Origin of the sequence: Microbacterium sp. (genome assembly GCF_047606685.1) — a bacterium.
Taxonomy (GTDB): domain Bacteria; phylum Actinomycetota; class Actinomycetes; order Actinomycetales; family Microbacteriaceae; genus Microbacterium.
In genome coordinates this window covers 1-55861 of sequence record NZ_JASGEC010000016.1, presented here as the reverse complement: position 1 = coordinate 55861, position 55861 = coordinate 1, and the positions used below count along the sequence as shown (strand labels likewise).

Sequence of the window (55861 nt, the reverse complement as noted above, 5' to 3'; positions counted from 1 at the left end):
GGTAGGGCAGGGCGGGCTTGACCATGACGACGTCGGCGCCCTCGTCGACGTCGAGCAGTGCTTCGCGCACGCCCTCCCGCCCATTCGCGGGGTCGAGCTGGTACGTGCGGCGGTCGCCCTGCAGCTGCGAGTCGACGGCCTCGCGGAACGGCCCGTAGAACGCGCCGGCGTACTTCGCGGAGTACGCGAGCAGCAGGGTGTCGGCGAAGCCCGCCGCGTCGAGCGCGGCGCGCACGTGCCCGACCTGGCCGTCCATCATGCCCGACAGCCCGAGCATCGCCGACCCGGCGCGGGCTTGCGCCACGGCCATCGCCGCGTACCGCTCGAGCGTGGCGTCGTTGTCGACTGTCGCCGCCGCACCCGGTTCCTGAGCCTGTCGAAGGACGCCGCAGTGCCCGTGGTCGGTGAACTCGTCGAGGCACAGGTCGGTCTGCACGACGAGCGCGTCGCCGACTTCGGCGGCGACGGCCGAGACCGCGACGTTCAACACCCCGTCGGGGTCGTCGGCGCCCGAGCCCACGGCGTCGCGCGCGGCCGGGACGCCGAACAGCATGACGCCGCCGACGCCTGCCTCGGCGGCGGCGACAGCCGCGCGCCGCAGCGAGTCGAGCGTGTGCTGCTCGACCCCGGGCATCGACCCGATCGGCGCGGGCTCGGAAAGCCCCTCGCGCACGAACAGCGGCTGCACGAGCTGCGACGGCACGAGGTGGGTCTCGCGCGCGAGCAGGCGCACGGCGGGCGACTGCCTCAGCCGGCGCGGGCGGTGCGCAGGAAAGCTCACAGCGCGGACTCGTCCGTCTCGCGCGGCACGGCGAACCGGACGACCGCGTCGATGAGCGACGCGACCGTCTGCTGGTTGGCCACGACGTCGACGGTGAGCCCATAGCCGCGGGCGTCGCGGGCGGTGCGGGGGCCGATCGCGGCGACGGTCGTCGTCGCGGGCAGGTCGGGGAACTGCCGACGCACCTGCTCGGCGACCGAGCCGCTGGTCACGAGGATCGCGTTGATGCGGCCGTTCGCGACATCTCGCGCGATGCGCTCGGTCACCGGCACGCCGACCGTGCGGTAGGCGACGACGCTGCGCACATCGTGCCCGGCCTCGATGAGGCGCTTGGTGAGCACAGGTTTGGCGATCTCGCTGCGCAGGGTGAGGATGCGGCGAGGCTCCTGCTCGAGCTCGATCAGCTGTTCGGCCATGCCCGCCGCGGAGTTGTCACGCTCGGGCACGAGGTCGACGCGGTACCCGACGGCTTGCAGCGCCGCGGAGGTCGTCTCGCCCACGGCGGCGACCCGCGTCGAGGGCGGGATGCGGGTGCCGTGCGCAAACAGCACGTCGACCGTGGTCGCGCTCGTGACAGTCAGCCAGTCGAACGCGCCGGCCTCGAGGTCGGCGAGCGCGGAGTCGAGCGTGGCAGGATCCCGCGTCGAGGCGAAGTCGATGAGCGGCGCGACGACGGGCACCGCGCCTTGCAATCGCAACGACGCCGCGACGCTGTCGCCCCACGGCCCGCCGCGCGGCACAAGGACCCGCCAGCCGGTGAGTGGCTTGGCGGGGGCTGCGTGCCGGGCTGTGTTCATCCGTGTGACTCTCGTGGTGCAAGATGGGCTGCTCCACGTTCGAGCAGCCGATGGGCGACGAGACTCCCGGCCTGGATGGCGCGGGCAATCGGGTCGCCGTCGGCAGCATCCGCGCCATTGCCACTGCCCTGCGATCGAATATACCCCTCACCTGCGAGTCCCGTCGGGCGCAGCGGCGCTGTCGAGTCTGAACCGATATGCAACGACCCGTCGGGGGAATAGACGACCGCGCGCACGCGCAGTGTGCCGCCGTCGACACAGGCGTGCGCGCCCACCGGCGCGCTGCAGCCCGCGTCGAGGCCGGCGAGCACCGCTCGCTCGGCGGTGACGGCGAGCCGGGTGTCGATGTCGTCAAGCGCGGCCAGCGCGGCGAGCAGCGCATCGTCGGCGTCGGCGCGGGTCTCGACGCCGAGCGCCCCCTGCCCGGGGGCGGTCGGCCACTCGGCGAGCCCGAGCAGCTCGGGCTCGAGTGCCGCCGCCTCGGGGCTGAGCGCGTCGCCGAGGCGCGAGATTCCGGCGGCGGCGAGGATGACGGCGTCCAGCTCGCCGTCGATCACGCGCCGGAGGCGCGAATCGACGTTGCCGCGCAGGTCGCGCACGTCGACGCCGGGGTTGCGGCGTCGCAGTTGCGCTCTGCGCCGCGGCGAGCCGGTGCCCACACGCGCGCCCGCAGCGAGCGCGTGCACCGGCGTGCCGTCGCGGGTGACGCACACGTCGCGCGCGTCTTCGCGGGGCGGGATGGCGCCCAGCACGAGATCGTCGGGCTGCGCGGCCGGCAGGTCTTTCAGCGAGTGCACGAGCAGGTCGCACTCCCCCGCACGCAACGCGTCGCGCAGCCGCGTCGCGAAGACGCCGCGGCCGCCGAGCGTCGACAGCGAGGCGCGCGAGACATCCCCCTCCGACACGATCGGCACGAGCTCGACGGGGCGCCCTGCCGCGGCGGCGAGCGCGTCGGCGACCTGCTGCGACTGCGCGGTGGCGAGCGCGCTGCGCCGGGTGCCGAGCCGGAGCGCGGTCATCGCCGCGGGCTCCCGGTCACTGCAGCACCTCGGGGATCTCGCCGAGCTCGAGCCGGCGACCGGTGAAGAACGGCACCTCCTCGCGCACATGGCGGCGCGCGTCGGTGTAGCGCAGGTCGCGCATGAGGTCGACGAGCTCGGTGACGTCGTCGGCTTCCAGCGGCAGCAGCCACTCGTAGTCGCCGAGCGCGAAGGCGGCCACGGTGTTGGCCGTCACCCCGGTGAACGCGGCGCCCTTGCGGCCGTGCTCGGCCAGCATCCGCCGCCGCTCCTCTTCGGGAATCAGGTACCACTCGTAGCTGCGCACGAACGGGTACAGGCACAGCCAGCCCTTGGGCGGGATGCCGCGGAGGAACCCGGGCACGTGCGCGCGGTTGAACTCGGCGTCGCGGTGCACGCCCATCGCGTTCCACGTCGGCAGCAGCGGGCGCAGCAGCTCGGTGCGACGCAGCCGCCGCAGGTCGCGCTGCAGGTCTTCGGCGCGCGAGCCGTGCAGCCACACCATGAGGTCGGCATCGGCGCGCAGTCCGCTCACGTCGTAGAAGCCGCGCACCGTGACCCCGCCCTCCTCGATGTGGGCGGTGATGTCGGCGAGCTCGCGCTCGTCGGGTTCGGTGACGGGATGCTGCGGGTCGCGCCGCCACACCGCCCAAAGCGTGTAGCCGTCGGGGTCTGCGGGGGTGAGGGGCTCGGACATGCCTCCATCCTCCCGCGTCGCGCGGAGCGAGGCCAGCGGCACAAGGCAGCACGGCCGACGGTAGTCCAATGGTCCTGCTAATGGTAGCGTAGAAGGCCTGCTAATGGTAGCGTTGCAGTATGAGCGCCTACCTTCCGAGGCTCATCGACAGCCAGCTCGCCGAGCTGCTCGACATCCTTCCCGCCATCGCGCTCAACGGCCCCAAAGGTGTGGGCAAGACCGCATCCGCGCGCAGACAGGCGCGCACGGTCGTCGACCTGGACGACCCCTTCGTCCGCGAGACCGTGGCCGCCGAGCCGCAGCGCTTTCTGGGCGCGAAACCTCCGGTGCTTCTGGACGAGTGGCAGCGGATGCCGGAGGTCTGGGATCGCGTCCGCCGCCAGGTCGACGACGGCGCGGAGCCGGGACGCTTTCTGCTCACCGGCAGCGCCTATCCGCAAGGAGCCGCGATCCACTCCGGAGCGGGGCGCATCGTTCCCGTGCGGATGCGGCCGCTCGCCCTCGCCGAGCGCGGCATCGCCACGGCGACCGTCTCGCTCGATCGCTTGCTCGAGGGCGACGCCACGCTGACGGGCGACTCCGCCGTCCTCCTCTCCGACTACGTCGAAGAGATCACCGCGTCGGGCTTTCCCGGCATCCGCCCCCAGCCCGCTCGTGCGCGCGGACTGCTGCTCGACGCGTACATCGACAACGTCATACAACGGGAGTTCCCCGACCAGGGGCTCACTGTGCGCGCGCCGGACACACTGCGTCGCTGGTTGCGCGCCTACGCCGCCGCCGTCGGCACCACCGCCAGCTACTCGCGAATACTCGACAGCGCGACTCCAGGCGAGGCCGACAAGCCGGCCAAGACGACGACCATCGCCTACCGCGACGTGCTCTCCAACCTGTGGCTTCTCGACCCCGTGCCGGCCTGGGCCCCCGACGGCGACGCCTTCGGGCGGCTGGCGCAGACGCCGAAGCACTACCTGGCCGATCCCGCCCTCAGCGCTCGTTTGCTCGACCTCGACCTGGAAGAACTGCTCGGCGGTGGCGCGGACCGCAACGACGTGGTGCGGGGGATGAGCATGGCCTACGGCAGCATCCTCGGCCGTCTTTTCGAGGCGTTGGTCGCGCTGAGCCTGCACGCCTACTGCGCGCGCGACGATGCCCGCCTGGCACACCTGCGGACGAGGAATGGCGACCGGGAGGTCGACTTCGTCGTGCAGCGCAAGAACGCGGTGGTCGCCGTCGAAGTGAAGCTGTCCGCGTCGGTGAGCGACGACGACGTGCGGCACCTGCGCTGGCTGAAGGCACGGCTCGGCGACCGGCTTGCGGATGCGATCGTCGTCACCACGGGCCCGACCGCATATCGCCGCGCCGATGGCATCGGTATCGTTCCTGCCGCGCTGCTCGGGGCGTGAACGCTACACCGCCCGCGACCGGTGGCATACCCTGATTACAACGGAGAGGGAGTTCGAGTTCCATGAGCACCGACCGCGTATTCGCCGCCATCAGCGAGGAAGCCGACGCAAGCGATCCGATCCTGCGCCAGACCGTCGAGCATCTTCTGACGCAGGTCGACGCGGAAGACCTCGACGAACGAGAGCCCCGCGACGTGGTCGGGGCGGCGGCATCGATACGCGACCTCGCAGCGCAGCGCGAGGTCGGGCACGCCCTCGTCGCGGTGTTCACCCCGACGCTGCGCGAGCAGGGCTGGACGTCGCGGCGCACGATCGTGAACATCTGCACCGACGATTCGCCCTTCCTCGTCGACTCAGTGACGGCCGCAATCGCGCGCAGGGGCCTGACGGTGCACCTGCTCATGCACCCGGTGGTGTCGGTGCGCCGCGACGAGCAGGGCGAGCTGCTGGAGGTCGACGCGCACGGCGGCGCGCTCGAGTCGTGGATCCACCTCGAGATCGACCGCGTGCCGACCGAGGAGGCCCGCGCCGAGCTTGAGACGCAGCTGCGCGGCGTGCTGGGCGATGTGCGCGCGGCGATCGAGGACTGGCAGGCCATGCGCCGCGCGTGCCTGAGCATCGTCACCGACCTGCGCACCGCGCCGCCGCCGACCGCCGACCCCGGCGAGACGGCCCGCACGGTCGAGTTCCTCAGTTGGCTCGCGGAAGACAACTTCACGTTCCTCGGTTACCGCGAGCAGTCGCTGGAGACCGACGAGAACGGCGAGGAGGTGCTGCGGCCGCTGCCGCACACGGGGCTCGGCATCCTGCGCAAGCCCGCGACATCCGTCGCCCGCCTGCGGCCGGAGGCGCAGCGCACCGCCCGCGATCCGCGCCTGCTGACGATCACGAAAGCGAATTCGCGCTCGACCGTGCACCGCGACGTGTACCTCGACTACATCGGCGTGCGCACGTTCGACGCGGACGGCAATGTCGTCGGCGAGCGGCGCTTCCTCGGCCTGTTCACGTCGATGGCGTACGCCGCGTCGGTGATGACGCTGCCGATCGTCGCGCCGAAGGTGAAGGCCGTGCTCGAGGCATCCGGCTACTCGCCGACGTCGCACTCCGGCAAAAACCTGCTGCAGATCCTCGAGCAGTGCCCGCGCGACGAGCTGTTCCAAGACACGCCGGAGCATCTGCTCGAGGTCGCCTCCGAAGTGAACCGGCTGTACGAGCGGCGGCGGTCGCGGGTGTTCTTGCGCAAAGACGAGTTCGGCCGCTTCGTGTCGGCGCTCGTGTTCCTGCCCGGCGACCGGTACAACACGACGGTGCGGCTGCGCATCCAGTCGCTGCTGCAAGAGGTGTTCGGCGCCGAGCGCGTCGACCACACGACGCGGGTCGGCGACTCGCCGCTGGCGCAAGTGCACTTCGTGCTGCGCATGCCGAAGGGGCAGTCGATCCCCACGGTCGACGTCGCCGAGCTGCAGCCGCGGCTCGAGGCCGCGATCCGCAGTTGGGACCAGCGCTTCGTCGACGCACTGCACCAGGCCCACGACGAGGACGAGGCGGCTCGCCTGCTCAGCAGGTACGGCGCGGCCTTCCCCGAGTCGTACAAGGAGTACGTGCCGCCGGCGGACGCCATCGGCGACGTCGCGCTGTTGGAGAGCGTCGAGCAGGGCCACGAGTTCGCCGTGCACCTCTATGACCCGGATGAGGACGAGCCGGAGAAGCGGATGCTGACGCTCGTCGCGCACGAGCAGTACCCGCTGACGCAAGTGCTGCCGATCCTCACGAACCTGGGCGTGGACGTGGTGGACGAGCGGCCGAACGCCATCACGCTGCCCGACGGCAGCACGCGGCACATCTCCGACTTCGGCCTCGTCGTGCCCGACGCCGCGCTGTGGGGCGACGACCGGCGCCGGGTCGCGTTCGAGGAGGCGTTCTCGGCCGCGTGGACCGGCGCCGCGGAAAGCGACCGGCTCAACTCGCTCGTGCTGCTGGCCGGCATCGACTGGCGGCAGATCGTGATCCTGCGCGCCATCGGCAAGTACCTGTGGCAAATCGGGTCGGCGTTCTCGGTGGCCTACATCGACCAGGCCCTGATCGCGAACCCCGGCATCGCGGCAGGCCTGGTGCGCCTGTTCGAGCTGCGGTTCGACCCGGATGCCGCGGGCGACCGCGAAACGCAGACCGCCAAGCTCACCCAGTCGCTGCTGCGGGAACTCGACGACGTGTCGAGCCTCGACGAGGACCGCATCCTCCGCTCGATCATCGGCGTGATCGACGCGACGTGGCGCACGAACTTCTACCAGCGCACGGCCGACGGCCAGGCCAAGCCGTGGGTGTCGATGAAGCTCGACTGCGCCCGCGTGCCCGGGCTTCCGAAGCCCCACCCGATGGCCGAGATCTGGGTGTACTCGCCCGAGGTCGAGGGCGTGCACTTGCGCTTCGGCAAGGTGGCCCGCGGCGGACTGCGCTGGAGCGACCGGCGCGAGGACTTCCGCACCGAGGTGCTCGGCCTCGTGAAGGCGCAGATGGTGAAGAACGCCGTGATCGTGCCCACCGGGTCGAAGGGCGGCTTCGTGGCCAAGCGCCTGCCGTCGCCGAGCGACCGCGGGGCGTGGCTGGAGGCCGGCAAGGCCGCCTATCGCACGTTCATCCGCGGACTGCTCGATGTCACCGACAACCGCGAGGGAACCGACATCCTGCCTCCCGAGCGGGTCGTGCGCCACGACGGCGACGACTCGTACCTCGTCGTGGCCGCCGACAAGGGCACGGCCTCGTTCTCCGACATCGCCAACGGCATCTCGCAGGAGTTCGGCTTCTGGCTCGACGACGCGTTCGCGTCGGGCGGCTCGGCCGGCTACGACCACAAGGGGATGGGGATCACCGCCCGTGGCGCGTGGGAGTCGGTGAAGCGGCACTTCCGCGAGCTCGACCACGACACGCAGACGCAGGACTTCACGGTCGTCGGCATCGGCGACATGTCGGGCGACGTGTTCGGCAACGGCATGCTGCTGTCCGAGCGCATCCGGCTCGTCGCGGCGTTCGACCACCGGCACGTGTTCGTCGACCCCGACCCCGACGCGGCGGCGGCGTTCGCCGAGCGCAAGCGGCTGTTTGAGCTGCCGGGCTCGTCGTGGGACGACTACGACCGCTCGCTCCTCTCCGCGGGGGGCGGGGTGTTTCCGCTCAGCGCCAAGTCGATTCCGGTGAGCGCCGAGATGGCGGCGGCGCTCGGGCTCGGCGAGGGCGTCAGCGCCCTCACACCCGCCGAGCTGAAGCGGGCGGTGCTGCTGGCGCCGGTCGACCTGCTGTGGAACGGCGGCATCGGCACGTACATCAAGGCGAGCACCGAGACCAACGCCGAGATCGGAGACCGTGGCAACGACGCCATCCGCGTCAACGGCAACGAGCTGCGCGTGCGGGTCGTCGGCGAGGGCGGCAATCTCGGGGTGAGCCAGCGCGGCCGCATCGAGGCGGCGCTGTCGGGGGTGCGCATCAACACCGACGCGATCGACAACTCCGCCGGCGTCGGCACGTCCGACCGCGAGGTCAACATCAAGATCCTCCTCGGCGCGGTGGAGCGATCCGGGCGGCTGGATCGCGAGTCGCGCGACCGCCTGCTGCACTCGATGACCGACGAGGTGGCGGTGCAAGTGCTGCGCGACAACTACGAGCAGAACGTGCTGCTCGGCAACTCGCGCGCGAACGCGGCCGAAATGCTGCCGTCGCACGAGCGGCTGATGCAGTGGCTGGAAGACCGCGACGAGCTCGACCGCGAGCTCGAGTTCTTGCCCAGTACGGCCGAGACCGAGGCGCTCGTCGCCGAGGGCAGGGGCCTGACGCGGCCGGAGTTCGCAGTGCTGGTGGCGTACGCGAAGCTGGCGCTGAAGGCCGATCTCGCGGCGACCGACCTCGCCGACGACCCGTGGTTCGCGCGCACCCTCGCGGAGTACTTCCCGGGGCCGATCCGCGAGCACTACGCGGGCGACTTGGCGTCGCATCCCCTGCGGGCGGAGATCATCGTGAACTCGGTGGTCAACTCGATGGTCAATCGCGGCGGAATCACGTTCGCCTACCGTGCGGCCGACGAGACCGGCGCGTCGAGCGAGGACATCGCCCGCGCGTACGTGGCGGCGCGCGAGATCTTCGGGCTGCGCGAGTTCGTCGTCGCCGTCGAGGCGACCGACAACACCGTGACGACCGGGGTGCAGACCGAGCTGTATCTGAGCTTCCGCCGGCTGCTCGACCGGGCGACGCGGTGGTTCGTGCAGCACCGCGGCGAGACGATCGACATCGGGGCGGAGATCGAGCTGTTCCGCGAGCCGGTTGGTCGGCTGTGCTCCGACCTCGGCGCGCTGTTGCGTGGCGACGAGCTGCAGCGGTACGAGGCTCGCGTGCACGAGCTGGAGGCGGCGCGCGTGCCCGCTCCGCTCGCGCGGCGCGGCGCGGGCCTTTTGGAGTCGCTGCCGGTGATCGACATCGTCGAGCAGTCGCGCCTTCGCGGCTGGGATCTCGACGAGGTGGCCGCGGTGTACTTCGACCTGTCGGCGCGAGTCCACTTCGACGAGCTGCTGAGCGGCGTGAGCGCGCTGCCGCAAGACGACCGTTGGGGCTCGATGGCGCGCGCGGCGATGCGCGACGACCTGTACGCGGTGATGATCGAGCTCACGGCGTCGGTGCTCGACCAGACGTCGGCGGGAACGGCGGCGGAGCGGATCGACGCGTGGTTCGCGCGCGGGACGGACTCGGGGCGGCGGGTGCTCGAGGAGGCGTTGGATGCCGTGTGCTCAGACGTGCACGCGGGTCTGCCGACGCTGTCGGTGGCGTTGCGGCGCTTGCGCTCCCTCGTGTGATCGGCGCCCCGGTCCCTGAGCCCTGCCCGGTCCCTGAGCTTGTCGAAGGGCCCTGAGCCCGCCCCGGTCCCTGAGCTTGTCGAAGGGCCCGGTCGTTGAGCGAGCCGCAGGCGAGACGAAACGCGACGACCTGTCGATGCATGGCGGTCATCGGCGTCAAGGATCTATTGACACCCTCTCCCGGGTCAGCTTATGGTCCTATGACGACCTCAGGTGAGTGCTATGACGACGAAAACACACGACGATGCGACGGGCCTCGACGAGCTCGACGTCGCGACCCATCCCGCACGCGACGCGACGCACGTGCGGGCGATCATCGCGGCATCCGAAGATGTCAGTGTCGCTGAGGCAACGCTGCGCGCGGCCGTTCGAGATGCGCGCAAAGCAGGAGACTCGTGGTCGATGATTGGCGCGGCGCTCGGGGTCTCAAGACAAGCCGCGCAACAGCGGTTTGGCCGTCACGCCGCATAGGTCGCGCCACAAGCGTCAGGAGCCGACCGAGGCCCGAACGTCGCTCAGCAGCACATACCGGTGCAGAGGGTCGGTCGGCGACGGCTGGAAACCGAGCGCGGCATAGAACGCTCTCGCCTCGTCGTGCAACGCGTGCACGAGAAGGACGCGGATGCCGATGCGATCGGCGGCGGCGAGGGTCGAGAGCATCGCATCTCGCACGAGAAGCCTGCCGAGACCGGCGCCCTGTTCGGTTCGGTCGACGGCCAGTCGCCCGAGCAGCGCTGGCGTCCCCGCCCGCCGGAGCCCGGCATTCCCGGTGAAACCCAGCATTCCCGCCCGCCGAAACCCGGCATTCCCGCCGAAACCCAGCAATCCCGCCGAGACCCACTCCAGTCAGGTGGGTTTCGGCACGGGAAGTGGGTCTCGGTGCGGGAAGTGGGTTTCGGGGCGGGAAGTGGGTTTCGGCGCGGGAAGCGAGCCTCGGCATCACTCCCACGACCTGTCGTCGCGAGCGACGAACGCCCGCGACGGCGCAGCGCGCGTGCACAACACGCAGTGGCGGGTGTTCGACAAAGCCGCCGAAGCTCGTCACCCCTGCCGCACGCCCGCGATGGTCGCCCGCCCGACCGGGTTCTCGAGCTCGAGTCCCAGGTCGACGAGCAGGATGCCGCCCGCAAGCCGCGGGCCGGATCCCACCGTGAGGCCGTGCTTGACCGCGCCGAACGTCACGGTGGTCGCGGCAGGCAGCACGACGTCGTCGGCATCGCCCGTGTCGGGATCGAGGCCCGACGGCAGGTCGACGGCGACCACCGCGGGTCGCGACGGCAGCAGGCGCTCGACGACCTCGCGCGCCGCGCCGCGCAGGCCGCCACGAGCCCCGATGCCGAGGATGCCGTCGACCACGAGGCCGTGCGACCCGAGGGTCGGGTCGGCCGTCGGGATGACGGAGGCACCGGCATCCACCGCAGCAGCAAACGCCTGCTCGTGCACCCGCTCGTGCACCCGGACGATGTCGACCCGCGTGCCGCCGGCCGCCAGCTCCGCCGCAGCGAAGAGGGCGTCGCCGCCGTTGTCTCCGGCGCCGGCGAGCACGAGCAGTCCATCCGGCGCTCGCTCGACGACGAGCTCAGCGAGCGCGTGCGCCGCGCGGCGCATGAGCGGCACACCGGCCGCGAGCAACGGCGCCTCGGCGGCGCGCACCTGCGCGGCGGAGTACGTCGGGACCCGGGTCATGCGGCAACGATAGCGCCGCCTCGAACCCGCGGAGACTCAGCGCGTGTAGAGGCGCACGACGCCCCACACCACCGCGCCGACCGCCACGGCCACCGCGACGACGGCCGCCGCGGTGACAGCCGGCTGCTCGCGCGCGAAGGTCCGCGCCCGCGCGACGCCACGATCGGTGGCCTCGCCCATCCGGCGCGGGATGTTGCCCTTCACCTCGATGGCGGCAAGCGCCGCCTTCAGCTCGGCGCGGGCCTTGTCGACCGGGTCGGTGATGCCCGCCGGCACAGCCGTGCGCGCCAGCGCCGCGGCATCCACTCGATCAGAACTCATCGCCGACCCCCTTCACGATGTTCACGTCGTGCGCGATCGCCTGCCCCGGGTTCTCGCGAGAGCTGAGGCGCTTGAAGCGCAGGATGCCGAGCAGCACGAACACCAACGCGGCGACGATCGCAGCGCCGAAGATCGTCAAGCCGCCCGCCCACACCGGCCAGCCCCACCACTCGTGGAAGCCCCAGATGAGGAACACGCCCAGCGCCGGCAGCGACCAGAACACGAAGAAGAGGGCCACCAGCATCCAGCCCGCGCCGATGCCCGCGTCTTTCGCCGTCTTGGCCGCCCATTTCTTGGCGGCGTTCACCTCGGCGACGACGAGGTTGCGCACCAGCTCGGGGACGTCCCCGATCAGCGTGAAAAGGCTGTCGTCCGCCCTGTCGCGGACCCCTCGCGTCGTCGTCATGTCAGTCGAGCTTGTCGTCGACGGCCTGCACGACGTCGTTCAGCGTCTCTTTCGCGGCCTTCTTCACGTCGTCGGACGAGTCTTTGCCCGCCTTCACCGCGGTATCCAGCTTCTGCCCCGCCGAGCCCTCGCCGCTCGCCGCCTTCACGACTTTGACCGCTCCGGTCCACAGCGCTCCGGGCAACGCCATCGCGCTCGACGTGGCGAAGTCCTTCGCCCGGCCGACCTGTTTCTGCACGGGGTCGAGCTCCCACACCTTCTGGGCCTGCTCTTTGATCTGCTCGTAGCGCTGCCGCCCCGCCCGCGTGCCGAGCACGTAGCCGATGCCGAGGCCGATCACGAGTCCAACTTTGCCCCTCATGGGGTCTCCTCACGCTCGATTGCGCCTGCCAAGGTTCCAGGGTAGTCCTGTATTCCGTTTTCGGCATCCACGTGACAAACGGCTCGGAAGCGGCCTCGCCTCGCGGGTCGCCGAGTCAGCCCCAGAGCACGGCGCGGCGAACGCGATCGCCCTCGGCGAGCGCGTCGGGAACGACCTGCGCCAATCCTGTTCCGGCAAGCCACGCGCCGACCGCCCCGAGTCCCGGCACGGCCGAGACGGCGGCGCGGGCGCGCGCCGCGGCATCCGCCTGGCCGATCGCGGAGCCCGGCTGCGACTGCGCGAACCGCTCGCGGTGGCCGGCGACGAGGGAGCCCGGCTCGAGCGGGACGCCGAGGAGAGTGGATGCCTCGGCAACCGCCAGCGCGACCGCCTCGTCGTCGTCGAGATCGGCCGTGGCCGGCGGCTCGTCCTGGCTGCCGAACGACACGCGCACGACGTGGCGGCCGCGCGCGAGGCGGGCGAGCCACGGCCACTTCGCGGTCGAGTGGGTGAGGGCCTTCGCGCGGTGCGAGCCCGGAACGGTCAGCACGCCCGTGCCGCGCGGGCGCGCGTCGAGGGCGGGAGCGTCGAGCACGAGAGTCACGATCTCGACGATCGGGCTGCGGGGGCTGGGCACCGGAGCTTGGGCCCCCGATCCCTGAGCCTCGGATCCCGATCCCTGAGCTTGTCGAAGGGCCGCCAGAGGACCGAGCAGTCTCCGCGCCTCCGGCTCGGGAGTCGCCACGATCACGGCGTCGGCGTGGAGGGTCGTGGGCCCTTCGACAGGCTCAGGGGCCGGAGGAGCGGGCTCAGGGGCCGGAGGAGCGGGCTCAGGGGCCGGAGGAGCGGGCTCAACGACCACTGCCCAGCGGCCGGCCGAGTCGCGGACGATCTCGGAGACCGACGCGTCGAGCACGACGCTCGCGCCGAAATGCTCGAGCTGCGCGCCGAGCGCGGCGACGAGCCGCGACATCCCGCCCTCGACGCCGCCGACCGCCGAACCGGGAGCCTTCTCGTCCCGCCGGCCCGCGAGCAGCGCGACCGCCGCGAGCAGCGAGCCCGAGCGCGACAGCGCGGAGTTGAGGCCGGGCGCCGCGACATCCACGTCGATGTCGTCGGGGTGTGCGGAGTAGACCCCGCTCGTCACGGGCGCGACCAGGCGCTCGACGACGCGGTCGCCGAGCCGCGCGCGCACGAGCTTGCCGAGGCTGCGCTCCCGGCCGATCGTGAGCACGGGCTTGAAGCGGTCGGCGTACGCGCGCCACGCGCCGCGCGTACCGAGCACTCGGCGCACGTCGTCGGCGAACGGATTGGCCGGGATGCCGAGCACGCCCCCCGCCGGCAGGGGAGCGGCTTCGCCGCCGGGGAGGCCCGCCACCCACGCCCCGCCCGGCGCGGGCTCGACCACGTCGTCGCCGAGGCCGAGCTCGTCGATGAGCGCGCGCACGGCGCCGCCGCGCGTCGCGAAGCTCTCGGCGCCGACGTCGAGCGCGAGGCCGGCGACCTCGACGGACCGCACAACGCCGCCGAGGCGATCGGATGCCTCCACGACCGTGACCGACAGCCCGATCTTCGCGCACTGCAGCGCCGCGACGAGCCCGGCGATCCCGCCGCCGACGACGACGACGCGAAGGGCGGCGGCGCGAGCCGCCTCCGACTCAGCCGGGTCGGTCACGGGTCGGCCGTCTCGGCGTGCACCAGCTCGACGATGCGCGTGAGCACGCCGGGGTCGGTGTCGGGCGGAACGCCGTGCCCGAGGTTCACCACGTGCGCGCGCGCGGCGCGGCCGCGACGCATGACGTCGCGCACATGGGCCTCGAGCACCGGCCACGGAGCGCGTAGCAGCGCGGGGTCGATGTTGCCCTGCACCGAGACGCCGGCGCCGAGCTGGCGAACGGCGGCGTCCAGCGGCATCCGCCAGTCCACGCCGACCGTGTCGACCGCGCCGTCCAGCCGCATGTCGGCGAGGAACGGCCCCGTGCCGACGCCGAAGTGCACGACCGGCACCCGCGCGCGCACCGCCTCGATCGCCTCTCGCGAGTGCGGCGCGACGTGCGCGCGGTAGGCGGAAGGCAAGAGGGAACCCGCCCACGAGTCGAACAGCTGCACGGCCGACGCGCCGGCGTCGACCTGCGCGCCGAGGAACTCCGCCGCGACGCGGGCGAGCCATCCCGCCAGCCGCCCCCACGCGTCGGGGTCGGCGTGCATCATGGCTCGGGCGCGCAAGTGCTCCTTCGAGGGCCCGCCCTCGACGAGGTAGGCGGCGAGGGTGAACGGCGCGCCGGCAAAGCCGATCAGCGGGATGCCGCCGAGCTCGTCGACGACGATGCCCACGGCCTCGCGCACGGGCGCCGCCGCTGCGGCAACCTCGGCCGGGTCGATCGCGGTGAGCTTCGCGACATCCTCCCTCGTGCGCACCGGGCTCTCGAACACGGGGCCCCGCCCCGGCTCGATCTCGACCGCCACGCCCGCGAGACGCAGCGGCACGACGATGTCGCTGAAGAAGATCGCCGCGTCGACGCCGTGGCGGCGCACCGGCTGCAGCGTGATCTCGGCGGCGAGCGCCGGGTCGAGGCACGCGTCGAGCATGCGGGTGCCGACGCGCAGCTCGCGGTACTCGGGCAGCGAGCGGCCCGCCTGCCGCATGAACCACACGGGCGTGCGCTCGGGGCGGTCGCCGCGGTAGGCGCGCACGAGCAGGGAGGTCACGGCATCCATCCTCGCACCGCCCGGGCGGAGGCTCGCACGCCACGTGCCTCGGCGGCTCGCTGCAAAACTCCTCCAGCTTGCGCGCGCGCAGCGCGATGCGGGGCGGCTCCCGCGCTGAGCGGACCGGAGTAAAGGAGTTCTGCAGACGACCCCGGGCTCACTCCGTCAGCGGCCGAGGCCCTCGATGACTTCGGCGCCCGGCAGCGACGCCAGCCCCGGGCCGGGGAGGAACAGCTTCGCGCCGCGCACGCCGGCGCCGATCACGACGCCCGGCGAGGCGGCGACCGCCGCGTCGACCAGGATCGGCCAGCCCTCGGGCAGCCCGATCGGCGTGATGCCGCCGTACTCCATGCCTGTGAGCGCGACCGCTTCGTCCATCGGCGCGAACGAGGCGCTGCGCACATCGAGGCGCTTGCGCACGATGCCGTTGACGTCGGCGCGGGTTGTGGCGAGCACCATGCACGCGGCGAATCGCACCTCGCCGCCGCGCTTGCCCTTCACGACGACGCAGTTGGCCGAGTCCTCCGCGGCGACGCCGTAGTGCGCGCAGAACGCGGCCGTGTCGGCGAGGCCCGCGTCGATCTCGGCGACTCCGACGGCGCTCGGGTCGGCGACGCGCGCGATCGCGGCCGCCACGGGCCCGGCAACGAGGTCGAGTCGGGATGCCACGGGCACAGGTTGCAGCGATCCGGCAAAGCTCCACATGCTCGCCGAGTCTACGAGCCCCGCGCCCGACCCGCCCTTCCCGCGAGAGTACATCTGGTCGCCGAGGGATAGGGAAGCCCCCTGCCTCTCGGCGACCAGGTGTTCTCTCGGCGGGCGGGAGGGCCGGCCGGCCGGACGGGCGGCGGTAGGATGGCGGCATGCTGCTCTGTGTCACGGCGAGTCACAAGACCGCCGGTTTCGACCTTTTGGAGCGGCTCAGCATCCACACCCTCGAGGTCGCGCCGCTCATCGCCGAGCACCACGAGTGCGTGCAGGGCGCCGTCGTGCTGTCGACGTGCAACCGGTTCGAGGCGTACGTCGACATGGACGAGCCGGTCACGGCGGCCGGCGCCATCGGCGTCGAGGCGACCCTGCTCGCTATCGAGGCGGCGACCGGGGTCACCCCGGCCGAGGTCGAGGGGTCGTACCGCGTCGTGCAGGGCGGAGAGGTCGCCGAGCACTTGTTCGCCGTGGCATCCGGCCTCGAATCCGTCGTCGTGGGCGAAGGCGAGATCGCCGGCCAAGTGCGGCGCGCGCTCGTCGAGGCACGCGCTCACGGCACCTCGTCGCCCGAGCTCGAGCGCCTCTTCCAGCGCGCGTCGGAGGCGCAGCGCGACGTGAAGAACGCCACCGCCCTCAGCCGCGCCGGGCGCTCGCTGGTGCGCCTCGCGCTCGAGCTGGCCGACAGCCGCATCGCGGACTGGACGACACAGCGCGTGCTGCTGGTCGGCACCGGCTCGTACGCCGCGGCGACGCTCGCGGCGCTGCGCGACCACGGCGCGACAGACATCTCGGTGCACTCGCCGTCGGACCGGGGCGAGCGGTTCGCGCTCAAGCACGGGCTCGCCCACGTGCCGGCGGCCGACTTCGCGCAGGCCGCCGGGCGGGCCGACATCCTGATCACCTGCACGAGCGCCGAGCGGCCGGTCGTTCACGCCGCGATGCTCGCGCCGCAAGCGACGAGAGGATGCCCCGTGCACACGCGCGGCGAGCGCCTCGTGATCGACCTCGGGCTCCCGCGCAACGTCGACCCCGATGTCGCGGGGCTTCCCGGCGTGGCGCTGCTCGACCTCGAGACGATCCGACTGCACGCGCCCCTCGAGGAGCTGCAGGCGACGGATGCCGCGCGCGCCGTCGTCGTCGAGGCGGCCCGGCGCTTCTCGGTCGTGGGCGAGAGCCACACCGTCACCCCCGCAGTCGTCGCGTTGCGCGAGCACGTGTTCGCGCTGATGGAGTCGGAGATCGCGCGAGCACGCGCGCGTGGCGACGACGGAGCGGCGGAGCAAGCGCTGCGGCACTTGGTCGGAGTGCTGCTGCACACGCCGACCGCTCGCGCGCGCGAGCTCGCCGCGCAGGGCCGCGCCGACGAGTACGTCGCCGCACTCGCGGCGCTGTTCGGCATCGCCCCGTCCGACCCGGCCGTGCCGGCAACCGAGCTCGAGCAGCGCGACGCCGGCTGAGCGCCGTGCCCGTCATAGCTATGGCAGCAGCGCGCAATCCGGAGCGGATGCCGCGAGACGAGCATCGAGGGTCAGCAGCGAACATTGTGCCGCACGGGCAAGCACGACGTACATGGCGTCGCGCGCGCTGACGTTGTGACGCAGTGCGTACACGGCGGGCAGCATTGACATCATCGGCACCTCCTCGACACCGAGCGTGTCGAACTCACGGAACGCGCGCAGCGCCTGCTCATCGGTGATCTGCCGACTGAGCGACCACCCCCGGACGACGGAGGCGACTTCAGCCGTGAGGTACGGCGGCGCCAGCAGCTCGTGCCCGTCGATCAGCACTGCCGCGCGCCGCCCCGCCTCGGTTCCGAACAGAATCTCGGCGACCGCAGATGCGTCGACGACGAGCGTCATCGGCCGGGTCGCTGCTCGGCGAGCATCTGTGCTGCCGGTTCGAGCGTGGCAACGCCACGGCTCGCTATCTGTTCCAACAGCTCGGCACGGCTCGGACGGGTCGCGAGGCGGTCAAGCTCGCGCAGCAGGTAATCGCTCAGCGAGCGACCCTCGAGCGCGGCCTTCGCCTTGAGTGCCCGGCTCGTCTCGTCCGAGACGTTGCGAACCTGGATCGTTGTCATGCAATCAGCATACATTACATGCATATTGCATGCACCTGCTCAGGGATTCCGCTCCGGGTGTCAGACTGGACGAATGGCCCTGCACATCACCGCCGATCCCGCCGCCGACCAGTTGCTCACGCGCGATCCGCTCGCGCTGCTGATCGGGATGCTGCTGGACCAGCAGGTCGCGATGGAGACCGCGTTCGCCGGCCCGCTCAAGATCGAGCAGCGCATCGGCTCGGTCGACGCCGACACGATCGCCGGGTACGACCCCGACGAGTTCGCGGCGGCGTTCAAGCAGTCGCCCGCAGTGCACCGCTTCCCCGGCTCGATGGCGGGCCGCGTGCAGTCGCTGTGCGAGGCGATCCAGCGCGACTGGGGCGGCGACGCGGCGGCGATCTGGACCGACGGCGGGCCGTCGGGCGCGGAAGTGCTCAAGCGCCTCAAGGCCTTGCCGGGGTTCGGCGAGCAGAAGGCCAAGATCTTCCTCGCGCTTCTGGGCAAGCAGTGCGGATTCGACGGAGCTGGATGGCGCGAGGCATCCGCGCCCTACGGCGAAGCCGGCTCGTTCCGCAGCGTCGCCGACATCGTCTCGCCCGAGTCTCTGACGAAGGTGCGCGAGCACAAGCGCGCGATGAAGGTTGCCGCGGGCCGGGGCAATGCCCCGAAGGAGCGTTGATGCAGTCCGGAGCAAGGTTGAGCAGCCGCCGACGGCGGCGTGTCAAAACCCACATGACGGGATCCTGAGGGAACCGACCGACCTCGCCGTCGCCGAGCGCGTCGCGAAGACCTCGGCAAGGTCGATGTTCCGACGCTCGAGCGCATCGTCGAGGCATCCTTCCGCACCTTCACTGCGGGCACGTACGGCAAGCGCGCTCGCGACACCCCCTCGAGCGACTGACGTCACCCCGGCGCGCGGGACGGGATGCCGAGTTCCTCGGCGGTCGTCGCCATGCGCTGGTCGTACGTCCACACTTCGTCCGCGCCGAGGGCGACGGCCGTGGCGAGATGGATGGCGTCGAGCGAGCGTGTCAGGCCACGCGAGCGAGACCGCGCAGCACGCTGGCCTCGCGCTGCGGGACGAAGGTCGCTCGGGTCGCGCGCGGACGCAAGCGCCGCGGCATCCGGTCTCCTTCGCGGTGCAGCGCAGGCAGCGCCATGGCGACCGAGTCGAGATAGCTGCGCATGATGTCTCCTCTGTGAAGCGCCTCACCGAAGAGACGCGGCGCCGCGTCTTCTATGACGCGACTTCACGCAGAAGGAGCGGATGCCGCCCGCGCTGATACCGCGGCGGCCCGCTTCACGGCCGCACGAACACGTAGCCGCGGTCGCGATCGAACCCGCCCACGACGAGACCGTCGTCGAGGCACCGCAAGAAGTTCGCGCGCACGCGCTCCCGCCACACCGCGGCATCCACCGGCGCCTCCTCGCGCAACGCCTCGATGTCGGGCGGAATCTCGACGGTCGCCACCACCCGGTCCGCCGGCGGCGACGGCGCGGGCGGGGCGGCGAGCGCCCACGTCACCATGACGCGGTCGGACTCGTCGCCGCGGTTGACCCCGTCGTCCATCGGGCCGTAGTGGTTCACGAGGTACTCGGTGACGCGCGTGCCGAGCACGCACAGGTTGAAGTGCGCGTTGCGCGCGACGAGCGGGTCGAACGTCCACGTGATGCGCCCGACATCCCGCTGGAACGCCCACTCCCGCTGGTGGCGCTTGAGCAGCCGGCCGAGCCCCTGGCTCTGCAGGCCGGGAAGGATGCCGGTGATGTGCGAGTGCATCGAGCGCGCCGGCGGCGCGGCGAAGAACGCGACGGACGCCCCGATCATCCGGTCGCCGTCGTACAGGCCGACCGCGTAGTTGCCCGAGTGCGCGAGCGCGCGCAGCAGGTTCGGCGGCATCCCGCTGCGGTCGCCGCCCCACACGACCGAGAGCAGCTCCGACGCGGCGAACACCTCCGACACGGTGGCGAGCTCGCGGATCTCGATCCCGGGCGGGGTCTCCGCCTCGCTCAGCGCGTCGCCGGTCAGATCGTCCATGGCCTTACTTTACGCACGCGCCGTGCTGCCGGCGCTGTCGCGTCGAGTCAGTCTCCGAGCAGCGTGCGGATCGCGGGCGAGACCGGGATGCCGGCGGCCTCCGCCGCATCCCTCGCCTGATACCGGTGGTCGGCGGGCAGCCGCTCCATCCCGGCATCCCGCAGCAGCTGCACGAACCGGGCGATGCGGACCGCGAAGTCGCCGGTCAGGCCGCGGTCGGGGTCGATCACGAGGAGGAACTGGCCGGTGCGGGAGGTGTGCGCGCCGTCGGGCTTTTTCGTCACCGCGTCAAGCGAGAAGTCGCCGCCGGTGAGCCCCGACGCCAGCATCTCCACCATGATCGACAGCGCCGCGCCCTTGTGCCCGCCGAAGGGCAGGAGGATGCCGCCGTCGGCGATCGCCGCGGCATCCGTCGTCTCGTCCCCCTGCGCGTCGACGCCGGTGCCGAGCGGAACGTGCTTTCCGGCGCGCGCCCGCAGGGTGAGGTCCCCGAACGACATCGACGACGTCGCGAAGTCGGCGACGAAGGGACGGCTGCCCTCGACCGGGATGCCGAACGCGAACGGGTTCGTGCTGAGCACCGGCTCGTGGACGCCGGCCGGCGCGACCACCGGCACCCCGCCAGTCACCATCGTGACGGCGACGAGCCCCGCCTCGGCGAACGGCTCGAGGTCGGGCCACAGCGCCCCGTGGTGGTGCGAGTTGCGGATCGCGACAACGGCGACGCCCTCCTGCTCGATCGCGCGCAGGATCGACTCTCGCGCGCGCTCCTGGGCGACGACCGCCAGCCCCCCGCGGGCGTCGACGCGGATGTACGCGGAGCTCACCTGCTCGACGCGCGGCTCGGCTGCGCCATCCAGGTGACCGGCCGCGACCGTGCTGCGGTACTGCAGCACGCGGAACACCCCGTGGCTGAGTGCCCCGTCGCGCTCGCACGCGGCGTGATGACGGGCGAGGATCGCCGCGCCCTCGGGCGCGATGCCCGCGTCGAGCAGCTCTGCCTCCATCGCCGCAACCAGGTCGTCGAACGAGATTCGCGTGATGGTTGACTCAGTCACAGTCGACTCCAGAACATGTCAGGGAAAGTGTGGGCACCCGGCACACTCAACCACATCTTCCCTGACATGGACGAGCGGCCGGACGCTCAGCGGGAGGGTCAGTCGGCGCCGGGGCTCCACCCGGCGGCGATCAGCGCGCTGGTGACCTTCGCCACAGCGGGGCGGAGGTCGGGTCGAAGGTGATGGCTGAGGATGCGCACGTGGTCCCATCCAACGGATCGGATGTCGTCCCAGCGGTCGGCGTCGCGGGCGAACTGCTTCTCGTCGAACGCGTGCGTGCGGCCGTCGTGCTCGACTCCGAGCCGATAGCGCCGGTAGGCGAGGTCGAGCCGGGCGATGAACCTGCCGTCGGGTGCGAACAGGTTGACGTTCAGTTCGGGCTCGGGCAGCCCCGCGCGCACGAGAGCGAGCCGCAGCGCCGTCTCTTCTGCAGTCTCGGCACCCGGGCGGATCTCCTCCAGCGCTCGACGCAACAGGCTGCCTCTGACGTCGCCCGCCTCGCGGAGCTCGCGCCAGAGGTCGTCAAGCGTGAGCAGCTTGCGCTGTGGCAGCACGAGGAAGTCGCCGGCCGCGATGACGTCGTCCAGCTCCCACCGGCTGGCGGCTTGCCGCCACAGCCGCGCCGGGTGCTCGATCGGCAGCCCGCGCGCCCGCCAGCGAGCGGGCTCCCGCGTTTGCAGCCGGTGTCCGACCACCCCGGCGCGCTCGGGCGCCGCCGCTGGCCGCCGCGCCGACACGTGGATCTCACGCGCGCGTGCCCGCGTGTAGGGCAAGGGAGCCCCGATCAGCGCAAGCCCCGTCTCGTGGCTGAAGAACTGTTCGTTGCTGAGGGCGGGCGAGATGCTCTCGGCGACGATAAAGAGCTCGTGGCGCAGACGCTCCATCCGCGTCGACGGGAATTCGTCGAGAGGGATGGCGGCCGGCTCCTGCACCGGCGCCCGCGCGCCGCGAGTGGGCATGACCAGATCACTGGCGCGCAGCCGCGAGACGCTGACGCCCAGCGATCTCGCCTGCGCGACGGCGAACGGGCGGCCGCGAAGCGGGTCGGGCAAGGGGAGCGCACGAGTCATCCCACCATTACGCCCGTCGCCACAGCCCTGCAGGTGCGCGCTGGCGGAATCTGTGGAGAGATCGGCGTCCCAACCCGCCTGTGCAGGAGCAAACAGCGGAGGCTGTCGCCGCGCGTCGTGCCCCAAGACACCGGCCGACGAGAGCATGTCAGGAAAAAAGCGACGTCAGGCGCGGTCAACCCGCATGTTCTCTGACACGCGCTCACAGCGTGTCAGAGAAGATGCGGGCACCCGGTGCCCGAACCCGCCCCTTCCCTGACATGGTCACGAGGAGCGACCACATGCATGTGCGCGGCCGACGAGAACGACTCGCTCGGCGCCCGCACTCGGGACCGCGCTTACTCCGCCACGAAGTGCAGCCGTCGGTTGACGAACTCGCCCATGCCGAGCGGCCCCATCTCGCGCCCGAAGCCGGAGGACTTCACACCGCCGAACGGCAGCTCGGCGCCCTCCGCCGCGATGGTGTTGACGTTCGTCATGCCCACTTCGAGGCGGTCGGCGATCTTCTTGGCGCGCGCCGGGTCGGTGGAGAACACCGACCCGCCGAGCCCGAACGACGAGTCGTTCGCGAGCGCAAGTGCCTCCTCGTCGCTGGACACCTTGAAGACGATGGCGACCGGACCGAAGATCTCCTCGTGGAACGACTCCATGTCGGGGGTGATGCCGGTCAGCACGGCCGGCGAGAAGTACGCGCCGGGGGCGTCGGAGAGCACGCCGCCGACTTCGAGCGTCGCGCCCTCGGCGACGGCCTTCTGCACCTGGGCGTTGACGCCCTCGGCCGCGGTGCGCGACGACAGCGGCGCGAACTCACCCTCGCCGAGCGCAAGCTGGTCGCCGGGCACGAGACCCGTGGCGAGCTTCTTGAGCTCCGCGACGAACTCGTCGTAGATGTCGTCCATGACGATCATGCGCTTGTTTGCGTTGCAGACCTGGCCGCCGTTGGTGACACGGAAGGTCCAGGCATCCTGCGCGATCGCGGCGACGTCGTCGGAGTCGAGCACGACCATGGCGTCGATGCCGCCGAGCTCGAGAACGGCCTTCTTGAGGTTCTTGCCGGCCAGCTCGCCGATGATCGCGCCGGCACGCTCGGAGCCGGTCAGCGACACGCCCTGCACGCGCGGGTCGGCGACGATCGTCGCGATCTGCTCGTGCGAAGCGAACAGGTTGATGTAGCCGCCGTCGGGAACGCCCGCGTCGTGCATGATCTGCTCGATCGCGAGCGCGGAGCGCGCGCAGATGTCAGCGTGCTTGAGCAGGATCGTGTTGCCGAGCACGAGGTTCGGCGCCGCGAACCGCGCCACCTGGTAGAGCGGGAAGTTCCATGGCATGACACCCAGGAGCGGCCCGACCGGAAGGCTCTCGATGACGGCCTTGCCGGGGGCGGCGCTCGGGATCTCGTAGTCGGTCGCCAGGCTCGGGCCGTGCACGGCGTAGTAGTCGATGATCGCCGCGGCGAAGTCGGCCTCGTCGAGGCCCTCCTGCACGGGCTTGCCCATCTCGGTGGCCATGATGGTGGCCAGCTCGTCCCTGCGCTCTTCGAACAGCTCGGCGACGCGGTGCACGATGGCCGCGCGGTCCTGGATGCTGCGCTCTCGCCACTCCAGGTAGGCCGAGTGGCTGCGCGCGAGCGCGTTCTCGACCTCTTCGTCGGTCGCCGAGTCGAAGGTCTCGACGATCTCGCCTGTTGCGGGGTTCTGCGTCCGATACCGTGACATCTCGTGCTCCTTCAGTGCTGCTGCCGTGCCGCGCTTCGGCACAGCGGGGTCTGTCTCACCAGACCCGAAAGATCTGCGCGGTCGGCGGTGACGGCAGAGAACCCAGGGAATAGGCTACTGCGCCCGCACGGCTGGGCGATAACACGAGATAGAGGGGTTCCTTTCATATTCTCCTTTCATAGTCGCTCTTGTAAGGCATTCTTGACTTACGTAAGCTTAACTCCCGAAGGAAAGGAATCGGCTATGTCGATCGCGACGATGACGAGCAAGGGCCAGATCACCGTGCCCAAAGACGTGCGGGAGGATCTCAACCTCACCGCGGGCTCGAAGGTGATGTTCGTGAAGCTGCACAACGGGCAGTACCGGCTGGTCGCGCGCACCGGGAAGATCCAGGATCTCTTCGGCATCCTCTATGACCCGGCGCGGCCGCCGATGACCATCGAGGACATCAACGAGGCGATCGCCGAGGGCGGCGCCGCGAGCGGGATGCAGGGCCTCGAGTGATTGACGCCGACACCCGGCTGACCGGCGTCGACACCAACGTTATGCTGCGCGCCATGCTCGCCGACGACGAGGAGCAGTCGGCGATCGCACGGAGGTTCTTGCGGACACTGTCTGTCGACCGGCCGGGGTTCGTCACGCAAGTAGCGCTCGCCGAGATCTACTGGGTGCTGACGCGGACCGCCAAGCTGTCGCGGCTAGAGGCGCTGAGCATGCTCCGCGGCATCATCCACACCGAGGTTCTCGAGTTCGACGACGGCGAGAGCGTCGTGCGCGCCCTCGCGCTCGCAGAGGAGGGCGCGGACTTCGCCGACGCGCTGATCCAGGGCACGATGGAGCTGTTCGGCGCGCACGAGACCGTCACTTTCGATCGGCGTGCCGCGGACCGCCTCGGCTGGCGGCTCCTGGACGACACCGCCTGACAGAATGCCGTAGGAGCGTAATCTGGTGCTCGACTCGGACTCGCCCCTAGAAGGAGAACACCCATGACGATCGCAGCCGAAGAGCGCGCCTCGAACGCCACCGCCGACGTGCGGGTCATCTCGCACTGGATCGACGGTGCCGAGCGCGCCTCGACAAGCGGGCGGACCGCTCCCGTCTACAACCCGGCCACCGGCGCCGTGCAGGCCGAAGTCTCCCTCGCCGACCAGGCCGAGATCGACGAGGCGATCGCGTCCGCGCAGCGCGGCTTCGAGGTGTGGAGCCAGTACTCGATCGCGAAGCGGCTCACGGTGCTGTTCGCCTTCCGCGAGCTGCTCAACGCCCGAAAGAAGGAGCTCGCCGCCATCCTCACCTCCGAGCACGGCAAGGTGCTCTCCGACGCGATGGGCGAGATCCTGCGCGGCCAGGAGGTCGTCGAGCTCGCGTGCGGCTTCCCGTCGCTGCTGAAGGGCGCGTACTCCGAGAACGTGTCGACGGGCATCGACGTGTACTCGCTCAAGCAGCCGCTCGGCGTCGTCGGCATCATCAGCCCGTTCAACTTCCCAGCCATGGTGCCGATGTGGTTCTTCCCGATCGCTCTCGCGGCCGGCAACGCGGTCGTGGTCAAGCCGAGCGAGAAGGATCCGTCCGCGTCGCTGTGGATCGCGAACCTGTGGAGAGAGGCCGGCCTGCCGGCAGGCGCGTTCACCGTGCTGCAGGGCGACAAGCTCGCCGTGGACGGCCTGTTGAACTCCCCCGTCGTGCAGTCGATCAGCTTCGTCGGCTCGACCCCGATCGCTCAGTACATCTACGAGACCGCGTCGCGCAACGGCAAGCGCGTGCAGGCCCTGGGCGGGGCGAAGAACCACATGCTGGTGCTCCCCGACGCCGACCTCGACCTCGTCGCCGACCAGGCCGTCAACGCAGGGTACGGCGCGGCCGGCGAACGCTGCATGGCCATCAGCGTCGTGCTGGCCGTCGAGCCGGTCGCCGACGAGTTGATCGGCAAGATCCAGGAGCGCATCGCCCGGCTGCGGATCGGCAACGGGGCCGCCGAGGCCGAGCCCGACATGGGCCCGCTGATCACCGGCGCGCACCGCGACAAGGTGTCCAGCTACGTCGACATCGCAGAAGCCGACGGCGCCGACATCGTCGTCGACGGGCGCGGCTTCACGGTGGAGGGGCACGAGGACGGATTCTTCTTCGGCCCCACGCTGCTGGACAACGTGCCGCTGAGCTCGCGGGCGTACACCGAGGAGATCTTCGGCCCCGTGCTCTCGATCGTGCGCATCGAGAGCTTCCAGGAGGGCGTGGAGCTGATCAACTCCGGCCAGTTCGGCAACGGCACCGCGATCTTCACGAACGACGGTGGCGCCGCCCGCCGGTTCCAGAACGAGATCCAGGTCGGCATGATCGGCATCAACGTGCCGATTCCCGTCCCGGTCGCCTACCACTCGTTCGGCGGGTGGAAGCAGTCGCTGTTCGGCGACGCGAAGGCGTACGGCGTGCACGGCTTCGACTTCTTCACGCGCGAGAAGGCGATCACCAGCCGCTGGCTCGACCCCGCCACGCACGGCGGGATCAACCTGGGCTTCCCGCAGAACACCTGACGCCCCGACCCTCAACCTCGCGGAGGACTCATGACCATCACTGCTGCATCCGCCACCAACGCCGAGGTCGCGGCGGCCGACCTCGAACACGTCTTCCACTCGTGGTCGGCGCAGGCGGCCCTGAACCCGCTGCCGATCGCGGGCGGCTCGGGGAGCACCGTGTGGGACCACAACGGCAACCGCTACCTCGACTTCTCCAGCCAGCTCGTCAACGTGAACATCGGCTACCAGCATCCCGGCGTCGTCGCCGCGATCCGCGAGCAGGCCGACAAGCTCGTCACGGTGGGCCCGGCGTTCGCAAACGAGACGCGCGCCGAGGCGGCCAGGCTCATCACCGAGCGGGCGCCCGAGGGCTTCAACAAGGTCTTCTTCACCAACGGCGGCGCCGACGCCAACGAGAACGCCATCCGCATGGCCCGGCTGCACACCGGCCGCGACAAGATCATCTCGCGCTACCGCTCGTACCACGGCAACACCGGGGCGGCGATCGTGGCGACCGGCGACTGGCGCCGCGTGCCGAACGAGTACGCGCGCGGGCACGTCCACGTGTTCGGCCCGTACCTCTACCGCAGCGAGTTCTGGGCCACGACCCCCGAGCAGGAGGCCGAGCGCGCCCTGCGCCACCTGGAGCGGGTCGTGCAGGCCGAGGGGCCCGAGTCAGTCGCCGGAATCCTGCTGGAGACGATTCCGGGCACCGCCGGCATCCTCCTCCCCCCGCCCGGCTACCTGGCGGGCGTGCGCGAGATCGCCGACCGCTACGGCATCATGCTGATCCTCGACGAGGTGATGGCCGGGTTCTCGCGCGCCGGCGAGTGGTTCGCGTTCGACGCGTTCGACGTGCGCCCCGACCTCATCACGTTCGCAAAGGGCGTCAACTCGGGCTATGTGCCCGTCGGCGGCGTGCTCATCTCCGACCCGATCGCGCACACGTTCGACGAGCGCGTGTTCCCCGGCGGCCTCACCTACTCGGGCCACCCGCTCGCCGCCGCCTCCATCGTCGCCACGCTGCGCGCCTACGAGGAGGAGGGCATCGTCGAGCACGCCCGCCGCATGGGGCAGGAGGTGATCGGCCCGCGGCTGACGGCCATGGCCGAGCGCCACGAGATCATCGGCGAAGTGCGCGGCATGGGCGTGTTCTGGGCCGTCGAGCTCGTCGCCGACCGCGCCACGCGCGAGCCGGTGTCGGCCGCCGTGATCGGCGACCTCAAGCGCCGGCTGACCGCCGCCGGCTACCTGCCGTTCGCCGCCGACAACCGCATCCACGTCGTGCCGCCCGCCGTCACCACGGCGGACGAGCTCGACCAGGGCCTGACGATCCTCGACGCCGCACTCGCCGACACGGCGCTCTGACGGCGCGCGCGGCGGCGCGCGGGACGGGCACGGCACTGCCGCCCGCCGGTAGATTTGCAGAAGACTTTCGAGGAGACATCCATGCCCGCCGTCCGCGAATCGACGCTCGACCACGCCTGCCTGATCGTGCACGGACCGGACCAGCCGGGGCTTGTCGCCGCGGTGACGGCGCTGATCACGCGCAACGAGGGCAACATCGTCACGCTCGACCAGTACTCCGACAACCCGGAGGGCGGCGCGTTCTTCCAGCGCGTCGTGTTCCACCGCGCCGGCCTGTCGGCGGCGCTCCCCGACATCCGCGCAGACATCGCCGCCACGCTCGAGCCCTACGGCATGGAGTGGCGGCTGACCGACCAGTCGATCCCGAAGCGGATGGCGATCCTCGCCTCGACGTCCGACCACTGCCTGCTCGAGCTGCTGTGGCGCCACCGCCGTGGCGAGTTGCCCGTCACGATCCCGATGGTGGTCTCCAACCACACCAACGTCGCAGACGACGTGCGCTCGTTCGGCATCCCGTTCTTCCACGTGCCGTCCCAGGGGCCCGACAAGTCCACGGCCGAGGCCCGCATCCTGGAACTGCTCCGCGACAACGTCGACTTCGTCGTGCTGGCGCGCTACATGCAGATCCTCTCCGACGATTTCTTGCGGGATGTCGCGGCGCCCGTCATCAACATCCACCACTCGTTCCTGCCCGCGTTCATCGGCGCCGCCCCCTACCGCAAGGCGCACGAGCGCGGGGTCAAGCTCATCGGGGCGACGTCGCACTACGTCACGAAAGACCTCGATGAGGGGCCGATCATCGAGCAGGACGTCGTGCGCGTGAGCCACGCCGACACCGCCGCCGACCTGCAGCGCCGCGGGTCGGACGTCGAGCGGGCGGTGCTCGCGCGCGCCGTGACGTGGCACGCGGAAGACCGTGTGATCCGCCACGGGAACCACACGATCGTCTTCCCGTAGCCGCGCGGGCTACTGGGCGGTGTAGCCGCCGTCGACGAGGTGGTAGCTGCCCGTGATGAAGGATGCCGCGTCGCTGGCCAGGAACGCGACGAGCGCCGCGACCTCCTCCGACGCGCCGAGGCGGCCGATCGGGTGCTTCGAGACGAGCAGCTCGAACGCCTCGGGCGGCAAGATGCTCAGCAGCGGAGTGTCGATGTAGCCGGGTCCGACCGAGTTGACCCGGATGCCTGCCGCCGCGTACTCGAGCGCGGCCGTCTTGGTGAAGCCGACCACGGCGTGCTTGGTGGCGACGTACGCGGGCGAGCCGGCGGAACCGACACTGCCGAGGATCGACGCGATGTTCACGATCGAGCCGCCGCCGTTTTTCAGCATCGCGTTGATCTGGCCGCGCGTGCCGCGGAAGACCGCGTTGAGGTTGATGCTGACGACGCGGTCCCAGTCGACGTCGCTGTGCTCTCCGGTCGGCGCCAGGGCGCCGCCGATGCCCGCGTTGTTGACGCCGATCTTGAGCGGCGCGAGGGCCTCGGCGGCCCGCACCGTCTCATCGACGACCTCGGTGGACGCGGCGTCGCCGGCGACGGCGACCGCCGTGCCGCCCGCGGCCTCGATCTCGGCGGCGACGGCCTTCGCCGCATCCTCGCTCAAGTCCTGGACGACAACCTTGGCGCCGTTGGCGGCCAGCAGCAGGGCAACCGCGCGCCCGATTCCGGATCCGCCGCCGGTGACGATCGCAGAGCGGTCGGCGACATCGTACGTGGCCATGTGAGTCCTCTTTCCTACAGGTGGAGATGTCTTTCCAACCTACTCGGACGGCCATCCACGGGAGGTGTATTGCTGGTGTATATTCGGTGTATGGCGCGCACCAACATCGACCTCGACGAGTCAGCGGTCGAGGCGGTCATGCGGCGCTTCGCCTTCACCACGAAGCGCGACGCCGTGAACTACGCGCTGCGCGCGCTTGCGGCCGAGCCGTTCGGCCGTGACGAGGCCCTCGCGATGGAGGGCTCAGGCTGGGAGGGCGACCTCGACGTGATGCGGGAGAGCAGGGCGCTCTGACATGCTGCTCGACTCGTCGGCGTGGATCGAGTACTTGAGGGCCACCGGGTCGCCGACCCACCTCGCCGTGCGCGCGCTCATCCGGGCCGACGAGCCCATTGCGACCTGCGAGCCGGTGGTCATGGAGCTGCTGGCGGGCGGGCGCTCCGATTCGCACGCGGTCGAGCTCGAGCGCCTGCTCGCGCGCGCCACCCTGCTGCGCACGCTGCCCACCGACTGGGTGGACGCCGCCCGCATCCACCGCGCGGGCAGGCGCCAGGGCGTGACGATCCGCAAGCTCATGGACTGCCTCATCGCGGCGATCGCCCTGCGCGCGGGCGAGTCGGTGCTCCACCTCGACGCCGACTTCGATGCGATCGCGCGCGTCGTTCCGCTCACCACCGCGCGCGGCTGACCATGCGACGGGCAGAGTCCGTCAGTGCACGTGCTCCATGAGGTCGACACCGAGCGTGTGGAACGCGCTGTGCACGCGCAGCCGGTGCATCACCGAGAGGTCGTCGAAGCACACGATGAGCGCGTAGGACAGCCCCGCGCGCGGGCCGGCGAGCACGCCCGCCTCCACCCGGATGCCGTCGTCACGCCCGGTCTTGTTGATGAACAGCAGGCCGTGCGCGTCGTTGTCGTGGTCGAAAGGGTCGAGCCCGGTCTCGGCCGCGACGAGGCTGAGGTCGTGGTGCAGGCTGAGCCACTCGGCGACCTGGGCGCTGACGGCGGCGCTGACCGCCTTGCCATTGACGAGGGCGGCGAACAGGCCCGCCAGCTCGCGCGCCGAGGCGAGCGCGAAGTGCGGCGCGTCGTCGGGGCCGCGATGGTCGCGGAACCAGTCGAGCAGCGCGGTGTGCTCCAACCCCATCCCCTCCACCCGCGAGCGCACGGCCTCGAGGCCGACGCGGGCGAGCAACGCGTTCGCCGCTGGCTCGTCGCCGGTCGCCGCCGCCAGCACCGCGAGGTCGACAAGCGGCAGGGCGGGCGCCTTCAGGTGCTGCCAGATGCCGGTGGTGGCCGAGCCATCCGTCTCCCGCTCGACGATCTCGAGCGGGTCGAGCGATCCGTCGTCGAAGCGCGCGGCCACCTCAATGAGCAGCGGCACGACGCCGAGCCCGGCCACCGGGTGCGTGACGAAGTCGTCGCCGGCGAGCACGACGGCGTCGCGGTCGAGGTCGGCCACGTGCAGCGACACGCGCGCGCCGGCCAGGGCGAGGTCGTCGAGGGCCCGCATCGTGGACGCGAACGAGCTGCTGCCGGCCGCGCGCCGCGACCGCCGCAGCCCCGTGCCGCGCGACGAGCGCAACGACGACTCACGCGTGGGTTCGGGGGGAACGCCCACGGCACGTCCTTCCGTCGAATACGAGGTCACCAGATCGAGACGCGCTCGTCCGGAGACAGCCACAGCGCGTCCGTTTCGGTCACGCCGAACGCGTCGTAGAACGCGTCGATGTTGCGCACAATCTGGTTGCAGCGGAACTCGTTCGGAGAGTGCGGGTCGATCGTGAGCAACCGGATCGTCTCGGCCTCCCTGCCCTTCTGCTGCCAGATCTGACCCCAGCTGAGCAGCAGGCGTTGGATGCCGGTGAGCCCGTCGATCTCCGAGTCTTCAGCCCCCTCCGGCCCCTGAGCGCTTTCCTCCGGCCCCTGAGCCTGTCGAAGGGAGAGCTCATACGCCTTGATCGCGATGCCGAGCCCGCCCAGGTCGCCGATGTTCTCGCCGACCGTGAGCGCGCCGTTCACGGTGTGCTCCGGGTCGATGCCTGCCGGCGTCAGACCGTCGAACTGGGAGATGAGCACGGACGTGCGCTCCTCGAAAGCGGTGCGGTCGGCATCCGTCCACCAGTCCTCGAGCTTGCCGTCGCCGTCGAACCGGCTGCCCTGGTCGTCGAAGCCGTGCCCGATCTCGTGGCCGATCACGGCCCCGATGCCGCCGTAGTTCGCCGCGGCGTCACGCTCGGCGTCGAAGAACGGGTACTGCAGGATGACCGCGGGGAACACGATCTCGTTCATCAGCGGGTTGTAGTACGCGTTGACTGTCTGCGGCGTCATGAGCCACTCGTCACGGTCGATCGGCTGGCCGACCTTGCCGAGCTGGCGGTCGTGCTCGTGCACGTGCGCGCGCCGCACGTTGCCGACGAGGTCGCCCGGGTCGATCTCCAGGCTCGAGTAGTCCCGCCACTTCTCGGGGTAGCCGATCTTGGGCGTGAACGCTTCGAGCTTCGCGAGCGCGCGCTCGCGGGTCTCCGGGCCCATCCACTCGAGCTCGGCAATGCTCTGCCGGTACGCCTCGATGAGGTTCGTGACGAGGTCGTCCATCGCCTTCTTCGCCGCGGGCGGGAAATGCCGCTCGACGTAGACCTTGCCGATCGCCTCGCCCAGGGCCGCCTCGGCGAGCCCGACCCCGCGCTTCCAGCGCTCGCGGATCACGGGCACGCCCGTGAGCTGCGTGCCGTAGAACGCGAAGTTCTCGGCGACGAAATCGTCGGGCAGGAACGGGGCGGCGGCGTGCACGATCTGGAAGCGCAGCCACGCCTTCCAGTCGTCGAGCCGCTCTTCGGTCAGCAGCGAGCCGAGGCCCTCGACGAAGCTCGGCTGGTAGACGACCGCCTCGGCGAACGCGTCGGGGTACCCCGGGGCCGCGCCCTCGCGCCACGGCGCCAGGTCGACGCCGGCCAGCTCCACGATCTCGTCCCACGTCTTGAGGTTGTAGGTGGCGACGGCGTCGCGGCTGCGCACGTTGTCCCAGTGGTGCCCGGCCAACTCGGTCTCCAGCGCCGTGATGCGGTCGGCGGCGCTCGCGGCATCCGCGACTCCGGCGAGCTCCAGCATCCGCTCGACGTGGGCGCGGAACGCGATTCGCAGCTCTTGGAAGCTGTCCAGGCGGTAGTACGACTCGTCGGGCAGCGACAGCCCGCCCTGCACGAGGAACGGCACATAGCGGCTGGGGTCGCCCGGGTCGGGCTCGACGTAGAGCGTGACGAGGCCGCCGACGCCATCGCGCTCGAGCTCGCCGACGACGCGCAGCAGTTCGGCGACCGACGAGACGCCGTCGACGCGGGCGAGGGACTCTGCGAGGGGGGATGCCGCGAGCTCGGCGACGCGCTCGGTGTCCATGAAGCTCGTGTACAGGTCGCCGATCTTGCGCGCCTGGGTGCCGGGCTCTGCCTCGGTGGACTCCTCCACGATCGCGCGGACGTCCTTCTCCGCCTGCTCCGCGATCAGGTGGAAGGCGCCCCAGCGCGCTTTGTCTTCGGGGATCTCGGTGCGTTCGAGCCACGCGCTGTTGACGTGGAGGAAGAGGTCGTCCTGGGGGCGGATCTCGTCGCTGAGCTCATCGAGCGCGAGTCCGGAGCGCGGGCCATCCGTCATCGTTCCAGGATAAGCCGCCGCCGGCTTCGCGCGGTCGGCTGCGCGCGCGCCTCGGCGCGGCCTCGCGCGCCACAGACCCGCAGTCGCTACAGAAACCCGCAAACGCGCGCCTCGGGTTTCGCGCGCGCTACAGAAACCCGCACTCGCGCGCGCGACTCGCACGCGCGAGTGCAGGAACCTGTAGCGCGACGCCACGTGACGCCGCGGGGCGGGGCGCGGCAGGGCGCGGCAGCGCACGCGTAGGCTCGAGCGAGTGACGGGACGGGACGCGCTGAATCGCGACATCCTGCGCCTCGCCGTCCCGGCTCTCGGCGCTCTCGTCGCCGAGCCGCTGTTCCTCATCGTCGACGCGGCGCTCGTGGGCCATCTGGGGGTCGCGCCGCTCGCGGGGCTCGGCATCGCCGCCGCCGTGCTGCAGACGATCGTCGGGCTCATGGTGTTCCTCGCGTACGCCACGACGCCGGCGGTCGCGCGCCGGTTCGGGGCCGGCGACCACACCGACGCCGTGTCGGTCGGCATCGACGGCATGTGGCTCGCACTCGGCATCGGGGCCGTCCTCGCCGTCGTCGGGTACGTCTGCGCGCCGCTGCTGGTGAACGCGTTCGGCGCCGGGGACGAGGTCGCCGCCGAGGCGGCCGTCTACCTCGGCATCTCGATGTGGGGCCTTCCCGCGATGCTCGTGGTGTTCGCCGCCACCGGGCTGCTGCGCGGCATGCAAGACACGGTCACGCCGCTGTGGATCTCAGGACTCGGCTTCGCCGCCAACGCACTGCTGAACTGGGTGTTCATCTACGGCCTCGGGTGGGGCATCGCCGGATCGGCGGCGGGCACCGTCGTCGCACAGTGGGGCATGGTCGCCGCGTACGTCGTCGTGGTGGGCCGGCTGGCGCGCCGGCACGCGGCATCCCTCCGCCCTCGTCGCGACGGCATGCAGGGGTCGGCGCGCCTCGGCGGCTGGCTGTTCCTGCGCACAGTGTCGCTGCGGGTCGCGCTGCTGGCCACCGTCGCCGTCGTGACCGGCCTCGGCGAGCACGAGCTGGCGGGATGGCAGGTCGTCTTCACGCTTTTCTCGACCGCGGCGTTCGCGCTGGACGCCCTCGCGATCGCCGCGCAGGCGCTCATCGGGAAGAGCCTCGGAGCCGACGCCCGGCCCGAAGTCCTGCGCGTGCTGCGCCGCACGCTTGCGTGGGGAGCGTGGTTCGGGCTGTTCGTCGGCGCGCTGATCGGCGGCTTCTCCGGCGTGATCGGGCTGCTGTTCACGGGAGACGCCGGGCTCGCGGCGCTCGTCCAGCCCGCGCTCATCGTGCTCGCGGTCGCGCAGCCGCTGTGCGGACTGGTGTTCGTGCTCGACGGCGTGCTCATGGGAGCCGGCGACGGGCGCTACCTGGCGATCGTCGGCGTGCTGAACCTCGTGCCGTTCGTGCCCGTGCTCGTCGTGATCGCGGCGCTGCACCCGGTCGGCGCGTGGGGGCTCGCGTGGGTGGCGGTCGCGTTCTTCGGCGTGTACATGCTCGCGCGGCTGGTCGGGCTGGGCTGGCGCGTGCGCGGACGGGCATGGATGTCGGTCAGCGCGTGATTCCGCGGCGGCTGCTCCTCACGCCCAGCGGCGGCACCACTCGTGCATCACGATCGCGGCGGCGGCCCCGGCGTTGATGGAACGGGTCGACCCGTACTGCGCGATCTCGACGACGGCGGATGCCGCGGCCAGCGCCTCCGCCGAAAGCCCGGGCCCCTCCTGCCCGAACAGCAGCACGCAGCGCTCGGGCAGCTCCACCCGGTCGACGCGCGCCGAGCCCGGCACGTTGTCGACAGCGACCACGAGGAGGCCCCGATCGGCCGCCCACTCCACGAGGTCGGCGATCGTGTCGTGGTGCAGCACGTGCTGGTAGCGGTCGGTGACCATTGCGCCGCGCTTGTTCCACCGCCGCCGTCCGACGATGTGCACGGTCTCGGCGAGGAACGCGTTCGCGCTGCGCACGATCGAGCCGATGTTGAGGTCGTGCTGCCAGTTCTCGATGGCGACGTGGAAGGGATGCCTGCGGGCATCCAGGTCGGCGACGATCGCCTCCATCGTCCAGTAGCGGTACGCGTCGACGACGTTGCGGCGATCGCCCTCCGCCAGCAGCTCCCGGTCGTAGCGGCATTCGTCGGGCCACGCGTCCGGCCCCCCGGGCCATGGGCCGACGCCATGCGCCGGCGCGCCCGGGTCGGGGTCCGGCCCCACCTCAGCGTCTGCGCTCACCGCGCCAGGCTACCTTCCCGGCATCCCCTCGCTTCACTTGCCGCGTTCCGCGCCCGCATCCCGCGCTTCGCGGCAACCCAACGCGCGCCCCCGCGCCGAAATCAGCGAGCGCGGCGCGCAGCGCGCGCGGCGCGGGCGAAGGGCCACGGCATCCGCGTCATGGTCTCGCACGCCTCCCACACCCGCGCGCCGATCTCGGGGTCGCGCACGACCTTCGCCGGCGACTGCCTCCGCGGCTCGCCGTGGGCGATGTAGCGCGGCCCCAAAAACTCGCCGCTGTCGATCGCCGGGTCGACGAGCGCGCGCACGAGCGTCCACGCGCCGTGCTCCTTCGACTGCGAGATGGGCGTCTGCAGGTTGTCGGCGAAGCGGCCCCATCGACTCGGCTCGTTGATGTCGCGGATGGCGGGAGTCCGCCCGCTGATCGAGTAGCCGGGGTGCGCCACGACGCTCGACACGGGCACGCCGACGTCGCGCAGTCGCCGGTCGGCCTCGAACCCCAAAGCGGCGGCGGCGACCTTCGACTGCACGTAGGCGCGCCACGCCGAGTACCCCTCCTCGAGTTGGATGTCGTCGAGGGTGTGCGGCCAGAGCCAGCTCGACATGCTGCCGATCCACACCATCCGGCCTCCTGCCGCGGCGAGGTTCGGCAGCAGCTCGGCGGCGAGCGCGAAATGCCCGAGCACGTTCGTCGCGAACACGAGCTCGTAGCCGTCCGGGGTCGTCTCCCGCGTGTGCGGGGCGTGGACAATGCCCGCGTTCAGCAGCAGGCCGTCGAGCTTGCGCCTGCCGCGCGCGGTGGCAGCCGCGGCGCGGATCGACCCGAGGTTGCTCGTGTCCATCAGCAGGGTCTCGAGATCGGCGGGCTCGCCGGCATCCGTCAGCCGCCGCTCGATCGTGGCGCGGGCCGCCGCCAGGCGGTTGGGGTTGCGGCCCGTCATCACGACGTGCGCGCCGGCACGGGCCAGCTGCTCGGACGAGAAGAAGCCGAGCCCGGCGTTGGAGCCCGTGACCATGAAGACGCGGCCCGTCAGGTCGGGCAGACTGCGGGGATCCCATTCGTCGCGGGCCACGTGCCCACCCTAGCCCGCCCCATCGCCCCGGGCCCGCCGCCCCACCCGCGAGAGCACACCTGGTCGCCGAGGGGTAGGGAGGTTCCCTATCCCTCGGCGACCGAGTGTTCCCTCGGCGCCGGTGTAGCGTCGGAACGCACCGAGAGGAGGGGCGCGCGTGAACGAGCTGGAGCAGAACCTGCTGTTCGGGATGACGACGATCGTGCTCGCGGGCACGCTGGTCGTCTTCGTGGTGCAGTTCGCGCGCGGCCGCCGCAAGGGCAAGGACGAGCGCGACGACGAGTAGCCCGGCTACTGCGGGTCGAGCCCGAGGTCGTCGAGGTCGATCGCGGCGAGCCAGCGCAGGCCGGATGCCTCGACGGCCGCCTGCGCGCCGGTCTTGCGGTCGACGATGACCGCGACCGCGACCGGCTCGGCGCCCTCGCGCCGCAGCGCCTCGACGGCCTTGAGCGCGGACTGGCCGGTCGTGGACGTGTCCTCGACGACCACGACGCGTTTGCCCGCGACATCCGCCCCCTCGATCTGCCGCCCGCGGCCATGGTCCTTCGGCTCTTTGCGCACGACGAACGCGTCGAGCGGCGAGTCTGTGCGCACCGACTCGTGCATGATCGCGTTCGCGATCGGGTCGGCGCCGAGGGTGAGGCCGCCGACTGCCACGATGTCGGCGTGGCCGGCGAGGCCGGTGCGAATGAGGTCGAGCATGATGCGTCCGATGGATGGCGCCGCGCGATGGTCGAGGGTGAGCTTTCGCATGTCGACGTAGTAGGTCGCCTGCTTGCCGCTGGAGAGCGTGAACTCGCCGTGGAACACCGCCTCGTCCGCGATGAGGGCGATGAGGCGCTGGCGGTCGGCTTCGACGGCGGGAGTGGAGGCGGCGGTCACGCCACGAGTCTACAAATCGCGTGCCCGGGCGGGGGCGGGGCGGCGCTTAAGGTGGAGGGATGCGCCTGGCCACCTGGAACGTCAACTCGGTTCGCGCCCGCGTCGACCGGATCGTCGGCTTCGCCGTGCGCGAGCACGTCGACGTGCTCGCCATGCAGGAGATCAAGTGCAAGGTCGAGCAGTTCCCCTTCGCGGCGTTCGAGGATGCCGGCTTCCACGTCGAGGCGCACGGGTTCTCGCAGTGGAACGGGGTCGCGATTGCGAGCCGCACGCCCCTGACCGACGTGCAGACCGCCTTCCCTTGCATGCCCGGCTTCGCGAAGGGCCACGAGGGCCCCGGCGCGCCGCAGGAGGCGCGCGCCATCGGCGCGACCGTCGACGGCGTGCGCGTGTGGAGCCTGTACGTGCCCAACGGCCGCGCGCTCGGCGACCCGCACTACTCCTACAAGCTCGACTGGCTCGCCGCCCTCGAAGCGCACGTGCGCGAGTCGCTGACTGCCGACCCCGACCTCGCGCTCGCGCTCGTGGGCGATTTCAACGTCGCGCCGACCGACGCCGACAACGGCGACCCGTCGATCGTTCCCGGCTTCGCGACGCATGTGTCGCCGCCCGAGCGGGAGGCCTTCGCCGCGCTCGAAGCGGCGGGAGTGATGGATGTCGTGCGCCCGCTCGTGCCGACTGGCTACACCTACTGGGACTACAAGCAGCTGCGCTTCCCCCGCAACGAGGGGATGCGCATCGACTTCATCCTCGGCTCCCCCGCGTTCGCCGACGCGGTGGCGGGAGCCGCGATCCATCGCAACGAACGCAAGGGCGAGGCTCCCAGCGACCACGTGCCCGTCGTCGTCGACCTCGACCTCGCCGGCCCGGACGACGACGACACGCCGATGATCTTCGGCTGAGCCTCCCCCCGCGCACGGGCCCGTTTGCGGGTCCGGGCGTGCGCAACGTCGGAGAGTGGAACGGATGTCGGAGGATTTCGGGCGAATCCTCCGACATCCGCGTGATTCTCCGACGTTCGCCGCCGGCGGCGCGCTACGCGGCGTCGCGCTCCACGTACTTGTCGACGAGGCTCGCGAACGCCTCGAGGTACCCCCGCAGGAAGGCGGCCGTGCTCTCGTTCGAGATCTCGCCGTCGTCGGAGAACAACCCCGGCGTCGATTGGATGTACCCCTCGGGCTGGCCGAGCGTCGGCGCGTTGAAGTGGCCGAGGATCGCGCGCAGGTGCTGCTGCGCCGCCGCCGTCGACACCGGGCCGCCGGAGGTGCCGATGATCGCCGTCGGCTTGCCGTTGAACGAGCCCTGGCCGTACGGGCGCGTCGACCAGTCGAGCGCGTTCTTCAAGACGCCCGGGATGGACCGGCTGTACTCCGGGGTGACGATGATCACGCCGTCGGCGTCCTCGATGGCGCGCTTGAACTCGCGGGCGACCGGCGGGAAGTCCGCGTCGTAATCGGGGGAGTAGAACGGGAGGTCCTTGATCGGGATCTCGAAGAGCTCGACGTCGTCGGGAGCGACTCGCTCGAGCGCCCTGGCGAGGCGCCGATTGATGGAAGTGCTCGAGATGCTGCCGACGATGTAGCCGATCTTGTGGGTCACAGGTTTCCTTTCGTGTGCGTGCAGGATATCGAGTCCCGCTGTCTATTCAGATGAAAGCATCCATCGCCGGAATCTATTCCGCCAGCTCCCCCTCCAGACGGATGCGGCCATCCACCGCTGCGCCTACCGTGGGTGTCATGTCCGGCCCTGTCGCACCCACGGCCCGCGCCGCCTCCTTTACCGCCCGCGGTCGGCCGCTCACGCGCGTCGAGCAACGCAACGACGTCGTGCTGGCCGTCACCCTCATCGGAATCTGGCCGGTAGCATCTGTTCGGCAACGAGAGGAGTCGAGGTGACCGCCTCCGACACGCCTTCGGGCGACGCGCTCGAGCTGGACTGCTCGCACACGCACCTGTTCCGCGGCGCGCGGCTCGCCGGACCCGCCCTCACCGGGCCGCTCACCGCCCGAAGGGTGCGGATCGTCTTCCGCGACGGCGTCGAAGTGGATGCCGAGCTGCTGCAGAGCGTCGACGACCAGCGGCTGGCGATCGCGATGCCCGCCTACCAGACGGCCGCCGGAGGAGACATCCCCGCCAAGGTGTGGCACGTCGCCGCGGCCACGCACGCTCCGACCCTCGTGCTGGCCGTCGGCGGGCGCGTGGCGTGAGCAGAGACGGATGCCGCGGCGTCACTCCTCGATGAGCTCGGCCTCGATCACGTCGTCGACCTCCGCCGGGCCCTCGCTCGTCAACACGAGCTGCGAGCCGTCGGCCGCGACATCCGTCCGCACCACGTCGCCGTCTCGCACGCCGCCGGACAGGATCGCCATCGCGAGGCGGTCCTGGATCTCCGACTGGATCAGCCGGCGCAGCGGCCGCGCCCCGAAGATCGGGTCGTAGCCGCGCTGGGCGAGCCACGCGCGCGCGTCGGGCGTGACGGCGAGCGTGAGCCGGCGGTCGTGCAGCCGGCGCTGCAACGCGTCGACCGAGAGCTCGACGATCTGGGCGAGGTCGTCTTCGGTCAGCGCCTGGAACATCACGACGTCGTCGAGCCGGTTCAAAAACTCGGGGCGGAACGCCTGGCGCACGAGCGCCATGACCTGCTCGCGCTTGTGCTCGGCCGTCAGCTCGGGGTCGATGAGGATCGGTGAGCCGATGTTGCTCGTGAGCACCAGGATCACATTGGTGAAGTCGACAGTGCGGCCCTGCCCGTCGGTGAGCCGGCCGTCGTCGAGCACTTGCAGCAGGATGTCGAAGACCTCTGGATGCGCCTTCTCCACCTCGTCGAGCAGCACGACGCTGTATGGACGGCGGCGCACCGCCTCGGTCAGCTGGCCGCCCTGCTCGTAGCCGATGTAGCCGGGAGGGGCGCCGACGAGCCGGGCCACCGAGTGCTTCTCGCCGTACTCCGACATGTCGATGCGCACCATGGCGTGCTCGTCGTCGAAGAGGAACTCCGCGAGGGCCTTGGCGAGCTCGGTCTTGCCGACGCCGGTGGGCCCGAGGAACAGGAACGAGCCGGTCGGCCGGTTCGGGTCGCTGATACCGGCGCGCGAGCGCCGCACCGCGTCGGAGACGGCCTTCACGGCATCCTTCTGCCCGATGAGCCGCTTGCCCAGCTCGGACTCCAGGTGCACGAGCTTCTCCGACTCGCCCTGCAGCAGCTTGCCGACCGGGATGCCGGTCCACGCCGCGATGACCTTGGCGATGTCCTCGTCGGTGACGTGGTCGCCGACCATCCGCCCCTCGCCGCCCTCGGCCCCTGAGCTTGTCGAAGGGCCCACGCGCTCCGCCTCGGCGAGCTGGCGCTCGAGCGCCGGGATCTCCGCGTAGTACAGCCGCGACGCCTTTTCCAAGTTCCCCTCGCGCTGGGAGCGCTCGGCCTCGACGCGCTTCGCGTCCAGCTCGGTCTTCAGGTCGCCCACGAGGTTGAGCGACGCGCGCTCGCGCTCCCACCGGGCCTGCAGCTCGGCCAGGCGCGCCTCCTCGTCACGAAGCGTGTCGCGGAGAGTTTGCAGCCGCTCCTTCGACGCGGCATCTTTCTCCCGCTTCAGCGCCATCTCCTCGAGCTTCAGCCGATCGACGTGCCGGCGCAGCTCGTCGATCACCAGCGGCGCGGAGTCGATCTCCATGCGCAGCCGGCTCGCGGCCTCGTCGATGAGGTCGATCGCCTTGTCGGGCAGCTGGCGGCTGGGGATGTAGCGGTTCGAGAGGGATGCCGCGGCCACCAGCGCGCCGTCGGCGATCGCGACCTTGTGGTGCGCTTCGTAGCGCTCTTTCAAGCCGCGCAGGATCGCGATCGTGTCCTCCACGCTCGGCTCGCCGACGTAGACCTGCTGGAAGCGGCGCTCGAGCGCGGCATCCTTCTCGATGAACTCGCGGTACTCGTCGAGCGTGGTCGCGCCGATGAGGCGCAGCTCGCCGCGGGCCAGCATGGGCTTGAGCATGTTGGACGCCGCGACCGAGCCCTCGCCGCCGCCCGCGCCCATGAGCACGTGCAGCTCGTCGATGAACGTGATGACGCGGCCGTCCGACTCGGTGATCTCTTTGAGCACGCTCTTCAGGCGCTCCTCGAACTGGCCGCGGTACATGGCGCCGGCCACGAGCGCGGAGATGTCGAGCGTGACGAGCTCTTTGTCTTTCAGGCTCTCGGCGACGTCGCCGGCCACGATGCGCTGCGCGAGGCCTTCGACGACGGCGGTCTTGCCGACGCCGGGCTCGCCGATGAGCACCGGGTTGTTCTTGGTGCGGCGGGTGAGGACTTGGCTGACGCGCCGGATCTCGCCATCCCGCCCGATGACGGGGTCGAGCTTGCCTTGGCGCGCGCGGTCGGTGAGGTTGATCCCGAACTGCTCGAGGGCGCTCTGCTGCTCCTCCTGCCCGGGCTGGGGTTGGGCGTTCATGTGCCTCCTTGGGCTCTGTCCAAAGTTGAGTCTACTACGCTCAACCTAGCCTTTCGCTGAGACTCCATATGGTCGCCGAGACCGCGGTTGCCCCCGCTGTCTCGGCGGTCGGGTGAAGTCTCAGCGATATGGGCCGGGCGGGGGTCAGGCGGCGGGCGGGGCGGCGGGGCACGCGAACCGGGCGCGATACGCGGTCGGGGTGATCCCTAGCACGCGCGCGAAGTTCTGCCGCAGCACGGCCGCCGAGCCGAATCCGCACTCGTACGCGATGCGGTCGAGCCCGAGATCGGTCTGCTCGAGCATGCGCTGCGCGTGGATGATCCGCTGCCGCCCGAGCCACGCCGCCGGCGTCGTGCCGAAGTCGGCCTTGAAGCGCCGCGCGAAGGTGCGCGGCGACATCAGGGCCTTCGCCGCGAGATCGTCGACGGTGAGGTCGAGGCGCAGATTCTCCAGCATCCAGTCCGTCACCGGCGCGAGGGAGAGGGATGCCGCCGCCGGCAGCGGCCGGTTGATGAACTGCGCCTGGCCGCCGTCGCGCTGCGGCGCGACCACCATGCGCCGGGCGATGGCGTTCGTGAGCTCGGCGCCGAGCTCTTGCCGCAGCAGGTGCAGACAAGCATCCAGCCCCGCCGCGGTCCCCGCGCTCGTGATGATGCGGCCGTCCTGCACGTAGAGCACATCCGGGTCGACCTCGATGCTCGGGTACATCTGCGCCATGGTGCGCGCGTACTTCCAGTGCGTCGTGGCGCGGCGGCCGTCGAGGACGCCGGCGGCGGCGACGACGAACGAGCCGCTGCAGACGCTGAGCAGCCACGCGCCGCGCGCGGCGGCGTGACGCACCACGTCGAGGACCCGCTCGTCGACGCTCGCCCACGCCGAGCGCGGAATCGGAGTGACGACGACCAGATCGGCCTCGTAGGCGAAGGAGAGGTCGTTGTCGACGTTGATCGAGAAGCCGAGGTTGGAGCCGATGGCGCCGGGCTCGGCCGTCACGACACGGAAGTCGAAGTTCGGCACCCCGTCGTCGGAGCGGTCGAGGCCAAACGCCTCGCAAGCGAGCCCGAACTCGAAGGGCGCGAAGCCCTCCTGCACGACGACGGCGACGGTCTTCATCGATCCTCCTGGCGCCCTGGGCCTGTCGAAGACCCCTGAGCCTGTCGAAGGGTGGCAGTTTTCCTATGGTGTGTGTCTATCCTGCCAGTGGTGGCAGGGATGCGTCAAGCGTAGCGTTCCTGCCATGTTCATCCTCCTGTTGATCGTCGTGATCGCGCTCGCCGTGCGCGGCACGCTGGTGATGGTCGCGAAGGACGGGTACCGCCCCGTTCGCACCGACTGGACAAAGCTGCCCTGAGCGGCATCGCCTGCCCCGCCTGCCTTCCCGCTACAGCAACCTGCAGCCGCGCACGCGATTCGCACGCGCGATTGCGGGTCTTTGTAGCGCGAGCTCGGAGGCCGTGCGGAGTTCTGCCGCGCGGGCGGGTAGCGGGCGCGTCAAGCAACGACGCGATCGTACACCTCGAGCATCGCGGCGGTCCGCGACGACTGGCGGAAGCGCTCGCGCACCGTCGGGTTCACCGGCACGGGGTCGCCCGCCGCGATGTCGGCCGCGGCCGAGCGCAGCGTAGCCGCCAGCGCGGCGACCGAGTCGTCGCCGTGGGCGGGCGCGGCATCCCTTCCTCCGCCCACGGCCCAGAAGCCCGACTCGAGCTCGCCCGCGATGTCGGGGTCGCTGATGACCGCGGGCGTGCCGAGCGACGCCGCCTCGAACGGCGTCATGCCCTGCGTCTCGAAGCCGATCGAGGTCTGCACGAGCGCGTCGGCGGCGGCGATTCGGCGCAGGGTTTCGGGGTACGACATCCGTCCGCCGAAGACGATGGATGCCTGCGGCCGCCGCTTCTCGACAAGTCGCCGTGCGGCGCGCAATTGGGCTCCGCCGCCGAGCACCTCGACGTCCGCGTCGATGCCGGACACGGCCACCGCGTCGAGAAAGGGCAGCAGGCGCTTTTCGGGGCTCATGCGTCCGAGCCAGATGAAGCGCGGGCGCCCTTCGACAGGCTCAGGGGCCGGGGACCGGCGCTCAGGAGCCGGGGGCGGAGCCGCGGCGGCGAGCACCGCGTCGAGCACGTCGTCGTCGATGCCGTTCCACACCACGTCGACGTGCGGGAACACGCCGTGCCGCTCGAGCCGGCGCGCGAAGTGGCCCGACGGCGCGGTCACCGCGTCGGCTCCGGCCGCGAGGCCCCGCAGATAGGCCCAGCCATCCGACCCGCCGGCCCGGCCGCCGTCCAACGTCGGAGAATCACCGCTTTGTCGGAGGTTTTGCGCCGAATCCTCCGACATCCGCCCGATTCTCCGACGTTCCGAGCCGCCCCGCACCCCGAGCGCGCGCCGCGCCCCCCGCACCCCCAGCGCGCCCCGCTGCCACGCGTTGATCGCCCACAGTGTCAGGCCGGGCATCGGCGACACCGCCCGGATGCCGACGTCGACTCGGTTGTGCATCGTGTGCACCACGGGCAGGCCGTGCCGGCGCGCGAAGCGATGCCCGATGAACGCGCCCCAGAAGTCGGCCTGCACGTGCACCACATCGATGGGCGGCCGCGCCGCCAACGCGTCGTCGACGAAGCGGTCGGTGCGCCGCCCGGGCGCAGAGAAGGCGTACTCACGGTCCCACGTGATGGGCGCCGACGGCACGTCGACGTTTCCGGCATCCTCCCCCCGCGCCGCGCGCGGACCGTGCATCGCCGGCGCGACGACGGTCACGGTGTGCCCGGCCTCCTCGAGAAACCGCCGCTGCAGCCGCATCGACACCTGCGCGCCGCCGAGCGAGTCCAAGTGCTGGTCGGCGAAGAAGACGATGTGCACGAGACGAGCCTAGGAAGGCAGCGGCTCGCCGCGATAGAGCGCCTCGAACGTGTCGAGCGTGCGGTCCATGTCGTGCACGACCACCCCGTCGAGGGAGGCCTGCTGCATGCGCAGCCGCTCCTGCGGCGTCTGGGTGAGCACCGTGGTGAGCTTGTCGACGAGGTCGTCGACGTCGCCCGGCCGGAACAGGTAGCCGTTCTCGCCATCGTGGACGAGATGCGGCAGCGCGACGGCGTCGGCGCCGACGATCGGCAGCCCCGACGCCATGGCCTCCATGGTTGCGATCGACTGCAGCTCGGCGATCGAGGCGATGACGAAGACACTGGCGCGCGTGAGGGTGGCGCGCAGGTCGGCGTCGGTGGTGTGGCCGTGGAAGGTCACGCGCCCCCCCAGCCCGAGGTCGGCCGCCAGCTGCTCGAGGGCGCGGCGCTGGTCGCCGTTGCCGACGATGTCGAACGTGACGTTCAAGGCCGGGTCGAGTTTCGCCATCGCGCGCAGCACCACGTCGATCTGCTTCTCGGTGGTGAGCCGGCCCACGAACACGAGGCGGTTCCCCTCGCGCGGCGACAGGTCGGCGGTGTAGTCGGACGCGCGGATGCCGCAGCTCACCGGGATGACACCGGTGATGTCGATCGTCCGCTCGAGGAAGTCGGCGGCCTTGCGCGTCGGCGTCGTGACCGCGCGGGCCAGGCGCAGCGTGCGCGCCGCGTCGTCCCACGCGATCTTGATGAGCGGCTTGTCCAGCACCGGCGGCAGGGTGGTGAAGTCCACGATGTTCTCGGCCATCACGTGGTTGGTGGCGATGACCGGGATGCCGCGCTTGCGCGCCTCGCGCGCAAGCCCACGGCCGATCACGATGTGCGACTGGATGTGCACGACATCCGGCCTGACCTCGTCGAGCACGCGGCGCGCGTAGCGCTTCGACATCCACGGCAGCACGAAGGTGAGCCAGTCATGCGGGCGCCACCGCCACGCGGGAAGGCGGTGCACGGTCATCGGCTCGCCCTCGACGGTCTCGACGAACGCGCCGTGGTTGCGGTGGCCGACGCTCGGCGCGGAGACGTGCACGTGGTGCCCGCGTTGGACGAGACCGGCAGCCAGGCGTTCGGCGAATCGCGCCGCGCCGTTCACGTGCGGCGTGAACGTGTCGGCGCCGATCAGAATCGTCAGCGCGCGCTTGTCGACAGCGTCGGGAACGGGGGTCGCGGGGGGAGTCAAGGGGGTGGGATGCCTCTCTCAGCGGCGGTCGCGCCAGGGTCGCGCGACCCCTCCACTGTACCCGAGGCCCCTCGCGCTGGGCGTTGCACGCTCAGTTGCCGCGATCTGCGGCGCCGGGCGCGTTTCGCGGCAACTCAACGGCGGCGCACCGGCGCGGCATCCTCTCCCGCACGTTCAGTTGCCGCGATCTGCGGCGCCACGCGCGGTTCGCGGCAACCGAACACACAGCCGGGGACGAGGCACCGCGCCTACGCTGGAGGCATGCCGCGACTCCAGGCCGATGCCGACCCCGAACGCTGGGTGGCGGTGACCGGCTCGCTGGGTTTGCGCGGCCGGCGGCACCGCAAGGCCGCGATCGGGATGCTGCTGAACCAGGCGAACCTCGCGCTCGGCGGCCAGGGCACGGCGGAGGCGAGCGGGCGAGGCGGCCGCGGCTTCGCGGCGTGGGCGTTCAGCCAGGCCGCCCCGCTGCTCATGCGCAAGGCCGACGGCCGTGTGCTCGTGTGGGTGTGGAAGTCGGATCCCGAGCTGCTCGTCGTCATGGCGCAAGTGCAGGAGGCGACGAGCCAGCTGCGCGCGGCGCGCGCGTCGATGCCGATGGAGTACGACGACACCGAGTCGTTCCCGAACCCGCACTTGGGCGTCGGCGAACGCCTCGTGATGCCGTTGCCCGCCGACGGGCGGACGCCCCCGTTCGCCACCTACACGTGGGACACAGGCTCGCATTTCGTCACGCTCACTGCCGTGTGCGCCGACCGCGAGCGCTTCGGCATCGTCGTCGGCGATGTCGACCGCGTCGCCCGCACGCTGCGGATCACCGACGACCTGACGCTCGGCGAGTCGCCCACGGTGCTGCGCATCGAGCCGTAGCCGCGTCAGAGCGCGCGCAGGCGCGGGGCCAGGTCGCGCTCGAAGAGCGTCATGAACCGCTCCTGGTCGTGGCCAGGGCCGTGGAAGACGAGGTGGGTGAAGCCCCATCCGACGTACTCCGCGATCTGCGCGACGACCGCGTCGGGGTCGGTCCCCACGATCCAGCGGCCGGCGATCTGCTCGATGGGCAGGGCGTCGGCGGCGCGCTCCATCTCCACGGGGTCGGTGATGTCGTGCTTCTGCTCTTTGCTCAGCGACAGCGGCGACCAGAACCGCGTGTTCTCGAGCGCGGCATCCATCGTCTCCTCGTACGAGACCTTGATCTCGATCATCCGGTCGATCGCGTCGTACTCGCGCCCGCCCGCGGCCGCGCCCTCCTGCACGGCCGGCACCAGCTTGTCGACGTACAGCTCGCGGCCCTTCCCCGACGTGCAGATGAAGCCGTCGCCCGCGCGGCCGGCGTACCTGGCCACGACGGGCCCGCCGGCGGCGATGTAGACCGGGATGCCGCCTTCCGGCACGTCGTAGATCGACGCGTCGTGCGTCGAGTAGTAGTCGCCCTCGAACGTGACCCGGTCGCCCGTCCACAGCGCGCGCATGAGGCGCACCGACTCGCGCAGGCGCGCGAATCGCTCGCGGAAGTCGGGCCAGTCCTGCTCTCCCGCCCCGCGGAATCCGGTCGCGATCTCGTTGAGCGCCTCGCCGGTGCCGACCCCGAGGAAAACGCGGCCGGGGTACAGGCAGCCGAGCGTCGCGAACGCTTGCGCGATCACCGCCGGGTTGTAGCGGAACGTGGGGGTCATCACGCTCGTGCCGATCTGGATGCTGCTGGTCCGCTCGCCGACGGCCGCCATCCATGCGAGCGAGAACGGCGCGTGCCCGCCGGTGTGCCGCCACGGCTGGAAGTGGTCGCTCACCGCCACGGACTCGAAGCCGTGGCGCTCGGCGGCGACCGCGATCTCCACGAGCTCGCGCGGGCCGAACTGCTCCGCCGACGCCTTGTACCCAAGCCTCAGCATGTCGTCTCTCCGTTCGTCGCGGCACTTCCGAGCGTAGGCCCGACCGCCCGCCGGCGGCGGAAACCGACGAAGTTTCTGCGTTCACCGTCTTGCCATGAGTGGTTCACCTGCTGTTCACTTTGTGTGGCGGCGTCATCGCCGCCGTGCTGAGGTGAGGCCCATGCGGTTCATGCGATTCTTTTCCGCGGGACGCCGGCAGGAGAGCCTGAGCGGGTCGCTGTGGTTCCTCCCGCTGGTGACGACCCTCGCCGCGCTCGCGCTCGGGTTCGTGCTCGGCCAGGTCAACGAGCCACCCGACGCGTTCCTGGCCCCCGTCCTGTTCCACGGCGACGGCGAAGAGGCGCGGCGCATGCTGATCACCGTCGCCACCGCGACGATCGGCGTCTTCGCGATGGTCGTCGGCCTCACGCTCGTCGCGCTGCAGCTCGCCTCGAACCGCTACTCGCCGCGGCTGGTGCGCGTGATCCTGCGCGACCGGCCGACCCAGCTCGTGCTGGGCATGTTCATCGCGACGTTCGCGTACAACGCGGCAGGCCTGTACACCGTGGGGCTCAGCGGCGACGAGAACGTCTACCCTCGCCTGGCCGTGACCGTGGGGCTCGCGCTGCTGTTCATCTGCATCGCCGCGCTCGTCTACTACGTCGACCGCGTGGCGCACCTCATCCAGATCCACACGATCCTGCGCACCGTCGGGTCTCGTGCCGAGCGCGCGATCACGGCCGGCGCGCCGGGGGTGGGCGGATCGGCAGGCGCCCCTGCTCCCCCGTCGGCGCAGCCGCTGCTGTCGGCCGTTCCGGTCGCCGCCCAAGAGTCCGGCTACGTGCAGCGGCTGGATGTCGTCGCGCTCGTGCGGGCGGCGACGGCCGAGAACGTGGTGATCAAGCTCGTCCCCGGCATCGGCGGCCACATCGTGGCGGGCAACGCGCTCGCGTGGATCTGGCGGCCGAACGACCAGCCGGCGAGCGCGTCGGTCGGCCGGCTCGAGGTCGCCCTCGGGCAAGCGGTGACGATCGGCGGGGCGCGCAGCAATCATCGGGATGTCGCGCTCGGCGCGATCGAGATGGTCGACATCGCCCTGCTCTCGATGCACATCTACGACTACCACACCGTCGAGCAGTCGACCGCGCAGTTGACGGTGCTGCTGTGCCAGCTCGCCGCCGAGCCGCTCGGCGACGAGCACATCGCAGACGCCTCCGGCTCGCTGCGGCTCATCGTGCCCGCCCGCAGGTTCGAGGACTACCTTGAGCTGGCGTGCGGCGAGATCCGGCGCAAGGGCGCCTCCGAGCCCGTGGTGCTGCGCGCCCTCGTGCGCCTGCTGCGCACCGTGGGCTCGCGCACGCTGCCCGAGCGCGTCTACGCGGTGCGCGAGCAGCTCGACCTCATCAAGCAGGCGGCAGAGCGCTCGATTTCCGAAGGCCACGACGTCGACCTCGTGCTGCGCGACATCAAGGCCGCGAAGCGCTCGCTGAAGCATCCCGAGCTCGACACCGAGCGGGTTGCCTGAACCCTGCGGTTGCGCCGCACCTTGGCTCGCCCTGGTTTCTCCCGCTCAGGGGATTTCGCCCAGTCAGGACGTTCACGGCCGAATCGGCCTGACTGCGCGAGATCAGGAGATTTGGGGAAGGCCGAGGGAGACCGCCTACAGGTTCACCCGCCCCACGAGGTTGACCTTCACGCCGATCCGGTCGAGCATCGCCGCCTTGGCGACGAGCGCCTTGTCGGCCGTGTCGGCGTCGGGGGCGTAGACCACCTGCGCGTGGTTGGCCTTGTGGCGGGCCATGAACTGGTCGCGCGTGACGTCGTGCAGCACGACGTGCGCGATCGGCCACTCCGGGTTCGTCGCGTTCTTGCGGCGCTGCGTCTCCTCGTCGGGCAGCTCCACGACCGTGCCGCGGAAGATGTCGGCCTGCAGGATGCCGTCGGCGATGAACACGCGGGAGATGACGAGCTCGCCGGGCTGGGAGACGCCGTTGATGGTCGACCCGCCGGCCGGGAAGAACACGTGGCCCTGCCGCCATCCTTCCGCCTTGTCCCATCCGCCCAAGTGCGACGCCGGCACCGAGCCCGAGATCTCGTACACCCACACGAATTCGCCGTTGTAGTCCTCGCCCCAGCGCACGTCGTGCAGCGTGTTGTCGGGAACGAGGCCCATCGCCGTCCACACCCGGTCGGTGATGAGCGCGTCGACCGCGACGCCCTCGTCGGCCTCGTTGAAGTGCGGGAAGGCGCGGCCGGCGAACAGCTCGCGAGACCCGTCGCGCGAGAGCACGGGCGGGCGCTCGGTGGAGTTCAGGATGCCTTCGGCCAGGTCGGAAGCGGGAACGAGGTCTTTCAGGCCCTGCTGGTACTGGATGCCGACGGCATCCAACCCGAAGTCGTCGGCGATGCGCAGGGCCGCGATGTACATCTTCAGCTGCCACTGCACCTGCTCGCGCGTGAGCTCGGTCGCGGCATCCTCACCGTAGACGAACGTCATGCCGCGGTCCGTGAGCCAGTCGTACGCGGCGTCGGCCTCGGCATCGGTCACCGTCAGCATCTCGGCGTACAGCGCCGACTGCGACAGGCGCTCTTTGTAGACGCCGAGCTGGTTGAGCAGCTCGTCGTCGAAGATCGCGTTGTACATGCCCATGCAGCCCTCGTCGAAGACTCCGATGATGGCCTTGTCGGCGAGCAGCTGGTCGCCGAGCGCCCGGCCGAGCTCCACCTCAGGGGTGTCGGGCAGTTCGGGCAGCGGGCGCACGTGCGACGCGTCGTGGACAATGCGGCCGGTCTCGGTCCACTCCCGCAAGCCGTTCTTGAACCAGTCGTCGGTGAAGTCGACCGACCAGATCGTCGAGTACTCCTTGCCCATCTTGGTGAGGCCCGCGTTCAGGCCGAGGAGGCCGACCAGGCCCGGCCATTCGCCCGCGAAGTTCGCCACCGTCAGGATGGGCCCCTGGTGGGTGCGCAGGCCGGCGAGCACGTGGTGCGAGTACTGCCACACGGCCTCAGCGACGATGAGCGGCGCGTCCACCGGGATCGACGTGAACACCTCGAGCCCCATCCGCTGGCTGGAGATGAAGCCGTGCCCGGTCGCCGGGTCGACCTCGTTGGCGCGCACAACCGTCCAGCCGAGGCCCTCGAGCACGCCCGTCACGCTCTGCTCGAGCTCGACCTGCGTCGGCCAGCCCGCCGTGTTCGCCGACTCGCGCAGGTCGCCGCTCGCGATCAAGTAGGCGGTCTTCGGCGCGGCGGCGGGCCGGGCGGCCGGTGCGGGCAGGGTGTAGGTGCTCATGTCGTGGTTCCTTAAACGCCCTCGCGTTGCGCGGCGGCGAGCTCGTGGGCGATGTCTTTTGTGGATGTGTAGAACCGCAGGTAGCGGTCGAAGAGCGCGTCGTACCCGGCGGCGTGCGCCGGGTCGGGGTGGATCGTGGTCTCAACCGGGTTCCAGTCGCCGATGCGCGGCGGGGTCTGGCTGGTCGCAGTGGCGGCGAGGAACGCGGCGCCGTAGCTCGCGCCGATCGTCGTGCGCGGCACCTCCTGCACGAGCCCCGTCACGTCCGAGACGACCTGCAGCCACAGCGAGCCCTGGGTTCCGCCGCCCACAGCGACGATGCGGCGGATGTCGGCCCCCGCCGCCCGCATCGTCTCCACGTTGTGCCGCACCCCGAGTGCCGTCGCCTCGAGCGCCGCGCGGTAGAGGTCGCCGCGCGTGTGAGTGAGCGTGAGGCCGGCGATCGCGCCGCGCGCGTCGGGGTCGAGGATCGGCGTGCGCTCCCCCGCGAAGTACGGCAGCATCACGAGGCCGCGCGCGCCGACGCCCGAGTCGGCGGCCTCGCCCAGCAGCGTCGGGTAGTCGGCGCCGGTGAGGTCTTTCAGCCACGTGGTGAGCGCGCCGCTGGTCGCAAGTCCCCCGGCGAGGTTGCGGGTGCCCTCGAACGCGCCGACTGTCGTCCACATCGACGGCGTGCGCAGCGTCTCCTCGCCGGTGGCGATGAGGAACATCGTGGTGCCGTACATGAGCATGAGGTCGCCGGGCTCGTGCGCGCCGACGCTGACCGCCTCGGTCCACGCGTCGATCGTGCCGGTGATGACCGGTGTGCCGGGCGGGATGCCGGTGGCGGCGGATGCGGCATGCGTCACCGTGCCGGCGACCTCGCCCGCCCAGCGCAGCTCGGGCGGCACGATGCCGGGCGCGTAGCGCTCCCACCACGGGGCGTGCCACGCCTCCGCCTCGATGTCGTACAGCGGCGTCGTCTGGCTCGCCGACTGGTGGTCGAGCACGTACGCGCCGGTCAGCTTGCGGGCCAGCCACGACGCCGGCATGAACAGCCGCCGCGCCCGGGCGAAGGCCTCGGGCTCCTCGTCGGCGACCCACGCGACCTTGCAGCCGGCCGCCTGCGATGTCAGCGACGAGCCGCCGACGCGCGTGATCTCGTCCGCGCCGAGCTCGCGCGTCATCCGCTCCACCTGCGCCATCGACCGCGTGTCGACGCCGTACAGGATGGCGGGTCGCACCGGCTCGTCGTCTTCGTCGACGAGCAGCACGCACGGCCCCATGCCGCTCACGCCCACGCCGACGAGCTCGATGTCTTGGGTCTCCTCGCCCTCCGCGCCCTGAGCCGCACCTTCCGGCCCCTGAGCCGCACCATCCGGCCCCTGAGCTTGTCGAAGGGCGCCCAGCAGCTCGCGCGAGAGCTGCGTGAACTCGTCCCACCACACGCGCGCGTCCATCTCGACCCAGCCCGGCTGCGGGCGGTCGACGTCGTGCGAGACCGAGGCGGTCGCCAACACGCGGCCGTCGTCGGCGACGAGGACGCCCTTCGTGCTGGAGGTGCCCACGTCCACGCCGAGCGTGCATCGCATGGAGAACTCCTCGCTGGTGAAGCTCATCCCACTCTAAAAGAAATCGATTTCAAGCTCAACTGCGCGGACTCGCGGAGGCGGACGCGGGCTGCAGCTCGTTGCGCAGCACCACGGTGCGCGCGGGCTGCAGGTCGCCGCGGATGCGCTCCAAGAGCATCCGCGCGGCGGTCACCCCCATGTGCCTGGCGGGCAGCCGCACGACCGTCACCGCGGTGGGCGAGAGCGTCGTGAACGGCAGCGAGCCGATCACCGCGACGCCCACGCGCGGCGGGGTGAGCCCGTGCTCGGTGAGCACTTGGATCGCGCCGACGCCGATGAGGTTGTTGCCCGCCACCACCGCGTCCGGCGGCTCGGGCAGGGCGAGCAGCTCCTCCATCGCGGTGCGCCCGCCCGCGACCCGGAACGACGAGAACCGCAGCAGCTCGGCGGGCTCGGGCACGCCGGCTTCGCGGTGCGCCTGCCACCATCCCTCCGCCCGCTCGGCGGCCGTGTCGATCTCCTCCGGCCCGCCGATGTAGGCAATGCGGCGATGGCCGGACTGCAGCAAGTGGGCCGCGGCAGCGCGACCGGCGTCGCGGTTGGCCATCACGACGCCGTCGATGTCGTGCCGCACGCCACGGTCGACCGCCACGACGGGGCGGCCCGCCTGCAGGATCGGGGTGAGGTCGGAATCGGATGACGCGGCCGCGACGATCACGCCCGACATGTGCTCGGCGACGGCGATGTCGAGGTACGTGCTCTCTTTCTCGGTCTGCGCGTCGGAGTTGCACAGCACGACGGAGAATCCCGCTTCGGACGCGACATCCTCGACCCCGCGCGCCATCTCGGTGAAGTACGGGTTCTCGATGTCGGGGATGACGAGCGCGATGACCTCGGCGCTCTGCGTGCGGAGGGTCCGCGCGGCGCGATTCGGCGTGAACCGCAGCTGCGTGGCCGCCTTGCGCACGGCGGCCGCCTTCGGGCCGGACACGTTGGCGCCGTTGAACACGCGCGAGACCGTCGCCGGCGACACTCCGGCCAGCGCCGCCACGTCGTAGATCGTCGCCACCGAGCACCCCTTGCGTGTTCTGAAAACAGTAGCGCCTTGACGCCACCCTCATGAAATCGATTTCCCCCGCCGAACGCGACGTCAGTACGCTGTCGTCATGCCCGAATGGTCGCAGCCTGCGCCAGCCGCGGTGCGGCGCGAGCAGGTCGTCTCGATCATCGAGCGGCAGGGATTCGCGCGCGTGTCGGAGCTGTCGCGGCTCCTGAGCATCTCAGAGGTCACGGTCCGCTCCGACCTCGACTACCTCGCCGAGGCCAACGTCATCCAGCGCGTGCACGGCGGCGCGATCGCCGGCATCCGCTCCACCGCCCAGGTGCCCGACTACGAGCGCGCCCTCACGCGCGCGATCACCGAGAAGCGCCGGATCGGCCACGCGGCGGCGGCTCTCGTGGAAAGCGAGATGGCGGTGCTGCTGGATGCCGGAACGACAACGCTCGCGATCGCCCGCGCGCTGCTGGCCCGCGACGAGCTGCACGGCGTCGTCGTGTTCACCAACTCGCTGACCATCGCGTTGGAGCTGGGCGCGGCGGAGCACAACATCACCGTCGTGGTCACCGGCGGGACCGTGCGCCACAAGCAGCGCTCGCTCGTCGACCCGCTCGGCGACATGTTCGTCGGCGCGGTGCACGGCGACCTGTGCTTCATCGGGTGCAACGGCGTCTCACTCGACGGCTTCACGAACTCGAGCCTGCCCGACGTCGCGATGAAGCGCCGGTTCCTCGACGCCGGCGAGCGGCGGATCGTGGTGACCGACAGCTCGAAGATCGGGAAGAGCCAGGTCATCCGCATCGCGCCGCTCGACCGCGCCGACCTGCTGATCACCGGAACCGAGACGCCGGCTGCCCAGCTGGAGCCGCTGCGCGAGGCCGGCTTGGCGGTCGAGCAGGCGTGACCGGCGCGCTTACAGCGCGCTGGTGATGCCGAGCTTGTCGTACTCGAGCACGATCGGGTTCGGGGTGATGGCCCGCGCATACGCCTGGACCTTCGCGGCGGACTCGACCGCCACCGACGTCTTGAACGCGTCGCGCAGGTTGGGCCCGACGGTGAGCAGGCCATGGTTGGCCCACACGACGGCGTTGAGGTCGCCCATGACGTCGCACGAGTGCTCGCCGAAAACCGAGTTGTTGCTCAGCTCGAACGGCATAATCGGCACGTCGCCCTTCGTGTAGATGACCATGTTGACGAGCGTCCCCAGAATCGGCTCCCCGACGACGCCCCACACGTTGGAGTACACGGGCTCGGAGTGCACGATGGCGTTCACATCGGGGCGGCGGCGGTAGACGGCCATGTGCACGGTCACCTCGCTCGACGGCTGCAGCTCGCCCTCCACCACTTCGCAGTCGCCGTTGACCAGCACGATGTCGTCGGCTGTCATCCGGTCGTACTCGAGGTCGGTCGGCGTGATCAGGAATCGGTCCTCGACGCCGGGCACGCGGATGCTGATGTTGCCCTGCGTGTTGAAGTTGAGGCCGTATTCCATGGAGCGGAGGCAGTACTCGAGGATCTCCTGCTTGGCGGCGGCGAGATCGAAGGGCGTCTCCGTGGTCATCGTGTGTTCTCCTGTTCGGTTTTGACGCCTTTCGGCGCATGGGCGAGGTGGTGCGTGATATCGAGGGTGGTCGTGTAGAGCTCCCGGTAGCGGCGGCGCTGGCCGTCGTACCAGGCGCGCCAGCCTTCGTCCGGCGACTGGCTCTGCCCCGTCGAGGCGGGCGCGGCGAGCAGTCCCGCGGCGTCGATCCCGGCGCCGCGCGCGGCGAGCATGGCCGCGCCGCGCGCGGAGGCGTCGCGGTTGACGGGGGCCAGTGCCACGCCGGCGGCGTTCGCGCGAGCGGCGAGCGCGGCGAGGTTCTGCGCGCCCGAGCCGCTGACACGCAACGTTCCCGGGTCGACTCCGCGCTCGCGCATCGCGTCGAGGATCTTGGCGAACTCGAAGCCGGACGCCTCGACAACGGCGCGCGCGAGCTCGGGGATCGTGGTCTCCAGTGTGAGCCCGTGCACCACACCCCGCGCGTCGGGGTCGTTGTCGAGGGTGCCGGAGCCGGCGAGGTAGGGCAGCACGAGGAGGGCGGGCGGGATGTCGGAAAGCCGGCCGAAGACGTCGCCCACCGTGCCCCCGACGAGCGCGGCGAACCACTCGAGCGCCCAGCCGCCGGCGGCCGTTCCGGCAAGGGTCACCCACAGCCGGTCGTCGACGCGGTACGTGGCGAACCCGGTTCCCGCCAGACGCGCCGGGCGGGTGCGCGTTCCCACCGTGATGCAGTCGCTCGTGCCGAACGAGACGACCGACCGCTCCCCCGGCGCGCCGCCGGAGCCGAGGTAGGCGGCGGCCTGGTCGTGGGCGCCGGCGACCACGGGCACCCCGCGCGCGAGGCCGAGGCGCTCCGCGGCGGCGGCGCCGATCGGCGCGATGACTGTGCCCCCGGGCAGCGGCTCGGGCAGCG

55 protein-coding genes and 1 pseudogene (1 of these 56 cut by a window edge) are annotated in these 55861 nt (G+C 71.0%); 19 read left to right on the top strand and 37 right to left on the bottom strand.

Annotation, left to right across the window (positions count from 1 at the left end; translation table 11 throughout):
• The 4 genes in view from hemB to hemQ are tightly spaced (at most 16 nt apart) and all read right to left on the bottom strand, a layout consistent with a single transcriptional unit that may run on beyond the window.
• Positions 1-781: the 5' portion of a porphobilinogen synthase gene (gene hemB, locus QM611_RS02305; protein WP_415078289.1), read on the bottom strand. 227 nt of this gene lie to the left of the window's left edge; the window shows 781 of its 1008 coding nt (coding positions 1-781); the start codon lies at positions 779-781; its stop codon lies off the left edge, out of view.
• Positions 778-1578 carry a uroporphyrinogen-III synthase gene (locus QM611_RS02300; protein ID WP_415078288.1) on the bottom strand — a complete coding sequence of 267 codons (801 nt, stop codon included), beginning with the start codon at positions 1576-1578 and terminating at the stop codon, positions 778-780. The genes hemB and QM611_RS02300 overlap by 4 nt, the downstream gene beginning before the upstream one ends.
• Positions 1575-2597 carry a hydroxymethylbilane synthase gene (gene hemC / locus QM611_RS02295; protein ID WP_415078287.1) on the bottom strand — a complete coding sequence of 341 codons (1023 nt, stop codon included), beginning with the start codon at positions 2595-2597 and terminating at the stop codon, positions 1575-1577. The genes QM611_RS02300 and hemC overlap by 4 nt, the downstream gene beginning before the upstream one ends.
• Before the next feature lie 16 nt (positions 2598-2613).
• On the bottom strand, positions 2614-3294 hold the full coding sequence (gene hemQ / locus QM611_RS02290; RefSeq protein WP_415078286.1) for a hydrogen peroxide-dependent heme synthase: 681 nt from the start codon (positions 3292-3294) through the stop codon (positions 2614-2616).
• 119 nt (positions 3295-3413) lie between these two features.
• Between hemQ and QM611_RS02285 the strand changes: the two genes are divergently transcribed.
• The 3 genes from QM611_RS02285 (at position 3414) to QM611_RS02275 (ending at position 10006) form a co-directional block, all read left to right on the top strand.
• Entirely contained in the window at positions 3414-4697 is a 1284-nt protein-coding gene (locus tag QM611_RS02285; protein WP_415078285.1) for an ATP-binding protein, read from the top strand.
• 62 nt (positions 4698-4759) lie between these two features.
• Positions 4760-9535 carry an NAD-glutamate dehydrogenase gene (locus QM611_RS02280; RefSeq protein ID WP_415078284.1) on the top strand — a complete coding sequence of 1592 codons (4776 nt, stop codon included), beginning with the start codon at positions 4760-4762 and terminating at the stop codon, positions 9533-9535.
• A 222-nt stretch (positions 9536-9757) separates the two neighbouring features.
• Entirely contained in the window at positions 9758-10006 is a 249-nt protein-coding gene (locus QM611_RS02275; protein ID WP_415078283.1) for a hypothetical protein, read from the top strand.
• 15 nt (positions 10007-10021) lie between these two features.
• Here the strand turns inward: QM611_RS02275 and QM611_RS02270 are convergent, their stop codons facing one another.
• The 8 genes from QM611_RS02270 to QM611_RS02235 all read right to left on the bottom strand — a co-directional run bounded on the left by QM611_RS02270 (position 10022) and on the right by QM611_RS02235 (position 15723).
• Entirely contained in the window at positions 10022-10318 is a 297-nt protein-coding gene (locus QM611_RS02270; protein ID WP_415078295.1) for a GNAT family N-acetyltransferase, read from the bottom strand.
• 258 nt (positions 10319-10576) lie between these two features.
• Entirely contained in the window at positions 10577-11221 is a 645-nt protein-coding gene (locus QM611_RS02265; protein WP_415078282.1) for an NAD(P)H-hydrate epimerase, read from the bottom strand.
• Between the two features lie 36 nt (positions 11222-11257).
• Positions 11258-11542, bottom strand: coding sequence for a hypothetical protein (locus tag QM611_RS02260; protein ID WP_415078281.1), 285 nt, complete (start codon positions 11540-11542; stop codon positions 11258-11260).
• Positions 11532-11948, bottom strand: a complete 417-nt coding sequence (locus QM611_RS02255) for a phage holin family protein (protein ID WP_415078280.1) — start codon at positions 11946-11948, stop codon at positions 11532-11534. Before QM611_RS02255 ends, QM611_RS02260 begins: the two co-directional genes overlap by 11 nt.
• Position 11949: 1 nt before the next feature.
• Positions 11950-12309: a hypothetical protein gene (locus QM611_RS02250; protein ID WP_415078279.1), complete on the bottom strand. Its 360-nt coding sequence runs from the start codon at positions 12307-12309 to the stop codon at positions 11950-11952.
• Between the two features lie 115 nt (positions 12310-12424).
• Complete coding sequence (locus tag QM611_RS02245; protein ID WP_415078278.1) at positions 12425-13984, bottom strand: protoporphyrinogen/coproporphyrinogen oxidase; 1560 nt, start codon at positions 13982-13984, stop codon at positions 12425-12427.
• Positions 13981-15027: a uroporphyrinogen decarboxylase gene (gene hemE / locus QM611_RS02240; protein WP_415078277.1), complete on the bottom strand. Its 1047-nt coding sequence runs from the start codon at positions 15025-15027 to the stop codon at positions 13981-13983. Before hemE ends, QM611_RS02245 begins: the two co-directional genes overlap by 4 nt.
• 156 nt (positions 15028-15183) lie before the next feature.
• Entirely contained in the window at positions 15184-15723 is a 540-nt protein-coding gene (locus tag QM611_RS02235) for a YbaK/EbsC family protein (RefSeq protein ID WP_415078276.1), read from the bottom strand.
• A gap of 158 nt (positions 15724-15881) precedes the next feature.
• Here QM611_RS02235 and QM611_RS02230 point away from each other — a divergent pair, with 158 nt between their 5' ends.
• Positions 15882-17183: a glutamyl-tRNA reductase gene (locus QM611_RS02230; protein ID WP_415078275.1), complete on the top strand. Its 1302-nt coding sequence runs from the start codon at positions 15882-15884 to the stop codon at positions 17181-17183.
• 18 nt (positions 17184-17201) lie between these two features.
• On the opposite strand, the gene QM611_RS02225 is transcribed toward QM611_RS02230, so the two are convergent.
• Both QM611_RS02225 and QM611_RS02220 read right to left on the bottom strand, forming a co-directional pair.
• Positions 17202-17585, bottom strand: coding sequence for a type II toxin-antitoxin system VapC family toxin (locus QM611_RS02225; RefSeq protein ID WP_415078274.1), 384 nt, complete (start codon positions 17583-17585; stop codon positions 17202-17204).
• Positions 17582-17806: a FitA-like ribbon-helix-helix domain-containing protein gene (locus tag QM611_RS02220; protein ID WP_415078273.1), complete on the bottom strand. Its 225-nt coding sequence runs from the start codon at positions 17804-17806 to the stop codon at positions 17582-17584. Before QM611_RS02220 ends, QM611_RS02225 begins: the two co-directional genes overlap by 4 nt.
• Positions 17807-17879: 73 nt before the next feature.
• On the opposite strand from QM611_RS02220, the gene QM611_RS02215 reads away from it, so the two are divergent.
• Complete coding sequence (locus tag QM611_RS02215; RefSeq protein ID WP_415078272.1) at positions 17880-18467, top strand: HhH-GPD-type base excision DNA repair protein; 588 nt, start codon at positions 17880-17882, stop codon at positions 18465-18467.
• Positions 18468-18691: 224 nt separating this feature from the next.
• On the opposite strand, the pseudogene QM611_RS02210 reads toward QM611_RS02215, so the two are convergent.
• From QM611_RS02210 to QM611_RS02185, 6 genes and pseudogenes are all read right to left on the bottom strand, one after another.
• Positions 18692-18826: pseudogene (locus tag QM611_RS02210) on the bottom strand (VapC toxin family PIN domain ribonuclease); the annotation flags it as partial.
• Positions 18820-18975: a hypothetical protein gene (locus QM611_RS02205; RefSeq protein WP_415078271.1), complete on the bottom strand. Its 156-nt coding sequence runs from the start codon at positions 18973-18975 to the stop codon at positions 18820-18822. The gene QM611_RS02205 and the pseudogene QM611_RS02210, both read right to left, overlap by 7 nt.
• 113 nt (positions 18976-19088) lie before the next feature.
• On the bottom strand, positions 19089-19826 hold the full coding sequence (locus QM611_RS02200) for a GNAT family N-acetyltransferase (RefSeq protein ID WP_415078270.1): 738 nt from the start codon (positions 19824-19826) through the stop codon (positions 19089-19091).
• A 47-nt stretch (positions 19827-19873) separates the two neighbouring features.
• Positions 19874-20884, bottom strand: coding sequence for an Ldh family oxidoreductase (locus QM611_RS02195; protein WP_415078269.1), 1011 nt, complete (start codon positions 20882-20884; stop codon positions 19874-19876).
• 98 nt (positions 20885-20982) lie between these two features.
• A complete protein-coding gene (locus QM611_RS02190) occupies positions 20983-21954 on the bottom strand; it encodes a hypothetical protein (RefSeq protein WP_415078268.1) in 972 nt (323 codons plus the stop codon).
• A gap of 338 nt (positions 21955-22292) precedes the next feature.
• Entirely contained in the window at positions 22293-23669 is a 1377-nt protein-coding gene (locus QM611_RS02185; RefSeq protein WP_415078267.1) for an NAD-dependent succinate-semialdehyde dehydrogenase, read from the bottom strand.
• 243 nt (positions 23670-23912) lie between these two features.
• On the opposite strand from QM611_RS02185, the gene QM611_RS02180 reads away from it, so the two are divergent.
• The 5 genes from QM611_RS02180 to purU all read left to right on the top strand — a co-directional run bounded on the left by QM611_RS02180 (position 23913) and on the right by purU (position 28507).
• The gene (locus tag QM611_RS02180) at positions 23913-24173 is read left to right on the top strand and encodes an AbrB/MazE/SpoVT family DNA-binding domain-containing protein (RefSeq protein WP_415078266.1); all 261 of its coding nucleotides are present in this window, start codon (positions 23913-23915) and stop codon (positions 24171-24173) included.
• Positions 24170-24592 carry a PIN domain-containing protein gene (locus tag QM611_RS02175; RefSeq protein ID WP_415078265.1) on the top strand — a complete coding sequence of 141 codons (423 nt, stop codon included), beginning with the start codon at positions 24170-24172 and terminating at the stop codon, positions 24590-24592. Before QM611_RS02180 ends, QM611_RS02175 begins: the two co-directional genes overlap by 4 nt.
• Positions 24593-24655: 63 nt before the next feature.
• A complete protein-coding gene (locus QM611_RS02170) occupies positions 24656-26200 on the top strand; it encodes a CoA-acylating methylmalonate-semialdehyde dehydrogenase (RefSeq protein ID WP_415078264.1) in 1545 nt (514 codons plus the stop codon).
• A gap of 30 nt (positions 26201-26230) precedes the next feature.
• Positions 26231-27550 (top strand): aspartate aminotransferase family protein, encoded by a 1320-nt coding sequence (locus QM611_RS02165; protein WP_415078263.1) that lies wholly within the window; start codon positions 26231-26233, stop codon positions 27548-27550.
• A gap of 81 nt (positions 27551-27631) precedes the next feature.
• Positions 27632-28507, top strand: coding sequence for a formyltetrahydrofolate deformylase (purU, locus tag QM611_RS02160; RefSeq protein WP_415078262.1), 876 nt, complete (start codon positions 27632-27634; stop codon positions 28505-28507).
• A gap of 9 nt (positions 28508-28516) precedes the next feature.
• Here purU and QM611_RS02155 read toward each other — a convergent pair whose 3' ends face one another.
• Positions 28517-29269, bottom strand: coding sequence for an SDR family NAD(P)-dependent oxidoreductase (locus QM611_RS02155; RefSeq protein ID WP_415078261.1), 753 nt, complete (start codon positions 29267-29269; stop codon positions 28517-28519).
• A gap of 90 nt (positions 29270-29359) precedes the next feature.
• Between QM611_RS02155 and QM611_RS02150 the strand changes: the two genes are divergently transcribed.
• Positions 29360-29563: a type II toxin-antitoxin system VapB family antitoxin gene (locus QM611_RS02150; RefSeq protein ID WP_415078260.1), complete on the top strand. Its 204-nt coding sequence runs from the start codon at positions 29360-29362 to the stop codon at positions 29561-29563.
• A 1-nt stretch (position 29564) separates the two neighbouring features.
• On the top strand, positions 29565-29957 hold the full coding sequence (locus QM611_RS02145) for a PIN domain nuclease (protein WP_415078259.1): 393 nt from the start codon (positions 29565-29567) through the stop codon (positions 29955-29957).
• Positions 29958-29978: 21 nt separating this feature from the next.
• On the opposite strand, the gene QM611_RS02140 is transcribed toward QM611_RS02145, so the two are convergent.
• Both QM611_RS02140 and QM611_RS02135 read right to left on the bottom strand, forming a co-directional pair.
• Positions 29979-30890 carry a serine hydrolase gene (locus QM611_RS02140; protein WP_415078258.1) on the bottom strand — a complete coding sequence of 304 codons (912 nt, stop codon included), beginning with the start codon at positions 30888-30890 and terminating at the stop codon, positions 29979-29981.
• 26 nt (positions 30891-30916) lie between these two features.
• Entirely contained in the window at positions 30917-32920 is a 2004-nt protein-coding gene (locus QM611_RS02135) for a M13 family metallopeptidase (protein ID WP_415078257.1), read from the bottom strand.
• Positions 32921-33173: 253 nt separating this feature from the next.
• Between QM611_RS02135 and QM611_RS02130 the strand changes: the two genes are divergently transcribed.
• Complete coding sequence (locus QM611_RS02130) at positions 33174-34496, top strand: MATE family efflux transporter (RefSeq protein ID WP_415078256.1); 1323 nt, start codon at positions 33174-33176, stop codon at positions 34494-34496.
• Between the two features lie 18 nt (positions 34497-34514).
• Here the strand turns inward: QM611_RS02130 and QM611_RS02125 are convergent, their stop codons facing one another.
• Complete coding sequence (locus QM611_RS02125) at positions 34515-35162, bottom strand: TrmH family RNA methyltransferase (protein WP_415078255.1); 648 nt, start codon at positions 35160-35162, stop codon at positions 34515-34517.
• Between the two features lie 101 nt (positions 35163-35263).
• Complete coding sequence (locus QM611_RS02120; protein WP_415078254.1) at positions 35264-36235, bottom strand: SDR family NAD(P)-dependent oxidoreductase; 972 nt, start codon at positions 36233-36235, stop codon at positions 35264-35266.
• A 157-nt stretch (positions 36236-36392) separates the two neighbouring features.
• Between QM611_RS02120 and QM611_RS02115 the strand changes: the two genes are divergently transcribed.
• Entirely contained in the window at positions 36393-36521 is a 129-nt protein-coding gene (locus tag QM611_RS02115; protein ID WP_415078253.1) for a hypothetical protein, read from the top strand.
• A 5-nt stretch (positions 36522-36526) separates the two neighbouring features.
• On the opposite strand, the gene pyrE is transcribed toward QM611_RS02115, so the two are convergent.
• The gene (gene pyrE / locus QM611_RS02110; protein WP_415078252.1) at positions 36527-37117 is read right to left on the bottom strand and encodes an orotate phosphoribosyltransferase; all 591 of its coding nucleotides are present in this window, start codon (positions 37115-37117) and stop codon (positions 36527-36529) included.
• A gap of 59 nt (positions 37118-37176) precedes the next feature.
• Between pyrE and QM611_RS02105 the strand changes: the two genes are divergently transcribed.
• Positions 37177-38019, top strand: a complete 843-nt coding sequence (locus QM611_RS02105; protein ID WP_415078251.1) for an exodeoxyribonuclease III — start codon at positions 37177-37179, stop codon at positions 38017-38019.
• Between the two features lie 133 nt (positions 38020-38152).
• Here QM611_RS02105 and QM611_RS02100 read toward each other — a convergent pair whose 3' ends face one another.
• Positions 38153-38716, bottom strand: a complete 564-nt coding sequence (locus QM611_RS02100) for an NADPH-dependent FMN reductase (protein ID WP_415078250.1) — start codon at positions 38714-38716, stop codon at positions 38153-38155.
• Positions 38717-39008: 292 nt separating this feature from the next.
• Between QM611_RS02100 and QM611_RS02095 the strand changes: the two genes are divergently transcribed.
• Positions 39009-39323, top strand: coding sequence for a hypothetical protein (locus tag QM611_RS02095; RefSeq protein ID WP_415078249.1), 315 nt, complete (start codon positions 39009-39011; stop codon positions 39321-39323).
• A gap of 21 nt (positions 39324-39344) precedes the next feature.
• On the opposite strand, the gene QM611_RS02090 is transcribed toward QM611_RS02095, so the two are convergent.
• From QM611_RS02090 to QM611_RS02075, 4 genes are all read right to left on the bottom strand, one after another.
• On the bottom strand, positions 39345-41558 hold the full coding sequence (locus QM611_RS02090; protein WP_415078248.1) for an ATP-dependent Clp protease ATP-binding subunit: 2214 nt from the start codon (positions 41556-41558) through the stop codon (positions 39345-39347).
• 144 nt (positions 41559-41702) lie between these two features.
• Positions 41703-42671 carry a GlxA family transcriptional regulator gene (locus tag QM611_RS02085; RefSeq protein ID WP_415078247.1) on the bottom strand — a complete coding sequence of 323 codons (969 nt, stop codon included), beginning with the start codon at positions 42669-42671 and terminating at the stop codon, positions 41703-41705.
• A gap of 378 nt (positions 42672-43049) precedes the next feature.
• Entirely contained in the window at positions 43050-44420 is a 1371-nt protein-coding gene (locus QM611_RS02080; protein WP_415078246.1) for a glycosyltransferase, read from the bottom strand.
• A gap of 9 nt (positions 44421-44429) precedes the next feature.
• Complete coding sequence (locus QM611_RS02075; protein WP_415078245.1) at positions 44430-45638, bottom strand: glycosyltransferase; 1209 nt, start codon at positions 45636-45638, stop codon at positions 44430-44432.
• Between the two features lie 261 nt (positions 45639-45899).
• Here QM611_RS02075 and QM611_RS02070 point away from each other — a divergent pair, with 261 nt between their 5' ends.
• On the top strand, positions 45900-46508 hold the full coding sequence (locus QM611_RS02070; RefSeq protein WP_415078244.1) for a hypothetical protein: 609 nt from the start codon (positions 45900-45902) through the stop codon (positions 46506-46508).
• A 5-nt stretch (positions 46509-46513) separates the two neighbouring features.
• Here the strand turns inward: QM611_RS02070 and fgd are convergent, their stop codons facing one another.
• A complete protein-coding gene (fgd, locus tag QM611_RS02065; protein WP_415078243.1) occupies positions 46514-47527 on the bottom strand; it encodes a glucose-6-phosphate dehydrogenase (coenzyme-F420) in 1014 nt (337 codons plus the stop codon).
• A 160-nt stretch (positions 47528-47687) separates the two neighbouring features.
• On the opposite strand from fgd, the gene QM611_RS02060 reads away from it, so the two are divergent.
• On the top strand, positions 47688-49031 hold the full coding sequence (locus QM611_RS02060; protein WP_415078242.1) for a DUF2254 domain-containing protein: 1344 nt from the start codon (positions 47688-47690) through the stop codon (positions 49029-49031).
• A 135-nt stretch (positions 49032-49166) separates the two neighbouring features.
• Here QM611_RS02060 and QM611_RS02055 read toward each other — a convergent pair whose 3' ends face one another.
• From QM611_RS02055 to QM611_RS02045, 3 genes are read right to left on the bottom strand one after another with little or no spacing between them, the layout of a single operon-like run.
• Entirely contained in the window at positions 49167-50801 is a 1635-nt protein-coding gene (locus QM611_RS02055; protein ID WP_415078241.1) for a fucose isomerase, read from the bottom strand.
• A gap of 11 nt (positions 50802-50812) precedes the next feature.
• Positions 50813-52399 (bottom strand): FGGY-family carbohydrate kinase, encoded by a 1587-nt coding sequence (locus QM611_RS02050; protein ID WP_415078240.1) that lies wholly within the window; start codon positions 52397-52399, stop codon positions 50813-50815.
• 28 nt (positions 52400-52427) lie between these two features.
• The gene (locus tag QM611_RS02045) at positions 52428-53420 is read right to left on the bottom strand and encodes a LacI family DNA-binding transcriptional regulator (protein ID WP_415078239.1); all 993 of its coding nucleotides are present in this window, start codon (positions 53418-53420) and stop codon (positions 52428-52430) included.
• A 97-nt stretch (positions 53421-53517) separates the two neighbouring features.
• Between QM611_RS02045 and QM611_RS02040 the strand changes: the two genes are divergently transcribed.
• On the top strand, positions 53518-54312 hold the full coding sequence (locus QM611_RS02040; protein ID WP_415078238.1) for a DeoR/GlpR family DNA-binding transcription regulator: 795 nt from the start codon (positions 53518-53520) through the stop codon (positions 54310-54312).
• A gap of 9 nt (positions 54313-54321) precedes the next feature.
• On the opposite strand, the gene QM611_RS02035 is transcribed toward QM611_RS02040, so the two are convergent.
• Both QM611_RS02035 and QM611_RS02030 read right to left on the bottom strand, forming a co-directional pair.
• A complete protein-coding gene (locus QM611_RS02035; RefSeq protein ID WP_415078237.1) occupies positions 54322-54969 on the bottom strand; it encodes a class II aldolase/adducin family protein in 648 nt (215 codons plus the stop codon).
• A partial coding sequence (locus QM611_RS02030) for a xylulokinase (RefSeq protein WP_415078236.1) occupies positions 54966-55861 on the bottom strand: 896 nt, incomplete at its 5' end. The genes QM611_RS02035 and QM611_RS02030, both read right to left, overlap by 4 nt.

Bases quoted from the DNA above. Each gene is read 5' to 3' on its own strand.
- QM611_RS02300 (WP_415078288.1), bottom strand. From the start codon at position 1,578: ATGAACACAGCCCGGCACGCAGCCCCCGCCAAGCCACTCACCGGCTGG.
- hemC (WP_415078287.1), bottom strand. From the start codon at position 2,597: ATGACCGCGCTCCGGCTCGGCACCCGGCGCAGCGCGCTCGCCACCGCG.
- hemQ (WP_415078286.1), bottom strand. From the start codon at position 3,294: ATGTCCGAGCCCCTCACCCCCGCAGACCCCGACGGCTACACGCTTTGG.
- QM611_RS02285 (WP_415078285.1), top strand. From the start codon at position 3,414: ATGAGCGCCTACCTTCCGAGGCTCATCGACAGCCAGCTCGCCGAGCTG.
- QM611_RS02280 (WP_415078284.1), top strand. From the start codon at position 4,760: ATGAGCACCGACCGCGTATTCGCCGCCATCAGCGAGGAAGCCGACGCA.
- QM611_RS02275 (WP_415078283.1), top strand. From the start codon at position 9,758: ATGACGACGAAAACACACGACGATGCGACGGGCCTCGACGAGCTCGAC.
- QM611_RS02270 (WP_415078295.1), bottom strand. From the start codon at position 10,318: ATGCTGGGTTTCACCGGGAATGCCGGGCTCCGGCGGGCGGGGACGCCA.
- QM611_RS02265 (WP_415078282.1), bottom strand. From the start codon at position 11,221: ATGACCCGGGTCCCGACGTACTCCGCCGCGCAGGTGCGCGCCGCCGAG.
- QM611_RS02260 (WP_415078281.1), bottom strand. From the start codon at position 11,542: ATGAGTTCTGATCGAGTGGATGCCGCGGCGCTGGCGCGCACGGCTGTG.
- QM611_RS02255 (WP_415078280.1), bottom strand. From the start codon at position 11,948: ATGACGACGACGCGAGGGGTCCGCGACAGGGCGGACGACAGCCTTTTC.
- QM611_RS02250 (WP_415078279.1), bottom strand. From the start codon at position 12,309: ATGAGGGGCAAAGTTGGACTCGTGATCGGCCTCGGCATCGGCTACGTG.
- hemE (WP_415078277.1), bottom strand. From the start codon at position 15,027: ATGGATGCCGTGACCTCCCTGCTCGTGCGCGCCTACCGCGGCGACCGC.
- QM611_RS02235 (WP_415078276.1), bottom strand. From the start codon at position 15,723: ATGTGGAGCTTTGCCGGATCGCTGCAACCTGTGCCCGTGGCATCCCGA.
- QM611_RS02230 (WP_415078275.1), top strand. From the start codon at position 15,882: ATGCTGCTCTGTGTCACGGCGAGTCACAAGACCGCCGGTTTCGACCTT.
- QM611_RS02225 (WP_415078274.1), bottom strand. From the start codon at position 17,585: ATGACGCTCGTCGTCGACGCATCTGCGGTCGCCGAGATTCTGTTCGGA.
- QM611_RS02220 (WP_415078273.1), bottom strand. From the start codon at position 17,806: ATGACAACGATCCAGGTTCGCAACGTCTCGGACGAGACGAGCCGGGCA.
- QM611_RS02215 (WP_415078272.1), top strand. From the start codon at position 17,880: ATGGCCCTGCACATCACCGCCGATCCCGCCGCCGACCAGTTGCTCACG.
- QM611_RS02205 (WP_415078271.1), bottom strand. From the start codon at position 18,975: ATGCGCAGCTATCTCGACTCGGTCGCCATGGCGCTGCCTGCGCTGCAC.
- QM611_RS02200 (WP_415078270.1), bottom strand. From the start codon at position 19,826: ATGGACGATCTGACCGGCGACGCGCTGAGCGAGGCGGAGACCCCGCCC.
- QM611_RS02190 (WP_415078268.1), bottom strand. From the start codon at position 21,954: ATGACTCGTGCGCTCCCCTTGCCCGACCCGCTTCGCGGCCGCCCGTTC.
- QM611_RS02185 (WP_415078267.1), bottom strand. From the start codon at position 23,669: ATGTCACGGTATCGGACGCAGAACCCCGCAACAGGCGAGATCGTCGAG.
- QM611_RS02180 (WP_415078266.1), top strand. From the start codon at position 23,913: ATGTCGATCGCGACGATGACGAGCAAGGGCCAGATCACCGTGCCCAAA.
- QM611_RS02170 (WP_415078264.1), top strand. From the start codon at position 24,656: ATGACGATCGCAGCCGAAGAGCGCGCCTCGAACGCCACCGCCGACGTG.
- QM611_RS02165 (WP_415078263.1), top strand. From the start codon at position 26,231: ATGACCATCACTGCTGCATCCGCCACCAACGCCGAGGTCGCGGCGGCC.
- purU (WP_415078262.1), top strand. From the start codon at position 27,632: ATGCCCGCCGTCCGCGAATCGACGCTCGACCACGCCTGCCTGATCGTG.
- QM611_RS02155 (WP_415078261.1), bottom strand. From the start codon at position 29,269: ATGGCCACGTACGATGTCGCCGACCGCTCTGCGATCGTCACCGGCGGC.
- QM611_RS02150 (WP_415078260.1), top strand. From the start codon at position 29,360: ATGGCGCGCACCAACATCGACCTCGACGAGTCAGCGGTCGAGGCGGTC.
- QM611_RS02145 (WP_415078259.1), top strand. From the start codon at position 29,565: ATGCTGCTCGACTCGTCGGCGTGGATCGAGTACTTGAGGGCCACCGGG.
- QM611_RS02135 (WP_415078257.1), bottom strand. From the start codon at position 32,920: ATGACGGATGGCCCGCGCTCCGGACTCGCGCTCGATGAGCTCAGCGAC.
- QM611_RS02105 (WP_415078251.1), top strand. From the start codon at position 37,177: ATGCGCCTGGCCACCTGGAACGTCAACTCGGTTCGCGCCCGCGTCGAC.
- QM611_RS02090 (WP_415078248.1), bottom strand. From the start codon at position 41,558: ATGAACGCCCAACCCCAGCCCGGGCAGGAGGAGCAGCAGAGCGCCCTC.
- QM611_RS02085 (WP_415078247.1), bottom strand. From the start codon at position 42,671: ATGAAGACCGTCGCCGTCGTCGTGCAGGAGGGCTTCGCGCCCTTCGAG.
- QM611_RS02070 (WP_415078244.1), top strand. From the start codon at position 45,900: ATGCCGCGACTCCAGGCCGATGCCGACCCCGAACGCTGGGTGGCGGTG.
- fgd (WP_415078243.1), bottom strand. From the start codon at position 47,527: ATGCTGAGGCTTGGGTACAAGGCGTCGGCGGAGCAGTTCGGCCCGCGC.
- QM611_RS02060 (WP_415078242.1), top strand. From the start codon at position 47,688: ATGCGGTTCATGCGATTCTTTTCCGCGGGACGCCGGCAGGAGAGCCTG.
- QM611_RS02055 (WP_415078241.1), bottom strand. From the start codon at position 50,801: ATGAGCACCTACACCCTGCCCGCACCGGCCGCCCGGCCCGCCGCCGCG.
- QM611_RS02050 (WP_415078240.1), bottom strand. From the start codon at position 52,399: ATGAGCTTCACCAGCGAGGAGTTCTCCATGCGATGCACGCTCGGCGTG.
- QM611_RS02040 (WP_415078238.1), top strand. From the start codon at position 53,518: ATGCCCGAATGGTCGCAGCCTGCGCCAGCCGCGGTGCGGCGCGAGCAG.
- QM611_RS02035 (WP_415078237.1), bottom strand. From the start codon at position 54,969: ATGACCACGGAGACGCCCTTCGATCTCGCCGCCGCCAAGCAGGAGATC.